The 56,548-nt window shown below is 69.5% G+C and carries 52 protein-coding genes; 33 read left to right on the forward strand and 19 right to left on the reverse strand.

The window, feature by feature from the left end; translation table 11 throughout:
• Positions 1-700: flagellin (locus tag QZ500_RS05300; protein WP_295851795.1), on the forward strand; the 700-nt coding region annotated here is incomplete at its 5' end.
• Between the two features lie 173 nt (positions 701-873).
• Here the strand turns inward: QZ500_RS05300 and QZ500_RS05305 are convergent.
• From QZ500_RS05305 to QZ500_RS05340, 8 genes are all read right to left on the reverse strand, one after another.
• A complete protein-coding gene (locus QZ500_RS05305; RefSeq protein WP_295851798.1) occupies positions 874-5,367 on the reverse strand; it encodes a glycosyltransferase in 4,494 nt (1,497 codons plus the stop codon).
• 19 nt (positions 5,368-5,386) lie between these two features.
• Positions 5,387-6,790, reverse strand: a complete 1,404-nt coding sequence (locus tag QZ500_RS05310; RefSeq protein WP_295851801.1) for a radical SAM protein — start codon at positions 6,788-6,790, stop codon at positions 5,387-5,389.
• Positions 6,791-6,807: 17 nt separating this feature from the next.
• A complete protein-coding gene (locus QZ500_RS05315; RefSeq protein WP_295851803.1) occupies positions 6,808-7,866 on the reverse strand; it encodes a transketolase C-terminal domain-containing protein in 1,059 nt (352 codons plus the stop codon).
• Complete coding sequence (locus QZ500_RS05320) at positions 7,863-8,843, reverse strand: thiamine pyrophosphate-dependent dehydrogenase E1 component subunit alpha (RefSeq protein ID WP_295851805.1); 981 nt, start codon at positions 8,841-8,843, stop codon at positions 7,863-7,865. The genes QZ500_RS05315 and QZ500_RS05320 overlap by 4 nt, the downstream gene beginning before the upstream one ends.
• Positions 8,840-9,940 carry a radical SAM protein gene (locus tag QZ500_RS05325; RefSeq protein WP_295851808.1) on the reverse strand — a complete coding sequence of 367 codons (1,101 nt, stop codon included), beginning with the start codon at positions 9,938-9,940 and terminating at the stop codon, positions 8,840-8,842. Before QZ500_RS05325 ends, QZ500_RS05320 begins: the two co-directional genes overlap by 4 nt.
• Positions 9,941-10,034: 94 nt before the next feature.
• Entirely contained in the window at positions 10,035-11,552 is a 1,518-nt protein-coding gene (locus tag QZ500_RS05330) for a PfkB family carbohydrate kinase (RefSeq protein WP_295851814.1), read from the reverse strand.
• Positions 11,549-12,118, reverse strand: a complete 570-nt coding sequence (locus tag QZ500_RS05335) for an SIS domain-containing protein (protein ID WP_295851816.1) — start codon at positions 12,116-12,118, stop codon at positions 11,549-11,551. The genes QZ500_RS05330 and QZ500_RS05335 overlap by 4 nt, the downstream gene beginning before the upstream one ends.
• A gap of 1 nt (position 12,119) precedes the next feature.
• Complete coding sequence (locus tag QZ500_RS05340; protein ID WP_295851818.1) at positions 12,120-13,109, reverse strand: SDR family oxidoreductase; 990 nt, start codon at positions 13,107-13,109, stop codon at positions 12,120-12,122.
• A 350-nt stretch (positions 13,110-13,459) separates the two neighbouring features.
• On the opposite strand from QZ500_RS05340, the gene motA reads away from it, so the two are divergent.
• From motA to QZ500_RS05385, 9 genes are all read left to right on the forward strand, one after another.
• Complete coding sequence (motA, locus tag QZ500_RS05345; RefSeq protein ID WP_295851820.1) at positions 13,460-14,320, forward strand: flagellar motor stator protein MotA; 861 nt, start codon at positions 13,460-13,462, stop codon at positions 14,318-14,320.
• A 12-nt stretch (positions 14,321-14,332) separates the two neighbouring features.
• On the forward strand, positions 14,333-15,349 hold the full coding sequence (gene motB / locus QZ500_RS05350; protein WP_295851823.1) for a flagellar motor protein MotB: 1,017 nt from the start codon (positions 14,333-14,335) through the stop codon (positions 15,347-15,349).
• Between the two features lie 58 nt (positions 15,350-15,407).
• Positions 15,408-15,800, forward strand: coding sequence for a chemotaxis response regulator CheY (cheY, locus tag QZ500_RS05355; protein ID WP_295851826.1), 393 nt, complete (start codon positions 15,408-15,410; stop codon positions 15,798-15,800).
• Entirely contained in the window at positions 15,797-16,519 is a 723-nt protein-coding gene (locus QZ500_RS05360) for a protein phosphatase CheZ (protein ID WP_295851828.1), read from the forward strand. The genes cheY and QZ500_RS05360 overlap by 4 nt, the downstream gene beginning before the upstream one ends.
• Before the next feature lie 111 nt (positions 16,520-16,630).
• On the forward strand, positions 16,631-17,806 hold the full coding sequence (locus QZ500_RS05365) for an EscU/YscU/HrcU family type III secretion system export apparatus switch protein (protein WP_295851831.1): 1,176 nt from the start codon (positions 16,631-16,633) through the stop codon (positions 17,804-17,806).
• Positions 17,803-19,884 (forward strand): flagellar biosynthesis protein FlhA, encoded by a 2,082-nt coding sequence (gene flhA / locus QZ500_RS05370; RefSeq protein WP_295851834.1) that lies wholly within the window; start codon positions 17,803-17,805, stop codon positions 19,882-19,884. The genes QZ500_RS05365 and flhA overlap by 4 nt, the downstream gene beginning before the upstream one ends.
• The gene (gene flhF / locus QZ500_RS05375; protein WP_295851836.1) at positions 19,881-21,446 is read left to right on the forward strand and encodes a flagellar biosynthesis protein FlhF; all 1,566 of its coding nucleotides are present in this window, start codon (positions 19,881-19,883) and stop codon (positions 21,444-21,446) included. Before flhA ends, flhF begins: the two co-directional genes overlap by 4 nt.
• On the forward strand, positions 21,439-22,314 hold the full coding sequence (locus tag QZ500_RS05380; RefSeq protein ID WP_295851841.1) for a hypothetical protein: 876 nt from the start codon (positions 21,439-21,441) through the stop codon (positions 22,312-22,314). The genes flhF and QZ500_RS05380 overlap by 8 nt, the downstream gene beginning before the upstream one ends.
• A complete protein-coding gene (locus QZ500_RS05385) occupies positions 22,314-23,027 on the forward strand; it encodes an RNA polymerase sigma factor FliA (RefSeq protein ID WP_295851844.1) in 714 nt (237 codons plus the stop codon). The genes QZ500_RS05380 and QZ500_RS05385 overlap by 1 nt, the downstream gene beginning before the upstream one ends.
• Positions 23,028-23,116: 89 nt before the next feature.
• Here the strand turns inward: QZ500_RS05385 and QZ500_RS05390 are convergent, their stop codons facing one another.
• The 3 genes from QZ500_RS05390 to flgA all read right to left on the reverse strand — a co-directional run bounded on the left by QZ500_RS05390 (position 23,117) and on the right by flgA (position 24,692).
• Positions 23,117-23,494, reverse strand: a complete 378-nt coding sequence (locus QZ500_RS05390) for a hypothetical protein (RefSeq protein ID WP_295851846.1) — start codon at positions 23,492-23,494, stop codon at positions 23,117-23,119.
• Between the two features lie 16 nt (positions 23,495-23,510).
• Entirely contained in the window at positions 23,511-23,837 is a 327-nt protein-coding gene (gene flgM, locus QZ500_RS05395) for a flagellar biosynthesis anti-sigma factor FlgM (RefSeq protein WP_295851848.1), read from the reverse strand.
• An 87-nt stretch (positions 23,838-23,924) separates the two neighbouring features.
• Positions 23,925-24,692, reverse strand: coding sequence for a flagellar basal body P-ring formation chaperone FlgA (flgA, locus tag QZ500_RS05400; protein ID WP_295851850.1), 768 nt, complete (start codon positions 24,690-24,692; stop codon positions 23,925-23,927).
• A gap of 208 nt (positions 24,693-24,900) precedes the next feature.
• Here flgA and QZ500_RS05405 point away from each other — a divergent pair, with 208 nt between their 5' ends.
• From QZ500_RS05405 to QZ500_RS05460, 12 genes are all read left to right on the forward strand, one after another.
• Complete coding sequence (locus QZ500_RS05405) at positions 24,901-25,350, forward strand: flagellar basal body protein (RefSeq protein ID WP_295851853.1); 450 nt, start codon at positions 24,901-24,903, stop codon at positions 25,348-25,350.
• A gap of 33 nt (positions 25,351-25,383) precedes the next feature.
• Positions 25,384-25,788, forward strand: coding sequence for a flagellar basal body rod protein FlgC (gene flgC, locus QZ500_RS05410; RefSeq protein WP_295851856.1), 405 nt, complete (start codon positions 25,384-25,386; stop codon positions 25,786-25,788).
• A 19-nt stretch (positions 25,789-25,807) separates the two neighbouring features.
• Positions 25,808-26,503 carry a flagellar hook capping FlgD N-terminal domain-containing protein gene (locus QZ500_RS05415; protein ID WP_295851859.1) on the forward strand — a complete coding sequence of 232 codons (696 nt, stop codon included), beginning with the start codon at positions 25,808-25,810 and terminating at the stop codon, positions 26,501-26,503.
• 50 nt (positions 26,504-26,553) lie between these two features.
• Entirely contained in the window at positions 26,554-27,774 is a 1,221-nt protein-coding gene (gene flgE, locus QZ500_RS05420) for a flagellar hook protein FlgE (RefSeq protein WP_295851862.1), read from the forward strand.
• A gap of 22 nt (positions 27,775-27,796) precedes the next feature.
• Positions 27,797-28,534, forward strand: a complete 738-nt coding sequence (locus tag QZ500_RS05425) for a flagellar basal body rod protein FlgF (RefSeq protein WP_295851867.1) — start codon at positions 27,797-27,799, stop codon at positions 28,532-28,534.
• Between the two features lie 26 nt (positions 28,535-28,560).
• Positions 28,561-29,343 (forward strand): flagellar basal-body rod protein FlgG, encoded by a 783-nt coding sequence (gene flgG, locus QZ500_RS05430; protein WP_295851871.1) that lies wholly within the window; start codon positions 28,561-28,563, stop codon positions 29,341-29,343.
• 81 nt (positions 29,344-29,424) lie between these two features.
• Positions 29,425-30,120, forward strand: a complete 696-nt coding sequence (locus QZ500_RS05435; protein WP_295851874.1) for a flagellar basal body L-ring protein FlgH — start codon at positions 29,425-29,427, stop codon at positions 30,118-30,120.
• Positions 30,121-30,140: 20 nt separating this feature from the next.
• On the forward strand, positions 30,141-31,277 hold the full coding sequence (locus QZ500_RS05440) for a flagellar basal body P-ring protein FlgI (protein ID WP_295851877.1): 1,137 nt from the start codon (positions 30,141-30,143) through the stop codon (positions 31,275-31,277).
• Positions 31,278-31,293: 16 nt separating this feature from the next.
• On the forward strand, positions 31,294-32,166 hold the full coding sequence (gene flgJ, locus QZ500_RS05445; protein ID WP_295851879.1) for a flagellar assembly peptidoglycan hydrolase FlgJ: 873 nt from the start codon (positions 31,294-31,296) through the stop codon (positions 32,164-32,166).
• A 10-nt stretch (positions 32,167-32,176) separates the two neighbouring features.
• Positions 32,177-34,147 (forward strand): flagellar hook-associated protein FlgK, encoded by a 1,971-nt coding sequence (gene flgK / locus QZ500_RS05450; protein WP_295851881.1) that lies wholly within the window; start codon positions 32,177-32,179, stop codon positions 34,145-34,147.
• A 29-nt stretch (positions 34,148-34,176) separates the two neighbouring features.
• A complete protein-coding gene (gene flgL / locus QZ500_RS05455; protein ID WP_295851884.1) occupies positions 34,177-35,382 on the forward strand; it encodes a flagellar hook-associated protein FlgL in 1,206 nt (401 codons plus the stop codon).
• Positions 35,383-35,436: 54 nt separating this feature from the next.
• Positions 35,437-36,726: an HDOD domain-containing protein gene (locus QZ500_RS05460; RefSeq protein WP_295851886.1), complete on the forward strand. Its 1,290-nt coding sequence runs from the start codon at positions 35,437-35,439 to the stop codon at positions 36,724-36,726.
• A gap of 59 nt (positions 36,727-36,785) precedes the next feature.
• Here QZ500_RS05460 and QZ500_RS05465 read toward each other — a convergent pair whose 3' ends face one another.
• Entirely contained in the window at positions 36,786-38,240 is a 1,455-nt protein-coding gene (locus tag QZ500_RS05465; protein ID WP_295851889.1) for a PLP-dependent aminotransferase family protein, read from the reverse strand.
• 203 nt (positions 38,241-38,443) lie between these two features.
• Between QZ500_RS05465 and QZ500_RS05470 the strand changes: the two genes are divergently transcribed.
• The 4 genes from QZ500_RS05470 to QZ500_RS05485 all read left to right on the forward strand — a co-directional run bounded on the left by QZ500_RS05470 (position 38,444) and on the right by QZ500_RS05485 (position 42,202).
• A complete protein-coding gene (locus tag QZ500_RS05470; RefSeq protein ID WP_295851940.1) occupies positions 38,444-39,319 on the forward strand; it encodes a DMT family transporter in 876 nt (291 codons plus the stop codon).
• A 141-nt stretch (positions 39,320-39,460) separates the two neighbouring features.
• The gene (locus QZ500_RS05475) at positions 39,461-40,669 is read left to right on the forward strand and encodes a PLP-dependent aminotransferase family protein (protein ID WP_295851892.1); all 1,209 of its coding nucleotides are present in this window, start codon (positions 39,461-39,463) and stop codon (positions 40,667-40,669) included.
• A 4-nt stretch (positions 40,670-40,673) separates the two neighbouring features.
• On the forward strand, positions 40,674-41,300 hold the full coding sequence (locus QZ500_RS05480; protein WP_295851895.1) for a glutathione S-transferase: 627 nt from the start codon (positions 40,674-40,676) through the stop codon (positions 41,298-41,300).
• A 17-nt stretch (positions 41,301-41,317) separates the two neighbouring features.
• Positions 41,318-42,202: a PhzF family phenazine biosynthesis protein gene (locus QZ500_RS05485; RefSeq protein ID WP_295851897.1), complete on the forward strand. Its 885-nt coding sequence runs from the start codon at positions 41,318-41,320 to the stop codon at positions 42,200-42,202.
• 28 nt (positions 42,203-42,230) lie between these two features.
• On the opposite strand, the gene QZ500_RS05490 is transcribed toward QZ500_RS05485, so the two are convergent.
• The 4 genes from QZ500_RS05490 to QZ500_RS05505 form a co-directional block, all read right to left on the reverse strand.
• On the reverse strand, positions 42,231-42,893 hold the full coding sequence (locus QZ500_RS05490) for a trimeric intracellular cation channel family protein (RefSeq protein ID WP_295851899.1): 663 nt from the start codon (positions 42,891-42,893) through the stop codon (positions 42,231-42,233).
• A gap of 116 nt (positions 42,894-43,009) precedes the next feature.
• Complete coding sequence (locus QZ500_RS05495) at positions 43,010-44,077, reverse strand: porin (RefSeq protein WP_295851901.1); 1,068 nt, start codon at positions 44,075-44,077, stop codon at positions 43,010-43,012.
• Between the two features lie 150 nt (positions 44,078-44,227).
• Positions 44,228-45,067 carry a substrate-binding domain-containing protein gene (locus tag QZ500_RS05500; protein ID WP_295851903.1) on the reverse strand — a complete coding sequence of 280 codons (840 nt, stop codon included), beginning with the start codon at positions 45,065-45,067 and terminating at the stop codon, positions 44,228-44,230.
• A 73-nt stretch (positions 45,068-45,140) separates the two neighbouring features.
• On the reverse strand, positions 45,141-46,115 hold the full coding sequence (locus tag QZ500_RS05505) for a tripartite tricarboxylate transporter substrate binding protein (protein WP_295851906.1): 975 nt from the start codon (positions 46,113-46,115) through the stop codon (positions 45,141-45,143).
• 104 nt (positions 46,116-46,219) lie between these two features.
• Here QZ500_RS05505 and QZ500_RS05510 point away from each other — a divergent pair, with 104 nt between their 5' ends.
• Entirely contained in the window at positions 46,220-47,119 is a 900-nt protein-coding gene (locus tag QZ500_RS05510; protein WP_295851908.1) for a LysR family transcriptional regulator, read from the forward strand.
• Positions 47,120-47,135: 16 nt separating this feature from the next.
• Here QZ500_RS05510 and QZ500_RS05515 read toward each other — a convergent pair whose 3' ends face one another.
• Complete coding sequence (locus QZ500_RS05515; protein WP_295851911.1) at positions 47,136-48,374, reverse strand: acyl-CoA dehydrogenase family protein; 1,239 nt, start codon at positions 48,372-48,374, stop codon at positions 47,136-47,138.
• Between the two features lie 165 nt (positions 48,375-48,539).
• Positions 48,540-49,133 (reverse strand): YceI family protein, encoded by a 594-nt coding sequence (locus tag QZ500_RS05520; RefSeq protein WP_295851913.1) that lies wholly within the window; start codon positions 49,131-49,133, stop codon positions 48,540-48,542.
• Between the two features lie 128 nt (positions 49,134-49,261).
• Between QZ500_RS05520 and QZ500_RS05525 the strand changes: the two genes are divergently transcribed.
• The 6 genes from QZ500_RS05525 to QZ500_RS05550 all read left to right on the forward strand — a co-directional run bounded on the left by QZ500_RS05525 (position 49,262) and on the right by QZ500_RS05550 (position 55,385).
• Positions 49,262-49,933, forward strand: coding sequence for a histidine phosphatase family protein (locus QZ500_RS05525; protein WP_295851915.1), 672 nt, complete (start codon positions 49,262-49,264; stop codon positions 49,931-49,933).
• Between the two features lie 133 nt (positions 49,934-50,066).
• The gene (locus QZ500_RS05530; RefSeq protein WP_295851918.1) at positions 50,067-50,627 is read left to right on the forward strand and encodes a 2Fe-2S iron-sulfur cluster-binding protein; all 561 of its coding nucleotides are present in this window, start codon (positions 50,067-50,069) and stop codon (positions 50,625-50,627) included.
• Positions 50,624-51,625 carry a xanthine dehydrogenase family protein subunit M gene (locus QZ500_RS05535; protein ID WP_295851920.1) on the forward strand — a complete coding sequence of 334 codons (1,002 nt, stop codon included), beginning with the start codon at positions 50,624-50,626 and terminating at the stop codon, positions 51,623-51,625. The genes QZ500_RS05530 and QZ500_RS05535 overlap by 4 nt, the downstream gene beginning before the upstream one ends.
• Complete coding sequence (locus QZ500_RS05540) at positions 51,622-53,925, forward strand: xanthine dehydrogenase family protein molybdopterin-binding subunit (protein WP_295851922.1); 2,304 nt, start codon at positions 51,622-51,624, stop codon at positions 53,923-53,925. Before QZ500_RS05535 ends, QZ500_RS05540 begins: the two co-directional genes overlap by 4 nt.
• Before the next feature lie 87 nt (positions 53,926-54,012).
• Entirely contained in the window at positions 54,013-54,612 is a 600-nt protein-coding gene (locus QZ500_RS05545; protein WP_295851924.1) for an SIS domain-containing protein, read from the forward strand.
• A gap of 41 nt (positions 54,613-54,653) precedes the next feature.
• Entirely contained in the window at positions 54,654-55,385 is a 732-nt protein-coding gene (locus QZ500_RS05550) for a BON domain-containing protein (protein WP_295851944.1), read from the forward strand.
• 66 nt (positions 55,386-55,451) lie between these two features.
• Here the strand turns inward: QZ500_RS05550 and QZ500_RS05555 are convergent, their stop codons facing one another.
• Positions 55,452-56,378: an NAD(P)-dependent oxidoreductase gene (locus QZ500_RS05555; RefSeq protein WP_295851926.1), complete on the reverse strand. Its 927-nt coding sequence runs from the start codon at positions 56,376-56,378 to the stop codon at positions 55,452-55,454.
• Between the last annotated feature and the right edge of the window lie 170 nt (positions 56,379-56,548).

A 56,548-nucleotide genomic window follows, 5' to 3' on the forward strand; every position in this document is an offset into this window, starting at 1 on the left:
CTACGGCACGGCCAGCGGCACGGTGACCTCCTCGGGCATCACCTCGGGCGGTGCAGCCGGCAACTACGACGCCAAGCTGTCCTCCGGCACCCTGTCGATCACCGTCAGCGGCTCCACCGCCGTCGACCTCGGCGAGATCAAGGCCGCCAGCTCCGCCGACGAGCGCGTCGGCCAGATCGTCGCGGCCATCAACGCCAAGACCAACGACACCGGCGTGACCGCGTTCCTCTCGAAGGACGATGCGGGCACCGTCTCGATCTCGATCCGCTCTTCGGCCCTGACCTCCGCCGGTACCGCCCAGACGGTCACGCTCTCGGGCTTCACCTCGGGCAACTCGGGCTTCAGCCTGACGACGACCTCGGCAGCCACCGGCACCGACACCACCGGCATCGACAACGTGAGCGTCTCCACCCAGGCCGACGCCTGGACCGCGATCAAGAAGATCGACAGCGCGATCAACCAAGTCAACAGCTCGCGGGCGACGCTGGGTGCGGTGCAAAGCCGGTTCGAGAACGCGATCGACACGATCGACGTGCAGAGCGAGAACATCTCCGCGTCGCGCGGCCGGATCGTGGATGCGGACTTCGCGAAGGAAACCGCCAACCTCTCGCGGGCGCAGATCCTGCAGCAGGCCGGCACCGCGATGGTCGCCCAGGCCAACCAGCTTCCGCAGAGCGTGTTGTCGCTGCTCAAGGGTTGACGATGGCCGGGCGGTCCGCCGCCCGGTACGGCGCCGCAGCGAAAAGGCCGGACCTCTTGCGAGGCCCGGCCTTTCAGCATTCGGGGCGTCCGATCTCTCTATATAGAAGCGGAAGGAGAAAACAAGGCGGTCTGGAGGCAGGCCGCGGCGTCCCTCTCGGATCGTCTGTCTGTTCAGCGACCGGTCCAGGCGTCGCGCCAGGCCCGCAGATGCTCGCCTTCCAGCATCCAGTCCCGCAGCACCTCAGCGCGCAGGGCGTCTCCGGCCCGCGCCGCGGCATCGAGGTCGTGGATATGCATGCGCACCGCATCGACCCAGTCCTTGAAACGGTTCTTCACCCGTGTCACCGGCAGCGCGTTGCGGTAGCAGGCGATATCGCTGCACACCACCGGCACGCCGCAGGCGCCGTACTCGAGCAGGCGCAGGGTGCTCTTGCATTCGTTGAAGCGGTTCTGCTCGAGCGGCGCGAGCGCCAGGTCCAGGTCGAGCGCCGCCAGGGCCGCCGGGTAATCGTCGATCGGCACGCCGGCATGGACCTCGTGCACGAACGGCCGGATCCGGTCCGGGCAGAGACCGAAGAACACCCATTCCACTTCGGTCGCCAAGGCTTCGACGACGCCCGCGATCAGTTCCAGGTCTCCGGTATGCCCCATGCCGCCGGCCCAGCCGACCCGGGGCTTGTGGCCGCGCCGCCTGCGCGACTGCAGCCCGCGCCACCAGACGGGCGGCAGGCGGTTCTGCACCACGCGGATGTCTGGATGCAGCCCCCGGAAGCTCTCGGCCAGTTCCTCGGTCGAGACGACGAACCGGTCCACATAGGACAGGCCGCGCCGCAACACCTTGATCACGTCCTGCCCGATGTCGCGCTTGTGGACGCTCTTGACCGGCAGGTTCGGCAGGTAGTCGTCGAGCTCGTAGATCTTGAAGGACCGGGAAAACGCCTTGACCAGCTTCATGTTCTCGAGCTGATGTGGCTCCAGCTGGCGCTGGAACACCAGCGTGTCGGTGTCGTACCGCTCCATCTGCACCGGCGACAGGAAGTGGCCCGACAGCATGCCGTCGAGCAAGCCCTGCTCCTTCATCGTCTCGAAGGGCTTGATCATGCGGTAGTGGCCGCAACCGAAGCGGTCGGCCGGAAAGACCAGGGCCGTCGGTACCGGATGCCACGGCAAGGGGCGCCACGCCAGGGCGGGGTCGGGCTCGAGCTCGAATCCCGGCCCGTCGAGCGTGAGGTGGCGGTTGTAGGCTGGATCGCGCGCCAGAAAAGGCAGCCACCGCGCGTACATCGTCTCCTGCTCCATCCCGAAGCGGGCGGCCTTGGCATCGGTCGATGCCGCGTCCATCTGCGTCTGGCTCACCGAGCCTTCGTGCATCACGACCGCGTGCGGCGACCAGACGACCAGATGGCCGGCCGCGCGCACCTTCAGGCAGAGGTCGACGTCGTTGTACGACACCTGGAAAGCCTCCTCGTCCAGGCCGCCAACCTCGTCGTACACCGACTTGCGCACCATCAGGCACGCGCCCGTGACGGCACTGTAGTCCTGGTCCACCTGCAGGCGGTTCATGTAGCCCGCAGCCTCCATCGGCTCGGCGTGGAAGGGATGGTTCGCAGGGCCGCGCAGGCCCAGCAGCACGCCCGCGTGCTGGATCGTCCCGTTCGGGTAGAACAGCTTGGCGCCGACGATACCCACCTCCGGCCGCAGCGCATGGTTGAGCAACGCCTCGAGCCAGTCCTCGCGCACGATGGCCGTGTCGTTGTTCAGCAGCACCAGGTACTCGCCCCGGGCGGCGCGCGCCGCCAGGTTGTTGATGGCTGAGTAGTTGAACGGGTGCGGGTAGCGCAGGATGCGCACCTGGTCGCTGCCCATCGCCTCGACGCCGTCGAGCCAGCGCAGGGCGTCATCGTCCTCGCTGGCGTTGTCGACGATCAGCACTTCGTAGTGGCGGTATCGTGTGGTCGCTAGCAGGCTTTCCACGCAGCGCTGCAGCATCGGCAGCTGGTCCCGGGTGGGAATGATGATGGAGACGAGCGGCTGCGCCGTGTGGCCGTACTGAATCCGGTACCGGCCCGGCAACGACGACTCGACGGTCGCTGCCTCATAACCGCGTCGCGCCAGATGGCGTTCCAGCACCAGCCGCTCGGCAGGGCTGTCCTGCAGCACGGGCGCATCGGTGGTCATCAGGGCCTCGTCGACATGGGCGAGGCCGTCGAGCCCTCCGCTGTCGATGAGCCGCGTGATCAGCTCGAATTCGAGCGCGTCCGCGAACGCCGGGTCGTAGCCGCCCGCCTGCACCAGCACCTCGCGTTGGACGATCCAGTGGCGCGCCATGGCCGCCGGCTGGCTCAACAGGAGGTCGAGGTTGAAGCCGGGCCGGAAGGCCGCCCCCAGCCCTCCGTCGGGCAGACGGCGAATTTCGTCCGCATACACGGCACGGCATTCCGGCAGCTGCATCAGTTCCAGCGCGACCTTCAGAAGACCGTCGCGCGTGAACACATCGCCCGCGTCCGCCACCAGAACCCAGTCGTGGGCGGACTGGAGCATCAGCATGTTCAGGACGTCGACGTACCGGGTGGCCTCGACCTGCACCAGATGCAGCTTGTCGCCTGCCGTCGTGCCACCCGCCGCGCGGGTCGTGAGCACGACGATGCCGATGTTGGCGTACAGGCATTCGCCGTAGGTCAGGCTTGCCAGCGTCTGCACCAGCTTTTCCTGGTCGCCTGCGAGGTCCCGCACGAAGATCGTGAACCCCGGTCCGCCGTCGTGCGCGGTCAGGTATTCATCGATCAGACGACCGCGCGACTGCGTCGGCACCTGCGCATCGAGCCATGCCCGCAAAGGCTCGACCGGCGTCATCTGCTGGACGGCTTCCGCTTCCGCATCCAGGCACCGCAGCGCGAGGGCCCGGCCCTGCACGACCGCGTCGGTCAGGTGTTCGGGTTCGCCATGGGCCGCATAGATGCGACGAAACAGCGCCGGAAACTGCGGTCGCTGGCGGCGCGACACGTTGTCCACCGCTTCACGGATGCGGACCTCCACGCTGACCTGCGGTACATGCCGAAAAGGCACGATGCGCGCCAGCCGCAGCAGCAGCTCCCAGTCCTCGAGGCCGGCCAGCGTCGTGTCGAAACCGTCGACGGTGCGCAGGGCCTCGGCTGGCACCGCCACCGTGTTGACCGGGATGTAGTTCCCGACGTAAAGGCGGGCCAGCGAGAAATCGCCATGGAGGTAGGGCGTTTCGCGACGGATCTCGGCCCGGCGGCCGTCCTCCAGCCGTTCGATGATGCAGCAGGCATCCGTATAGACCGCCTCGCCTGGCGCCTGGACCGCCGCATCGTGCAATACCTGCAGGTGCCCGGGCAGCATGCAGTCGTCGTCGTCCAGGAAGCAGATGTACCGCCCCGCCGCCAGGCGCAGCGCTGCATTGCGGGCGGCCGACTGGCCGCTGTTGCGGGCCAGGCGCAGGCTTTGGACCGGCAGCCCGGCCCCGGCCACGACGGCGTCGACCGGATCGCCATGGTCGTTGACCAGCACGACTTCGTAGTCCGTGAAGGTTTGCGCACGGATGCTGGCCAGCGCATCCACCAGCAACCGCGGCCGGTCGTAGGTGGTGACGATCACGGTGAAGAACGGCCGGTCGGCATGGCGCGATAGGTCGAGCCCATGGGCGTACTCCGCCCCCTGCGACTGCACAGCAGGGATCGCCGATGAGGGCGCCGGCCGCACACCACCTAGCGTCGGCTGCATCAGCGACGCCCCTGACAGGTCGCGCAATGCTGCCAGCACGCTCTCGTGGTTCTTCAGTACGACCGCGTGCCGCTCGGTCGCCGATGGATCCCGGTGCTGCAGGTAGTGCTCGTACCGGCCCATGTACAGCGCGACGATCTCGGGCAGCGCCGCACCGATCCGCAGCAGATTCGCGGTCACCGCGTAGCGCAGCAGGACGTGGCCGTGCTCCAGCACCGACAGTCCGGATGCCACATATTTCAGCCCCGACGACGCCTGGGCCACGTGCACGCGGAAGACCGACATCGCCTCGTTGACGAACGCGCCCTGCACGTCCCGCCGGCTCAGGTCCAGCATCAGGTCCCAGTCGGTCGCGCGGAAGAACCGCTCCTCGGGCACCGCGCGCAAGGTGTCGTCGAAGAACGCCGGTCGCAGCGCCAGGGTTTCCCGGCGGAAGAGCACTGTCCCGAGGTTGATGTAGAGGTCCTGGCGCAGCAGGTCGGCAAACTCGTTGCGGCCGCCCGCGTAATCCCGGCCCGGCCAGCCGGGATGCTGGATCGCGTGCATCGTCCCGTCCGACTCCAGCATCGTGTAGCGGCCGTAGGCGTAACCGCATTCCGGATGGGCCTGCAATGTCGCCCGCAGCGTCTGCAATGCGCCGGGCGCCAGGAAGTCGTCGGCGCCGATCAGCAGCTGGTAGTCGCCGCGGGCCAGCGACATGCCGTAGTTGATGTTGCCGACCGCGCCGAGGTTCTTCTCGTTGCGGTAGTACCGGATGCGCGGGTCCGACAGGTAGGGCGCGAGTCGGGCTTCGGTGTCATCGGTCGACTGGTCGTTGCAGACGATCACTTCCAGATCGTCGATCCCCTGCGACAGCACGCTGTCGATCGCCTCGGTGACGAAATGGCCGTAATTGAAGGTGGGGATGACGACGGAGATCATGCGTGGCGCGTGCGGTCGGTCAGATGAAGTTGATGTGCTCGGGCGGGTGCTTCAGGTCCCACAGGAACTTGTTGACGTAGTCCTGCCGGCAGCCCACGGCGCAGTCCTTGTGCACGTCGACCGAGGACGTGACATCGTGGTGCACCGCCCAGTAGCGGTCGCCCATCACCATGTCGAAGAAGCTCTGATCGTGCAGGTCGCCGATGTAGAAGCGTTCCTTGTTGAAGAACGGCCCGCAGGGATAGATCTTGCCGTTGCCGGAAATCTGCAGCAGGAAGGGCGTGCCGTGGCAGACGTCGTACTTGCGGAAGCCGCCTTTGTAGAGCGCCGATTCCGCAGCCGCATTGATCTTGTTCCACTTCGCCTGCACGACGTAGTCGGCGGTCGAGTAGCTCTCGGCCTCCTTGAGCACGTCGCCGATGGTCAGGTAGTCGTCGTAGTTGATGCCGATCTCCTTGTATTCGGAGTCGGAGCAGTGCTTGATGACGAAATAGTCCACGCCCAGCTCTGCACCCAGCCGGGCTTCCTTCAGCACCTGATCGAAACATTCCGGGATCAGCACCATCTGCAGGCCCAGCGTGCACTTGTAGCCGAACTCCTTCTTGATGCGGACCAGCTCGCGGATGTTGTCGATCAGCACCTGGAAATTGGATTCCTTGCTCTGGTGGACCCGACGGAAGCCTTCCGCATCGCCGGCCGACAGGTTGAACCGGATCCAGCTCATGTTCTTCAGCAGGTCGTGGGCCCGGTCCATGTCGATCAGCAGGCCGTTGGTCGCCATGGAGGTATCGACGCCGAGGCTGCCGGCCAGCACCGTCGCGTCGTAGAGCGCCGGATTCAGCGTCGGCTCGCCGTCGCCGATGAAGCCGATCGACCGCACGCCGAGCCTGCCGCAATCCTCGATGTAGCGCAGGAGCGCCTCCCGGCCGATCATCGTGCCCTGCGTCATGTTCTGCACCACCGCGTAGCAGTAGACGCACGCGGTGTTGCAGAACTTGGTCAGCCCCATGTCGATATGGATCGGCGCGAACCGCTCGCCCCGCTGCCAGGCCTGGATGCGGTCGAGGTGGTGCATCATCTTGTGGCCGTCGAAGCGGAAACGCTGTGGCGGGTTGCGGTAGCTCGGCCCGGTGAAGCTGTTGGGCGCCTCCGGCACATCGCCCGCATCGTCCTGCCCGAGCCGGACCACGCCGATCTGGCTGCCGCTGGTCACGAACTGGATCTTCTGGCCGGTGCGCTTGTCGAGCTTGTAGCTGTCGAGCAGGGCCTTCTCGTCGGTGAGCGCTGCCCGGTTGACGATGGTGTTGGATGTGCGCAGCTTGTGGCCCGGATTGCGATTCAGCGGCGCATCGTCCGGAATATCCGTCCGGGCTTCGAACCCGAATCGGTTGGTGGTGGCCTTCTGCTTGTCGTCGTCGGTCATGACCGGCTCCTGTGGAATTAGAACGGACCGGTGAACCAGTCCCCGGGAACATCGTGGTGCGGCCGTGCCGGCGGCAGGTGCTGCAGCGGCGCATCGGCAAGGCCGACCATCGCGGCAACCTCCCGGACGATGTCGGCCGCCGTCACATAGAAATCCTGGGTCAGCCCATAACTGGTGGGCTCGGGGCAGTCGGGCGCGGCGAGGCGGCGGGGAGCTGCACGGAAGGCACCCCACTCCTCCATCGTCAGCCGGGCGATGATCTCGCCCGCGACGGAGCCGGTCGCCACGCCGGTATCCAGCACCAACAGCCGACCGGTCTTGCGCAACGATGCGCGGAGCGTGGCCCAGTCGATCGGCCGCACGCAGCGCAGATCGACCAGGTCGCACGAGACGCCGGCTGCCTCCAGTGCACGGCAGGCATGCTGCGCCTCGGCCACGAGGTAGGACATCGCGACGATGGTCAGGTCCCCACCGTCGCGTACGGTCCGGGCCTGCCCGATCGGCACCCGCCAGTCGCCCTCGGGCACATGGTCGCGGTGGTTGTGGATCCACCGGTGCTCCAGGAAAACCACCGGGTCGTCGTCGAAGATCGCGGACAGCAGCAGTCCTTTGGCATCCGCGGCGTTGGACGGCATCACCACCTTGAGCCCGGGAATATGTGCGAACCAGGCCTGCAGGTTCTGCGAATGGGTCGGGCCCTGGCCCCAGCCCCGGCCCATGATCAGGCGCAGGGTGAGCGGCACCCGGTGCGCGTCACCGAAGGTGAAACGCCACTTGGCGGCGTTGTTGACCAGCTGGTCCATCGCCAGCAGGAAGAAGTCGAGGCGCTGATGGCACATGACCGGTCGTGCGCCCATCAGGGCGGCGCCGATGCCGATGCCGGTCATCGCGTTCTCGGACGTCGGCATGTCGAACACCCGGCGTGCACCGAACTGGTCCTGCAAGCCGGCCGTCGTGCCGAAGATGGCCTTCGGATCGTCGACGCCCAGGCCGTAGCAGATCACCGCCGGATCCTGGGTCATCGCGAGCTGCAGCGCCTCGTGGATCGCCGCCGCAGCATGGAGGACGCGTGTCATGGTGTGCTCCAGGGGCCGCTGGCGTACTGCGCCTCGGCACCGAAGTGCGCCAACGGGAAGGGCGCCGCGACCGCCGCATCGAAAGCCGCCTCGATCTCGGCGTCGATCGCTGCCACGACCGCAGTCTGCGCAGCTTCCTCGATGCCCGCCCGGCGTGCCTGCAGCGCGATCGGGTCCTGCGTCTGCCACGCCTGCAATTCGCCGGCCGGCCGGTAGCCAAGTGCATCGTCGTCGCCCGGGCCGCAGTGCTCTAGCCACCGATACGTCGAAAGCTCCAGAAACGCCGGGCCGTCGCCGGCACGTACCCCCGCCACCAGGACGCGCGCGGCATCGGCCACGTACTGCACGTCGTTGCCGTCGCCCTTCTCCGTACGCAGCCCGATGCCTTTCGCCAAGTCGACGGGCGCACGTCCGGCGGGCTGGCGTTTGCTGAGCGGCGAATACACCGAATACAGGTTGTTCTCGCAGACGAACAGAACCGGCAGCCCGCGCACAACGGCGAAGTTGGCCGATTCGTAGAAGGCGCCCTCCTCCAGCGCACCGTCGCCCAGGAAGACGCAGGCGACCGCCGGCTGCCCGGCCAACTGGATGCCGAGGGCTGCCCCCACCCCCACCGGGATGCTGTTGCCGACGATGGCGGTGCTGGCCAGAAACCCGCATGCACGATCGGTCAGGTGCATCGAACCGCCTCGCCCGCCGGAGCAGCCGTCCGCCTTGCCGTGCAGCTCGGCGATCAGCCCGCGCAGGTCCCCGCCCTTGGCGAGGTAGTGCGCATGCGCACGGTGGGTGCTGACGGCCTGGTCCTGCGGAGTCAGGGCCGCGCACACGCCCACGGCGGCCGCTTCCTGGCCGATGGACAGATGCACCGGGCAGCGCATGCGCTGCTCCGGATAGGCACGCGCGATCGCCTGTTCCACACGGCGGATGCGCAGCATGGCGTGCCACAGGTCGCGCGAGGACGCGGACATTGCGCTCATATGAAATTGACGTGCGGCACGCTGTCCGTCATCAGGCGGTCGAGATAGCGGTTGACCTCGTCCATCCGGCAGTTGCGCCGGCATTCGCGGATATCCATCTCCTGGCGTACGAAACGGAAATTTTCGCGGCGCTTGTCGCTTTCCCAGATGGACTGGAAGGACGCATCGTTGAGGTTGCCGTAGTCGAAGCGGTCGTCGAGCAAATACGCGCTGCAGCCGAAGACGCGGCCGTCGGCCATCACGTAGCCCCAGAGGAACGGCGTCGCATGGCACTTCTGGTAGCGCTGCGCCGGCTCCTCCTGGTACTTGCGTATCGTGTGGCCCCGGTAGATCACCTGGAAGTCGTCGGTCGAATACGGCGCCAGTGCCGTTTCGAGATTCTGGTAGCGGTCGTAATTGAGTTTTTCGTACAGGCGCGTCTCGCTCGACAGATGCTGCGAATAGGGCTTGATGACCAGATAGTCGGCTCCGATGTCGTCACGGCAGATCCGGGCCAGTTCCACCATGTCGCCCGCGTTCTCGGGCAGCAGTACCGCCTGGACCCCGATCGTCGTCTGCAGGCCATGGGCACGCTTGAACGCGACGGCGCGTCGCAGGTTGTCCACCACCCGCTCGAAGTCACGGGCCTTGGTACGGTGGATGGCAGCATAGCTGTCGGCCGTTCCCGCATTCAGCGACACCTTGATCCAGGACACGTGGCCCAGCGACTGCTCGATGAAGGCATTGTTGAGCAGCACGCCGTTGGTCGTGAACGACACGTCGATGCCCGACGCCTTCGTGAGCGCGACGATGTCGTTGATCCGCTTGTGCAGCAGCGGTTCGCCTTCACCCGCGTACATGATGCTCCTGACGCCCAGGCGCCCCATCTCCGGGATCCGCTGCGACAGCATGTCGTAGTCGAGCATCACCGCCTTGTAGCCGATGTAGTCCACCGCGCAGAAGGTGCACCGGTGGTTGCAGGCGCCGACCGGCGCCAGCTCCATGTAGATCGGGTAGACGCTTCGCGCACGCTCCCAGGCATCGCCGACGTCGAGCAGATCGGCGACGCGACGCGGGTGGTAGATCAGCTTGTGGCTGTCGATGAGGAATTTGTCCATGCGGATATCCTGAGCAGGCTCCTTGCGGATGATGCCGCGCGCCAGGATCGCCGTGCCGCCGAACAGACCGGCAATGGCTCCCGTGTTCGGTCGATCACTTCAGGAGGGTGGTGGCGTATTTGGCGAAGAGCACCGGGTCCACCGGCTCCCGGTTGCAGACGATCTGGACATCGAGCGCTGCCGCAATGCTGCCGGCGAGCGCCGCGATCGCACCAGGATAGCCGGCGCCCATGCAGGCCCCCGCCAGCGACAGGAACGCATCGCCGGCACCGATGCGGTCGACCACCCGCGACGACAGCGCCGGCACCGCCAACGTGCTGCCGCCTTCCACCAGCAACGCACCCTGACCGCCCCGGGTGACCACCATGGCGGCAGCATCCAGGCGCGCCGTCAGGTCGGCGGCGATCCGGTCGAGGGGCGCCGTCCGGTCGTGCGCGGCCAGCCGTGCCTCCGGCTCGTTCATGCAGAGGAAATCCGCGGTCGGATACCTAGTGATCACGTGATACCCCCGGTTGCCGCTGTTGATCTGCGCATTGACGGCCAGATAACGGGCCCGCTCCGACAGCTTCGCCGCGATGGCGTTGGAGATGAAGCCGTTGCCGAAATCGGCCACGATGACGACATCGAAGTCCGCGGCATGGGCATCGATCCAGGCGATGGTCGACGCGTCCAGCGCCGTTCGGTCGGCCTCTTCGCCACCGTAATACACCTCGAACAGGCGCATCAGGTCCTGGTCGACAAAGCGCCGCTTGACCAGCGTCTGCGCGGTCGCCAGCGTCTGCGCATGCAGTTCGACATTAGACCGCAGCTTGGACGCGACATAGTCCATCGAATCGTCCTGGCGCGACAGCGCCGTCAGCAGGCCGACGGTTCCGCAGAAGCCTGCGACATGGTTGGCCACCGCCACGGCGCCGCCCGCGAAGCGCTCCTCCGATTGGTAGCGCACCGCCAGCGTGTTGCCCTTGCCGGTCTGGCCGAGGGAACTGACGTAGTGGTACTCGTCGATGATCGCGTCGCCGACCACCAGCACGCGCAGCCCCGCCAGACCCTTCACATAGGCGAGGAATTCGTCGAGGCTGCAGCGCCGACGGAAATCCTCCAAGAATAGCTTGGTTTCCGGCGAAAAAACGTCGAAGTGGTTGTTGAGCAGATGGGTCGAGCTGAAGGTGATGTCGTCCGTGAAATGCACGTCGCCGCCGGCGCGCCGGACCGCCTCGACTTCGTCCCGGATATTGCCGGTCAGGTCGGCATTCGCATCGACGTAGTCGCTGCCCTTGACATACAGGTCCGGCCGGATCGCATCGATCAGATTGATGGCAGTGACCGCATGGTTCACATGGACGTAATCCACGCATCCGAGCGCCGCCACGCTCTCGGCCCGCAGCATTTCGCCGAAGACCGGACGACCCGGCCCCTTGCGCACATACGCATCGGCGGTCAGCGTCACGATCAGGATGTCGCCCAGCTTGCGGGCCTGCTGCAGGTGCCGGATGTGCCCGGCATGCATCAGATCGAAGGTGCCGTGGCAGTGCACGACTTGCCGCCCGGCGGCCCGCGCTTCGGCAGCGATCTGCCCGAGCGCATCCAGGGTCTTCAACTTGTCGTCGATCATGCGGACGGCCCGAGCATCCAGTCGACCAGACGGTGCAGCACGAAGAGGTGGCCGATCTCGACTTCGCCGTAATCGGACGAGGGCAGCCACAGGTTCAGATCGCCCGTGGCGCGCAGCGGATTGTCGGCACCGAAACCGGTCAGGGTCAGCACCTGCATGCCGCACGTTCGTGCGGCCTCGACGGCGGCGAGCATGTTGGCGGACCGGCCGGAACTGCTGATGGCGACCAGCAGGTCTCCCCGGCGGCCCATGCGTCCGACCATGCTGGCGAACGCCGCCGGGTAGCCGTAGTCGTTGCTCATGCACGTCATCACCGATGGTTCGTGCAGCACATGGGCACGCCAACGGAGCTTGTTGACCAGGTCGTTCTGGATGTGGGAACACACCGCCGCACTGCCGCCGTTGCCGATCAGGAAGCACTGGGCGTCGTCTCCGCGGGCACGGGAGAGCATCGACACGAGGGCGTCGAGCCCGCGGGGCTGCCCGTCTCCCGCAGTGACTTCCAATGCCGACAGGACGGAGGTGAACGCCTGAAGCGCCGGTCCGAGCGTCATCTGCTGCTCCATCTCATTTGCTCCCCAGGTAGCGGAACCAGCTCTTCGTGGCGTCGGCAATGGTGTCGGGCGTCCACGCCGGCGCCGAACGCCATTCCGGCAGTTCCTCGACCATCCGCGCTACGCCCTCCTCGAAACTGACCGCCGGCGTCCAGCCCAGGTCGCGCCGGATCGCCGTCGTGTCGGCGAAGGTGCAGTCCGGCTCGCCGGGCCGCTTCGGAATGGTTTCCCGCGGTCCTCCGAGCAAATTCGCAAGATGGTTGACCGAGTAATGGCCGCCGCTGCCGACGTTGAAGACGCGCCGTGTCAGCGACGATTCGGCAGCCGCCTCGAAGGCCGCGGCGACGTCGGTCACGTAGGTGAAATCCCGCGTCTGCTCGCCGTCGCCCACGATCGTCAAAGGCAGACCCCGGCTGCGCTGGCCCAGGAACACGCCGAATACCGCTCCGTAGCTGCCGGACGTCCGCGCCCGGGGCCCGAACACATTGAACAGCCGCAGCGATACGGCAGGCATGCCGTACAGCTGCGCCCAGTGCAGCACCAATTCTTCGCCCTGCGCCTTGGTGAGTGCATACGGGTATTCGGGCTGCACCGGCGCGGTTTCGGGCGTCGGGAATGTCGTGGCAATGCCGTAGCACGACGAGGACGCGGCATAGATGAATCGCCGTACGCCATGATGGCGGGCCGCCTCGAGCACGTTGAGCGTCCCGGTGACGTTCACTTCGAAATAGGTGACCGGGTTCTCGATGGAGGGCACGATGTCCGCCCGGCCCGCCAGATGGAATACCCACTCGCGCCCGTCGCAGGCCGCCTCCACTGCCGCGCGGTCACGAATGTCGCCCACCACGCAGCGGCAGCGGCCGGTGGCGATCGCCGCTTCCAGATTGGCTTTGCGCCCCGACGACATATCGTCCAGCACCAGGACCTCATGGCCGGCGGCGACCAGCCGTTCGGTCAGATGGCTGCCGATGAAACCCGCCCCTCCGGTGACCAATACCTTCATGTTCGTATGCGTGTGTTCGTTGGCGCGATGCGCCTTTCGGGGGCGACGGCATGCTGATCGGCGAGTCGCCGGACGGACGCGGTTGTAGCATGCACGGCGCCGCGTCAAAGCCTGAACTGGCGTGCAAAGACCCGCCTGACGGTTTCCGTCGCCCTGCAGGGGCGGTGCTGCGTGCCGCGGCGGGCGCGGCGGACCCGCCTGGGACCGTTCAGCGAATAGCACCGTGTTCCGGCGCCAATTCCAGACCATGGCGCGAGAAGTGCTGCGGTAGCATCTCGGTACATAAGGCGGGCTGCCGCCACTGCGCTCTGGGGGCAAGGCCCCTTACCCACCGCTCGACCGACTCCTCCATGCTCGTCATCATCGGCTACGTAGTCTGTCTCGCCTGCATCTTCGGCGTGTACATCGCCCATGGCGGCAACATCGGCGTGATCCTGCATGCGCTGCCGTTCGAGATCATCACGATCCTGGGCGGCGCCCTGGGCGCCTTCGTGGTGAACAACCAGGCCAAGGTGCTCAAGGCGACGCTCAAGACCCTGCCGCAGGCCTTCAAGGGCTCCAAGTACACCAAGGCCCGCTACCTGGAACTGATGTCGCTTTTGTACGACATTCTGCAGAAGGCCCGCAAGGACGGCCTGATGGCGATCGAAAAGGATGTCGAGGCGCCGCACGAGTCCGAGGTGTTCAAAAAGTATCCCGCGGTCGGTTCCGACCACCACGTCACCGAGTTCATGACCGACTACCTGCGGATGATGGTTTCGGGCAACCTGAATTCGCACGAAATCGAGGCGCTGATGGACAGCGAGATCGAGACCCACCACCAGGAAGCGCACGCTCCGGTCGCGGCCCTGGCGCGCCTTGCCGGCGCACTGCCCGCCTTCGGCATCGTGGCTGCGGTGCTGGGCGTGGTGAACACCATGGGCTCGGTGGGACAGCCCCCGTCGGTGCTCGGCGGCATGATCGGCTCGGCCCTGGTGGGCACCTTTCTGGGCATTCTGCTGGCCTACGGCGTGGTGGAACCGCTCGCCGGTCTGCTGGAGCAGAAGTCCGAGGACGGCAGCAAGGAACTGGTCTGCATCAAGACCACGCTGCTGGCGAGCATGCAGGGTTACAACCCGACCACCGCCATCGAATTCGGCCGCAAGGTGCTGTTCTCGGACGTGCGTCCGAGCTTCAGCGAACTGGAAAGCCACGTGAAGGGCAAGAAGTAGGCGGTACCCAGCATGGCCGACAAGAAGCTCCAGCCGATCATCATCAAGCGGGTCAAGAAGGCCGGCCATGCCGCGCACGGCGGCGCGTGGAAGATCGCCTATGCGGACTTCGTCACCGCGATGATGGCGTTCTTCCTGCTGATGTGGCTACTGGGCTCCACCGCCAAGGGCGAGCTGCAGGGGATCGCCGCGTACTTCAATTCGCCGCTTCAGGTAGCAATGGCGGGCGGCAACGGCGCCGGCAACAGCTCCAGCATCATCCCGGGCGGCGGCAACGACCTGAGCAAGGTGCACGGGCAGGTCCGGCGGTCGGACTCCGACGCCGAGAAGAAGTCCAAGATCACGCCGGAGCAGGCCAAGGCCGAGGTCGCCAAGCAGGATGCCAAGCGTATGGGGGTCCTGAGGGCCAAGATCGAGTCGCTGATCACCGAAAACCCGCGGCTGCAGGAATTCCGCTCCCAGATCCGCATCGAGCAGACGCCGGACGGCCTGCAGATCCAGATCGTGGACGACCAGAGCCGGCCGATGTTCGACAGCGGCAGCGCCCTGGTCAAGCCGTACATGCGCGACATCCTGCGCGAGATCGGCAATGCGCTGAACGGGGTGGAGAACCGCATCAGCCTGGCGGGCCATACCGATGCCTCGCCGTACGGTAACGGCGACCGCGGCTACAGCAACTGGGAACTGTCCGCCGACCGGGCCAATGCCTCGCGGCGCGAACTCGTCGCCTCGGGCATGCCCGATGTCAAGCTCGTGCGGGTCGTCGGGCTGGCGGCGAGCGACCTGCTGGAGCCCGACAAGCCGCTGGCGTCGGCCAACCGGCGCATCAGCATCACCGTCATGACGCGCGACGCCGAGGAGCGTCTGCTCGGATCGGGGCGTCGGCCAGCCGTGCCGCCCGCCGAACTCGCCGACGCGGTGTCGCAGGCCGAAGCAGCGCCCCGTACCGCCGCCGCGACAGTTGCCGCCCGCCCGCCATCGGCCGCGGCGACAATGGCGGCAGAGCCGACCGCTGCGCCGGCCCGTTAGGCTTATCCGCCGTGCCTGCGCCGTTCCTATTCTCTTCTTCCCACCGAAAGGGTCATCCGTGGCCACAGCCCTGCGCTTCCTGATCGTCGACGACTTCTCCACCATGCGCCGCATCGTGCGCAACCTGCTCAAGGAAAGCGGCTACGCCGACGCGGACGAGGCGGAAGACGGCGTCGCGGCCCTGCAGAAGCTGCGCAACGGCCGGTTCGACTTCGTAGTCACCGACATCAACATGCCGAACATGAACGGCTTCGAACTGCTGACCAACATCAAGGCGGACGAGAAGCTGAAGCATCTGCCGGTGCTGATGGTGACGGCCGAGGCCCGCAAGGAAGACATCGTCGCCGCGGCCCAGGGCGGCGCCTCCGGCTACATCGTGAAGCCGTTCACCAAGGCAACGCTGGAGGAGAAGGTCACCAACATCCTGAAGAAGATGGGGTTGGCCGCATGAGCACGTCCACCAGCCTCGCCGCCGAAGGGGTGGAGTCGAGCCCGCCGGATGTCCACACCAAGATCGGCCAGCTCACCCGCCAGCTGCACGATTCGCTCAATGCGCTGGGCTACGCCGAGAAGCTGCGCGACAGCGTGGGCGAGCTGCCGGATGCCAAGAGCCGCCTGTCCTATATCGCCCGCCTTACCGGCGAAGCCGCGGAAAAGGTGCTGAACCGCGTCGAGCAGGCGAAGGCCCAGCACGACTACATCGCGTCCGAAACCCGGCGGATGGTGACCGACCTGGTCAAGGACCCGGTCGCCGCGGTGGCTACCGGCCAGATCATGAACTTTCTGACCGACATGGAGCGGGTCACGAAGGAGGCCGACGACCATCTGACCGAGATCATGATGGCCCAGGATTTCCACGACCTGACCGGCCAGGTGATCGCCCGGGTGGTGGCCCTGGCGGCCAACATCGAGGACCAGCTGGTGCAGCTGCTGATCCAGACCGCTCCGCCCGGCAGCACGCCGCCGGAAGCGGCCGCGGCCGCCACCGCCGCCACGGCAGCAGCGGCCACGGCGGCAGCCGCGACCGTCACCGCCGTCGCCGAAGGCGTACGGGAACCGGCGCCCAGCCTGCCGAAGCCGCAAGGCCCGACGGTCGACCCGAACAACACGCCCGACGTCGTCACCAGCCAGTCCGAAGTGGACGACCTGCTCGCCAGCCTCGGGTTCTGACGGCGGGCTGCGCCCACCAGGGGCGCAGTCGAATAACCGGCACGAAGGCCGCTTTATCGGCCTTTTGTGCCGACGAGCCTTTCCGACAATGGCAGGACTCCCCTCCTGCCCATGGACTCCAGCCAAGACCGCCAACTCCCCGCCACCGCGCAGAAGCTCGACCAGGCGCGCAAGGATGGGCAGGCCCCCCGCTCCCGTGACCTCGCCCACCTGGCGGTCCTCGGCACCGGAGCGGCGTCTGTGCTACTGCTCACGCCCGTGGTCTTCGAGCGTTTCCAACTCGCCCTCCGCGACCAACTTGCGTTCAATGCCGCGACGCTCCAGAACCCGGCCGGCATGCTGGCGCGTATGCAGGAGGTGGCGACCCTCGGATTGCTGATCAGCTTGGCCTTCGCGGTGATCATCGGTGCCGCCAGCGTGGTGAGCGCCGTTGGCTCCGGCGGCTGGATCACCAGCCTGAAGCCGATCACCCCGGACCTGAGCCGGCTCAATCCGCTGTCGGGCCTGGGCAACCTATTCAGCAAGCAGCAGGCGGTCAACATCGCCAAGATGTCGTTCCTGACGGCGATCCTGGGATTTACCGGCTATGTCTACCTGCGCGACAGCGTGCAAAAGGTGTCCTCGCTGGTCATGCAGCCGTCCTCGATGGCGCTGCGCGACATGGGCGACTGGCTGGTGGGCGGCGTCAGCATGCTGCTGCTGGTGGTGTTCATCGCCGCGGTGATCGACGTGCCGCTGCAGGCCTTCTTCCACCGCTCGCGCCTCAAGATGAGCCACGAGGAAGTCAAGCAGGAACACAAGAACGCCGAAGGCAACCCCCACATCAAGAGCAAGATCCGCCAGCGCCAGCGGGAGATGTCGCAGCGCAAGAGCATCGCCAACGTGCCCAAGGCGGACTTCGTGCTGATGAACCCGACCCACTTCGCGGTGGCGTTGCGCTACGACGAGGCGACGATGGATGCGCCGCAGGTCGTGTCCAAGGGCGCCGACCTGCTGGCGATGAAGATCCGCGACATCGCCCGCGAGCACGACGTGCCGGTGGTGCAGTCGCCGATGCTGGCGCGGGCGCTCTACGCGCATGCCGAGCTGGACCAGGCGATCCCGTCCACCCTGTTCACCGCGGTGGCCCAGGTGCTGGCCTACGTCTACCGCCTCAAGGCCGCCCTGCGTGGTGAAGGTCGCATGCCCGATGCGGTGCCCGAACCCTTCGTGCCGCCCGAGCTCGATCCCCACCATCCCGCCGCCGCTGCTGCAGCTGCGGCTGCCCGGTCCGGAGACACCGCATGAACACCCAGGTCGTCCGCGCCCGCGCCTGGATGGGCCGCAACGCCGCCTCCCTGCAGGGGCTCGCGGTGCCGCTCTTCGTGGTGATGATCCTCGCCATGATGGTCCTGCCGATGCCGGCATGGCTGCTGGACGTGTTCTTCACCCTGAACATCGCGATCGCGCTGATGGTGATGATGGTGGCGGCCTACATGGTGCGGCCGCTCGACTTCGCCGCCTTCCCGGCGGTGCTGCTGTTCACGACCCTGATGCGGCTGTCGCTCAACGTGGCGTCCACCCGCGTGGTGCTGCTGGAAGGGCACACCGGCGCAGGCGCAGCGGGCGCGGTGATCGAAGCCTTCGGTCATTTCCTGATCGGCGGCAACTTCGCGGTCGGCCTGATCGTGTTCGCGATCCTGGTGGTGATCAACTTCGTGGTGGTGACCAAAGGATCGGAGCGGATCGCCGAGGTGTCGGCCCGCTTCAGCCTGGATGCGATGCCCGGCAAACAGATGGCGGTGGATGCCGACCTGAACGCCGGCGTGATCGACGAAAAGGAAGCCCGCAAACGCCGCCTGGAGATCGGGGAGGAAGCGAACTTCTTCGGCTCGATGGACGGCGCCTCGAAGTTCGTGCGCGGCGACGCGATGGCCGGCATCCTGATCCTGCTGATCAACATCGTCGGCGGCTTCGCCATCGGCGTGCTGCAGCACGGCCTGTCGGCCGGCAAGGCGGCCGACACCTACATCCTGCTGGCGGTCGGCGATGCGCTGGTGGCGCAGATCCCCGGCCTCCTGATCTCGGTGGCCGCCGCCATGGTGATCTCCCGCGTCGGCAAGGAAAGCGACGTGGGCGGCCAGATCGTCGACCAGCTGTTCATGTCGCCCCGCGTGATCGGCATCGCCGCGCTGATCCTGGTGCTGGTCGGCCTCATCCCCGGCATGCCGCACCTGGTGTTCCTGGGCATCGGCGGCGTACTCGGCTACCTCGCCTGGACCCTGGCCAAACGGCCGCCGCCGGCCGATCTGCAGGCCGAGGCGCCCCCGGCCCCGTCCGACGGCGAGGCGAGCTGGGACGACCTGCAGCCGGTCGACCTGCTCGGACTGGAACTGGGCTACCGGCTGATCACGCTGGTCGACAAGAACCGCCAGGGCGATCTGCTGAACCGGATCAAGGGCGTGCGCCGCAAGTTCGCCCAGGAAGTCGGCTTCCTGCCGCCGGCCGTCCACGTGCGCGACAACCTCGAACTCAAGCCGAGCGGCTACCGGATCACGCTGCGCGGCGTCATGGTGGGCGAGGGCGAAGCCTTCCCCGGCATGTTCCTCGCGATCAACCCGGGCGGCATCTCGACGCCCCTCATCGGCACCCCCACCACCGACCCGGCCTTCGGTCTGCCGGCCCACTGGATCGACGAACGGCAGAAGGAAGCGGCGCAAATGGCCGGTTTTACCGTCGTTGATTCCGAAACCGTGATGGCCACGCATCTCTCACACTTGATGCAGGTGCAGGCAGCCCGTCTGCTCAGCCGTACCGAGACCCAGCAACTCGTCGAACACGTCGCGAAGCTGGCCCCGAAACTGATCGAGGAAGTGGTTCCGAAAATGGTGTCGATCGCCGTGTTCCAGAAGGTTCTCCAGCTGCTGCTGGACGAGTCGGTGCACATCCGCGACATCCGCACCATCGTCGAAACCCTGGCGGAACACGCCGGCGCGACGCAGGACCCGGCCGAACTGGCCCGCCGCGTGCGCGTCGCGCTGTCGCCGGCCATCGTCCAGCAGATCTATGGGCCCACCCGCGAACTCAGCGTGATCGCGATCGAGCCCGGCCTGGAGCGGCTGCTGGTGCAGGCGCTGGGCAATCCCAACGGCCCTGCACTGGACCCGGGCGTAGCCGACATCCTGACCCGCACCGCGGCCGAGGTCGCGATGAAGCAGGAAGAAATGGGCCTGCCCGCCTGCCTGCTGGTCCCCGACCAGATCCGTACCTCCATCGCCCGCCTGGTGCGCCGTGTGGCGCCCCGCCTGCAGGTCCTCGCGCACAGCGAGATCCCTGAAACCCATTCCATCCGCATCGGCCCGATCCTCCGAGGTGCCTCCGCATGAACATCCAACGCTTCCACGCCGCCACCTCGCGCGAGGCCCTCGCCAAGGCCCGCGCCGCATTCGGCGAAGGCACGCTGATCCTGTCGAACCGCCCGACCGCCAATGGCGTCGAGGTGGTGGCGACCGCGGAGGACTCGCTGTCCAGCCTGGAACAGGGTGGCGGACTGGCGCCGGCGCTGGCTCCGGCCGCGCCGTCGGCGCTGCAGGCCCGCGCCGCCGCCCAAATGGACCGTCCCCTGCTCGGCGGCGCCCGCACACCGGCCGCACGGCCGTCGACGGCCCGTACGCCGGCCGCAGCGCCCCGCAATCCGGTGCAGGAAGACACCGAGCAGCTCGCGATGAGCACCCTCTCTTTCCAGGACTACGTGCGCGAACGCATGCTGCGCCGCCGCCACGAAGCGCTCAACGGCCAGGCCGAAGGTCTGCATGCCGACGAGGCCCTGGCCGACCCCCAGCCGGTCCGTGCCCCGGCGCCCGCACCGGCGCCGCTGTTCGCCACTGCACCGGTAGTGGAGACGCCGCGCCGCGCCGAGGCCCCGGCACCGCGCCGCGCAGAGCCCGCTCCGCAGCGCACCCGTGCGGCCGCCGCTGCACCGGCGCCCGCCGGCGCGCCGGCCAAGGGCATCGTCGACGAACTCCAGTCGATGAAGGAACTGATCGAGGAGCGCTTCAACACGCTCGCCTGGCTGGGCCAAGCCCGGCAGGACCCGATCCAGTCGAATCTGATGCTCAAGCTGATCCGCGCCGGCTATTCGCCCGCGCTGGCCCGGGCGATCCTGGAGCGCCTGCCGCAGGACACCGGCGCCGCCGAAGCGGTGCGCTGGCTGATGGACGTGCTGGAGCGCAACCTGCGCACCGCCGACGATGCCCTGCCGCTGGCCGAGGAAGGCGGCATCTTCGCGCTCGTCGGCGCCACCGGCGTCGGCAAGACCACCACCGCCGCCAAGCTGGCCGCCCAGTGCGCCCGGCTGCACGGCCCGGGCAGCGTCGGCCTGATCACGCTCGACACCTACCGGATCGCGGCCCACGAGCAGCTGCGCACCTACGGCCGCATGCTCGGCGTGGTGGCGCACCTGGCGCACGACCGCGCCGCGCTGCAGGACCTGCTCGGCCTGCTCGCTGGCAAGAAGATGGTGCTGATCGACACCACCGGCGTCGCACCGCGCGATCCGCGCAAGCGCGACATGCTCGACGTGCTCGACCTGCCGGGCGTGCAGCGCCTGATGGTCCTGAATGCCGGCGGCCATGGCGACATGCTCGACGACGTCGTGGCGTCCTTCAAGACCAGCGGCGCCCAGCAGGCGATCCTGTCGAAGGTGGACGAGGCCGTGAAGCTGGGCCCCGCCCTCGACGCCCTGATCCGCCACCAGCTGGTGCTGCGCGGTGTGACCAACGGCCAGCGCGTACCGGAGGACTGGGAAGAGGCCGACGCCGGCCAGCTGGTCCGTGCGTCGATGCGTTCGCCTGCCAAGTCGGCCTTCGACCCGAAGGTCGGCGACCTGAACTTCTTCTTCTCGCCGGGTACCGGCGAGAACCGGACGCGGAGCCTGCTCGATGCTTGATGCCGCCCTTGACCAGGGTGCCGGGCTGCGACTGCAGACGCCGCAGTCCACGCCGCGCATCGCCGGGCTGGTGGCCCAGGGCGATACCGATACCGAGCTGCCGCTGCTCTGGCAGCTCTGCGACGCCCTGCAGACGCTGGGTTATCAGGTCGCGGTGCTGGACGCCCACAGTGCCGAATCCGCCGATGCCCCGGGCCTGTGCGAGCTGCTCGAGGGCAGCCTGGGCATGGAGGATGGTGCGGCGCAGGCCGATGACTGGACCGGCATGGCCGTTCTGCCCGCTGCGGCGGGCTTGGCCCGGCTGGTCGCTCCGCACGGCGGCGACCCGCTGCCGGCAGCCCCGGCACGGCTGGCGCGCGTCCTGCGGCCCTACGACATGGTGCTGCTCTACGCGGCCGCACCGCTGCTGGCCCGCTGGGCCCGGTACTGCGGCATGACCCCGGTGCTGGCGGCCGCGCCGCGGCAATCGGGCGTGCTGGCGGCCTACCAGTCCCTCAAGGCGCTGGTCGATGCGGGCGTGGTGCCCACCGTCGCCTCGGTCGTGACCCGGGCAGGTGTCGCCACCGCGGGCACCGCACAGGCTGCCCGCGAGAACCTGGCCCGCTGCGCCGACGCCTGGCTGGGCTGCCGGCTGGACGTGCTGCGGGTGCGCACGTCGATCGACGGCGAACGCGCCTCGGGCGACGTGCAGCGGCTGGCCTTGCGGCTGATCGAAGGGGCGGCTACCCTGTCGCACGCGAACGCGTCGTCCTACGGACAGCGGTCAGTGGCAACCCCGGCAGCCGACGAAGAAGCACTCCCAGCCGTCCTGCCGATCCGCCGCTCACCGCTCGCCCGCGCATTCGACCGTTCCGCCCGGAGCCACTGATGTACACCGCCAAAGGCCATCTCGATCGCGACGCGATGCTCCGCCAGTACGTGCCGCTGGTGCGTCGGCTGGCGCACCACATGATCGCCAAGCTGCCGCCGAACGTGGAGGTGGACGACCTGATCCAGGTCGGCATGATGGGCCTGGCCGAAGCGCTGTCGCGCTTCCAGGCCAGCCAGGGCGTGCAGTTCGAAACCTTCGCGACCCAGCGCATCCGCGGCGCGATGATCGACGAGCTGCGCGAAGGCGACTGGATGAGCCGCGGCTCCCGCAAAAGCCAGAAGGACATCGAGCATGCGGTGCGCAGGCTGGAGCAGGTGCTCGGACGCAGCCCGCTGGAATCGGAGATCGCTGCCGAGCTGGGCATGCCGCTCGACGACTACCAGAGCCTGCTCGCCAAGGTGCGGGGCACCCAGCTGGTCTACCTGGAAGACATGGCGGCCGGCCAGGAGGACGACAGCTTCCTCGACCGCCACGTGGGCGACGGCGATGCCGACCCGATGCAGCAGCTGCGCGACCAGCGGCTGCGCCAGTCGCTGGTGGAAGCGATCAAGGGCCTGCCCGAGCGGGAGCAGTACATCATGAGCATGTACTACGAGAACGACATGAACCTGAAGGAGATCGCCGCGGTGCTCGGCATCACCGAATCGCGGGTCTGCCAGCTGCACAGCCAGTCAATCGCCCGCCTTCGCGCCAAGATGCGCCACCACTGATCGGCTTTGGGCCTTTCCCATGCAAAACGGCTGCCGCGGCAGCCGTTTTGCATGGGAAAGGCCCAACAGACAGGGCGCCGGCGTCACCGTCAGGAAAAGCGCGAACCGAACCGGCCGGCACCGTAGCCGCCCATGCCCGGGGCGCGGACGTAGGTCGCGACGTCGTCCGACGGCAACAGCGAGGCCAGGGTACGGTCCACCGCAGCGGACCGTCGGGCCAGGTTATCGCGGTAGGTCGCCAGCCGCTGGCCGATCCGGCCGATCCGCGCCTGCAGTTCCGGCTGGCGGGCGAAGGCATCCTGGGGAAGGGACGACAGCACGAAGGACACCTCGGCCGCCGCGTCCCGCAAGGCGGTGGTGTCCATCTTCAGACGCGCGCTGTCGCCTGCCAACAGGGCGGTGGCGACGGCGTCCAGCTGCGCCTCGACGGCCGTCAGACGATCGTGCAACACCTCGGCCGGCTTCATGCTTCGATCGCGCCTCTCAGCCTTGCGCCTTGCGCAGAACCTGCTGCGCATTCGATAGCAGCCGGTCGGCGATGGCTTCGGCGTCGACCTTGTACGTTCCGTTCTCGATGGCGGTGCGGACCGCCGCCACCTTGGCGGTATCGAAGCTGGCGCTGCTGTTGCCCAGTGCCGCCTGGCCCAGCGTACGGGCGAGGTTCGACACGGTGACCGGCGTACCCTGGGTCGCGGCCGGCGCGGCGGCCGCAGGTGGGGGAGCCGACGAAGATGCTGCGGCCGTACCGGTGCGCGGTGCTGCCGGGGTGGGCACCTTCAGGGGCAATTCGGGGTTTTGGCCAATCTTCATCGCACGCTCCACGACCCTCCGCAGGGTCTCGTAGGTAAGTCTTCGGCGGTTCTGCGCGGGACTTTAGTGCAATTTTTTGGCGGGCCGTCAGATGTCGAGCCGCACTGTACGGGCATCCAGCACAGTGCCGGTCATCATCCGCCCGCCCTCCATGCGGACCCGCACCGGCTGCCCCACCACGCCAGCAGACACGGCCTGACCGTCGGAGGTGACGGCAAAACCCGTGCCCTGCGCCACGATCCGCACCTGAGCGCCCGCCTGGAAGGCGGTGGCCGCACGGACGGCCGACTGACGCAGCGCCTGACCGGCATTGAGCGACCGGGTCAGCACGGCACCGACCCACTGCGACGCATCGGCCAGCACGGGGGACGCCTCGTCGGCCCAGTCGACCTCGGCCTGCATCGCATCGTTGGCCGACAGCGTCGCGCCGGCCACCACCGGTCCGCGCACCACCCAGGCCGGGCCGAACGCCTTGACCTGGATCGGCAGGAACACGTTCCAGCGGGTCTGGCCCTCGACGCAGCGCAGGCCCAGCCGGGTCTTGCCCCAGAGCCGCATGCCGACCGGGATGTACGGCTCCACCTTGGTGCACGGTGCGAGCCGTAGCCGGCTGTCGAGGCTGCCGACCGTCACCTCCATCCGCAGGGGCATCTGCCCGCCCGCGGTCGCCTGGGCCTTGTACACCTCTTCATCGACCCAGCGCCGGCTGCTTTCCAGCACGTCGGCGCCGACCTCCAGAGCGACGGCCTGCGCTGATGCCGGGCCGGCTGCGGCGAGCAGGCCGGCCGCGGTCCACACGCCCAGCCAAGAACGGGAGCGCGACAGGAAGGAAGGACGATGGAAGCGCAGCAGCATGGTGTTCTCCGCAAACAGGTGCTTCGCCGCGACGCGCGGCATGCCGGGACGCGGCACGGCCCCGACCGAAAACTATAGGCACCGGCCGGCCGCGCCAATGCGCGAACTGAGGGCGTTTTGGCCGCTTCATCCCGGCTTACCGGCAGGAGGCGATTTCCATAATCGCTCCACGTCCCGACTCCACCGCCACTGCTGCGCCCGACCTGCCATGCTCGACAAACTGACGAACCAGCTGGACTTCCATGCGAAGGGCCTGCTGCTGCGCTCGGAGCGGCAGCGCGTCATCGCGAGCAACATCGCCAACGCGGACACGCCGGGCTACGCCGCCCGCGACTTCAATTTTTCCGACGCCATGGAAGCCGTGAACGCCGGCAGTGGCGGCAGCACCGCGACCGGCAGCCTGCGGCTGGCGGCGCCCGGTGCCGCGGCCCCGGGCGGCGGCAACAGGGGCTTCATTCCTCTGGGCGGAAGCGGCTCGACGATGGGCAACTTCGCGATGGGTTACGTGACGCAGACCCAGACCGCCATGGACGGCAACAGCGTGGACCTGGACCGCGAACGCGCCGCCTTCGCGGACAACGCGGTGCGCTACGAAGCCACGCTGCGCTTCATCAACGGCTCGGCCAAGACCATGCTGACCGCCATCCAGGGCCAGTGACGGCGCCCCTCCCGCACGTACCGGAAGTCCACCATGTCCATGTTCTCGATCTTCAGCGTCTCTGGCAGTGCCGTGAGCGCGCAGTCGCAGCGGCTCAACGTGGTGGCCAGCAACCTGGCCAACGTCGAAGCGGTCGCCGGCCCCGACGGCAAGGAATACAAGGCCCGCCAGGTCGTCTTCCAGACCGTTCCGATGGGCGGCGAAGGGGCCGCCGGCGTCAAGGTCAATGCGATCACCGAGACCCAGACGCCCGGCCGCAAGGTGCACGACCCGAACAACCCGAGCGCCGACGCGCAGGGGTATGTGACGCATTCGAACGTGAACGCGGTCGAGGAGATGGTCAACATGATCTCCGCCTCCCGCGCCTACCAGAACAACGTCGAAGTGATGAATACCGCCAAGACCCTGCTGCTGAAGACGCTGCAGATGGGCCAGTGACCGACTTCCGAGGACCGCCATGACCGCCACCACCGCCACCGACGCGCTCACCTCCACCACGGGCTACACCTACACCCGCAAGAGCGAGGCTGCCGGCACCGATGCCAGCGGCAACACGGTGACCAACCAGAGCGAGGCGCAGGACCGATTCCTGAAGCTCCTCGTCGCGCAGCTGAACAACCAGGATCCGATGAATCCGCTGGACAACGCGCAGATGACCTCGCAGATCGCGCAGATCAACACCGTCACCGGCATCCAGCAGCTCAATTCCACCGTCACCAGCCTGGCGACGCAGATGGCGGCGATGCAGGGCATCCAGGCGAGCGCACTGGTCGGCCGCGAGGTGATCACCGAAGGCAAGACGCTGTCGATCGACACCACGGCGAAGAAGGGTACCGGCACTTTCGAGCTGTCGGGCGACGCGAGCAACGTCAAGGTCGACATCCTGAGCGCGAGCGGGACTGCGCTCGGTACCGTGCCGCTGGGCCGACTGGCGGCGGGACGCCACGAGTTCGCCTGGGACACCGGCAGCTACGGCGCCAAGGACGGACTGCAGTTCAAGGTGACCGCGACCAGCGGCACCACCCCGGTCGGCACGACATCGCTGGTGCGCAACAAGGTCGCTTCGATCGGCTCGGACACCGGCGGCGCCCTGACCCTGCAGTTCCAGAACGGCACCTCTGCGCCGTACACCGCCGTCAAGTCGATCCTCTGACCGGCACCCGCCCCTCCACACCCCCAAAACGCAGCGCCTAGGAGCACACCATGGGATTCCAGCAAGGTCTTTCCGGCCTGAACGCCGCCAGCCGCGGCCTCGACGTCATCGGCCACAACATCGCCAATGCCAACACGACCGGCATGAAGTCCTCGCGTGCGGAATTCGCCGAGCTGTACGCCTCCAACCTGGGCACCGGCGGCGGCGGCAATTCGCCTGGCATCGGGGTGACGACGGCGGCGATCTCGCAGCAGTTCAGCCAGGGCAACCTGAGCACCACCGGCAACGACCTCGACCTGGCGATCAACGGCGCCGGCTTTTATGCAGTGCAGATGCCCAGCGGGGAGATCAACTACACCCGTGCCGGCACCTTCAAGCTCGACAAGGACGGCAACATCGTCACCAATGCCGGTGCCAAGCTCCAAGGCAATCTGTTCGACCCGCAGACCGGCGCGGTCAGCAAGGGCAGCCTGCAGCTGCCCACCGGCAAGGGCATCCAGGGTCAGGTGACCTCGACCATCACGGCCGTCGCCAACCTGGACACCGAGGCCGTGGTCGCCTCCAGCACCACCCCTCCGACGCCGGTGACCAAGTACGGTACGTCGCTCACCGTCTACGACACCCAGGGCGCGGCCATCCCGGTGGGCCTGTACTTCCAGAAGACGGCAGCCAATACCTGGGACGTGTTCGCCGACTATCCGAACGGCAGCAGCACCGGCACCATGGGCACCGCGCTCGGGTCGATCGCGTTCGATTCCGCCGGCAAGCTGACCAGCGGCTCACCCATGACCCTCACCGGCGTGACCGTGCCCGGCGGGGCCACGGCTGCATTCGACGTCGCGCTCAACCTCGACGGCATGACCCAGAACGCCAGTTCGTTCTACGTCTCCACGCTCAAGCAGAACGGCTACGCCCCCGGCGAGCTGACCGGCGTGAAGATCGAGGAGGACGGCATCATCACCGCCCGCTATTCCAACGGCGAAACCCAGGCGGCCGGCCAGATCGTGCTGGCCAACTTCCGGAACGTGCAGGGCCTGGAGCCGACCAGCGGCACCTACTGGAAGGAGACGGCGGCGTCCGGCGCGCCGCTGAAGAACACGCCGGCATCCGGCAACTTCGGCAAGATCGCCTCGGGCACGCTGGAAGACTCCAACGTCGACCTGACCGCCGAGCTGGTGAACATGATGACGGCGCAACGCGCCTACCAGGCGAATGCGCAGACGATCAAGACGCAGGACCAGGTGATGTCCACCCTGGTCAACATGCGCTGATCGCCGCCGGGAGCCCTGAGCCATGGACCGCCTGATCTACACCTCGATGACCGGTGCCGGTGCCGCGCAGGCGCGGCAGGCGGTGCTGGCCAACAACCTGGCGAACGCCTCGACCAACGGTTTCCGCGCGGAGTTCTCCACCTTCCGCTCGGTGCCGGTGCGCGGCGACGGCGCCACCACCCGGGTGTTCGCCTCCGAGGCGACCGCCGGCCACGACAACACGCCCGGCATGCCCCAGCGCACCGACCGTCCGCTCGACGCGATGGCGCAGGGCAACGCCTGGTTCGCCGTGCAGGGGCTCGACGGCACTGAGGCCTACACCCGCAACGGCGGCATGGAGGTCACGGCGCAGGGCACGCTGATCAACAGCGTCGGCCTGACCGTGCTGTCGGCCGACGGGGCACCGATCGACGTGCCGCCCGGCTCCCAGATCACGCTCGCGCTCGACGGCACGATCACCGGCAAGGTCGAGGGCCAGCCGCCGGCCACGCTCGGCCGCATCAAGATGGTCACGCCCACGGCCGAGGACCCGCTGCGCCGCAGCGAGGACGGCCTGTTCCGCACCGCCAACCGCGAGCCGCTGCCGGCCGATGCCACCGCCCGCCTGCAGACCGGCGCGGTTGAAGGCTCCAACGTCAACTCCGTCGCGACCATGGTCGCGATGATCGAAGCCGCCCGGCAGTTCGACTCGCAGGCCCGGCTGATGCAGGCCGCGGAAAGCGACGACAAGGCGGCGGCCCAGCTGCTGTCCATCGGCTGACCGGCTCCCTCCGCAGAAAGCGCACCATGATCAATTCGCTCTGGATCTCGAAGACCGGCATGGAAGCCCAGCAGACCCAGCTGGACATCATTTCCAACAACCTGGCCAACGTCTCGACCAACGGCTTCAAGCGGGCGACGGCCGTGTTCGAAGACCTGATGTACCAGAACCTGCGGCAGGTGGGTGCCAACAGCACCGAGCAGAACCAGCTGCCGACCGGCCTGCAGGTGGGCCTGGGCGTGCGCACGGTCGCCACCTCGCGCTCCTTCGCGCAGGGCAGCCTGCAGCAGTCGGGCAACGTGCTCGACGTGGCGATCAAGGGCAACGGCTTTTTCCAGGTCACGATGCCCGACGGCACGCTCGGCTACACCCGCGACGGCTCGTTCCAGGTCGATGCCCAGGGCCGGCTGGTCACCTCGAACGGTCTGCCGATCGCCAACGGCGTGACCGTGCCTCCCAACGCGCAGAGCATCACCATCTCGGCCGAAGGCGCGGTGGCGGTGGTGCTGCCAGGCAACGTGGCGCCCCAGCAGATCGGCACGATCGCGCTGACCAACTTCGTGAACCCGGCCGGCCTGGAGCCGCGCGGCCAGAACCTCTACAGCGAGACCGCGGCGTCCGGCCAGCCGCAGGGCGGCACGCCGGGCACCAACGGGCTGGGCTCGCTGTCGCAGGGCTTCGTGGAAACCTCTAACGTCAACGTGGTGCAGGAACTGGTCACGATGATCCAGACCCAGCGGGCCTACGAGATGAACTCCAAGGCCGTGCAGACCTCCGACCAGATGCTGCAGAAGCTCGCCCAGCTGTAGCCATAGGCCCATCCCGTGGCGGCCCTGGGGCCGCCTTCCCCTCGAGGGGCGGCCGCATGCAGGCCGCATCCGGAGAAACGTATGAACGCCCGTACCGCAACCGTCCTGCGCACCCTGCTTTCCGCCGCCGCCCTGCTGCTGGCCGGCTGCGAGACGCTCCAGCCCCGGCCCCAGGTCGACATGCCGGCGACCACGCCGCCGCCGATGACCTACGCACCGCTGCCGGCCACGACGCCGACCGGCGGCCTGTTCCGCACCGCCAGCTACCGCCCGGCCTTCGAGGACCGGCGTGCGCGTCTGGTCGGCGACACGGTGACCATCACCATCGTCGAGAACGTCAGCGCGAGCCAGAAGTCCACCTCGACGGTCGACCGCAGCGGCAGCGTGAAGGCGGGTATCACGGCCCTGCCCTTCTTCGGCGCGGCCTCGCTCGGCGCCAAGACCAACATCGGCGCGTCGGATGCCAACAGCTTCTCGGGCAAGGGCGGCACCGAGAGCGCCAACACCTTCTCCGGCGCGATCACCGCCACCGTGATCCAGGTGCTGCCCAACGGGCATCTGGTCGTAACAGGCGAGAAGCAGATCGGCGTGAACCAGAACGTGGACGTGCTGCGCTTCTCGGGCACCGTCGATCCGCGTGCGATCCAGGCCAACAGCATCGTCTCGTCGACCCAGGTGGCCAACGTGCGCATCGAGTCGCGGGGCCGCGGCCAGCAGGACGAAGCCCAGACAATTGGCTGGCTTTCCCGCTTCTTTCTGACCGTTCTGCCGTTCTGAGTCCTCGCAGAATCGGTGCCATGACCACCGTTCTGCGTTTCCTGTCTTCCGGATGCCTCCGCGGCGCTGCCGCGCTGCTGCTCACGCTGGCCGCCATCGCGCCGGCCCAGGCGATGCGCATCAAGGAAGTGGCGGCGGTCCAGGGCGTGCGCACCAACCAGCTGACCGGCTACGGCTTGGTGGTCGGTCTCGACGGCACCGGCGACCAGACGACGCAGATGCCGTTCACGACGCAGAGCCTGTCGAACTACCTGCAGCAGCTCGGCATCACCCTGCCGGCGGCGACCGCCTCGCAGCTCCAGCTGAAGAACGTGGCGGCGGTGATCGTCACCGCCCAGCTCCCCGCCTTCGCCCAGCCCGGCCAGGCGATCGACGTCAACGTGTCGTCGATGGGCAATGCCAAGTCGCTCAAGGGCGGCACCCTCATCACCACCCCGCTGCGCGGCGTGGACGGCGAGATCTACGCGCTGGCCCAGGGCAACGTCGCGGTCGGCGGTGCCGGCGCCGCCGCCGGCGGCAGCAAGGTCCAGATCAACCACCTGAGCGCGGGCCGCATTCCCGCCGGCGGCCAGGTCGAACGTGCCGTCGCGACACCGCTGCAGGAAGGCGACTCGATCAACCTGGGCCTGAACGCCTCGGACTTCCAGACCGCCCGGCGGGTCGCCGACGTGATCAACCGCCGCATGGGCAGCGGCCTGGCCCGTGCGCTCGACGGCCGCACGGTGCAGGTCCAGGCACCGACCGACCCCAGCGCCCGCGTCAATTTCATCGCCGATCTGGAAGAGCTGCCGCTGGAGATCGCCGCACCGGCGGCCCGCGTGGTGATCAACGCGCGTACCGGCTCGATCGTGCTCAACCAGGCGGTCACGCTCGGCCCCTGCGCGATCGCCCACGGCAACCTGTCGATCACGATCAGCTCCACGCCCGTCATCAGCCAGCCCGCGCCGTTCAGCGGCGGCCAGACGGTGGTGGCGCAGAAGAGCGACATCGCGATCAAGCAGGAGCCCGGCATCCTGATGCAGGTGCCGGCCTCGCCGCAGCTCGCCGACGTGGTGCGGGCCCTGAATGCGCTGGGCGCCACGCCGCAGGACCTGCTCGCCATCCTGCAGGCGATCAAGGCCGCCGGTGCCCTGAATGCCGAACTGGAAGTGATCTGACCGCCGGAGCGACGCCATGGCCATCCAGCAACTCCCTTCGTCCACCAACGCCCTGGCGGCCGACGCCCGCACGCTCAACAACCTGAAGCTGCAGGCCGGCAGCAGCGATCCGGCGGCCACCAAGGAAGCGGCCAAGCAGTTCGAGTCGCTCTTCATGCGCGAGCTGATGAAGACGATGCGCCAGGCCACGATGAAGTCCGGCATGAACGACAGCGCCGGCGAGAACATGGCGACCGACCTGCTGGACCAGCAGTTCGCGGTGCAGATGTCCGGCATGCCGGGCGGCCTGTCCGACCTGATCGCCAAGCAGCTGTCGAACCAGACCACCACTACCCTCGACGCGCCCAAGACCGCCCTGCCCTCGACCCTGTCGCTCGCCCGCACGCCGGCGGCCGCACCGGCGGCGCCGACCGGCAGCCCCTCGGGCGACTTCGTGCAGCAGCAGCGCGAAGCGGCCGAGAAGGTCAGCCAGGAGAGCGGCATCCCCGCCTCCTTCATGCTCGGCCAGGCCGGCCACGAGACTGGCTGGGGCCGCTTCCAGATCAAGATGAAGGGCGGCGATCCGTCGTACAACCTGTTCGGCATCAAGGCAGGCGCCGGCTGGACCGGCAAGGTGGCCGAGGTGACCACGACCGAATACATCAACGGCACGCCACGCAAGGTGACGGCGAAGTTCCGCGCCTACGACTCGTTCGAGGACTCCTTCCGCGACTACGCCCGGCTGATCAACGAGAACCCGCGCTACGCCACCGCCCGGCAGAACACCGGATCGGCCCAGGCCTATGCGACCGAACTGAAGCGGGCTGGCTATGCGACCGACCCCGCTTATGCGTCCAAGCTGAGCCGCGCGATCGCCAGCGCTGCGCAGTGGCAGCAGCGCAACATCTGAGCGCAGGGTCATGGGTCTGCTCAACGTCGGCGTCCGCTCGCTGCTGGCCAACCAGGCCGCGCTGCAGACGATCGGCCACAACATCTCCAACGTCAACACGGCGGGTTACTCCCGCCAGGGCGTGCTGCTGGAGACCTCGGGCAGCCAGTACACCGGCGGCGGCTACATCGGACGCGGCGTCACCGTCGCCAACGTGCTGCGCAGCCACAGCGACTTCCTCACCCGACAGGCGACGCTCGCTGCCTCGGCCGCCGCGTCGGACCAGGCCCGCGCGTCGCGGCTGACGCAGCTGGAAGACATCTTCCCCGGCGGCGCGAGCGGCCTGGGCGCGGCGGTGACCGACATGCTCAACGCCTTCACCGACGTGGGTACCGCGCCGACCGACCTGACCGCGCGTGCGGTGGTGCTGACGCGGGCGCAGGAGATGTCGAGCCGCTTCAACGGTGCGGCCACCCGGCTCAACGAGCTGCAGACCGGCACCCGCCAGCAGCTCGAGGATGCGGTCACGGCCGCCAACGGGCTGCTGCAGCGCATCGCCAAGGTCAACGACCAGATCGCGCTGGCAGCCGGACAGAACCAGGCACCCAACGACCTGCTCGACCAGCGCGAGACGCTGATCAAGGACCTCAACCGCTACGTGCAGACCACCCAGGTCGCCGCCGACGACGGCACTACCGGCGTGTTCATCGGCAGCCAGCCGGTGGTGCTCGGCATCGCGACCGCCACGCTGTCGCTGGTGCGCGACCCCGGCGGCGACCCGTCCAGGGTGAACATCGCCATCGGCCGTGCCGGCGCGGTCACCCACATGGACGAGAACGGCCTGAACGGCGGCGAGATGGCCGGTCTGCTCAAGGTGCACAACGGCGACATCCCGGAAGCGCGCAACATGCTCGGCCGGATCGCGCTGGCGACCACCACGTCGGTCAATGCCCAGCACGCCGTCGGCCTGAACCTCGACGGCACCAGCGGCGGCAATTTCTTCAAGCCGCAGACGTTGGCCGACGGCTACAAGGCTGCGGCCAATACCGGTACGGCGACGGTCCAGGTGGCGGTGGCCGATGCCAGCCTGATGGCGGCATCGGACTACCAGGTGCGCTTCACCTCCGGCACCGCGGGGGAAATCGTGCGGCTGTCCGACGGCAAGGTCACCGCGATGGGCAGCGTGCCGGGCGCGACGGTGGTGGACGGCCTCACCTTCACCGCGTCGGCCGGCGCGAATGCCAACGACAGCTTCGTCGTCAAGCCGTTCGCGCTGGCGGCGACGCAGATCGGCACGCTGTTGACCTCGCCGCGCGAACTCGCGGTCGGCAACCCGGCCGTGGTCTCCGCCGCGCCCGACAACCAGGGCACCGTCGGTGTATCCGGCTTCACCGTCACGCCGCAGTTCTCCGGCCCGGCCGCGGACGTGGTGATCACCTTCGACACCCCGACCAGCTACACCGTCACCCAGCCGCCCGCCGCACCCGGCGCCAGCCAGCCCTACACGGCCGGCGGCACCATCGCGCTGAACGGCTGGCAGCTCACGCTCAAGGGCACGCCCAAGGCGGGCGACCTGCTGGTGGTGCAGGCCAACGACAGCAGCATCGCCACGCCGACCCGGGCGGCGGCCGGCTGGCCGACGACCCCGACCGCCACCCCGGTGGCGACCATCGGCGGCCCGATCAAGACCACCGCCGGCAACGCCGACGCGCTGGCCAACCTGCGTGATCAGACGATGTTCGACGGCTCGCCGCTGTCGGATGGCTATGCGGGGCTGATGTCGCAGATCGGCGTACGGGTACAGAGCGCCAGCTACAACGCCGGCGTGTCGCAGTCGATCCTCGGCAGCGCGCAGGGCGACGAGGCGGCGGTCAGCGGCGTGAACCTCGACGAGGAGGCCGCCAAGCTGCTGCAGTACCAGCAGGCCTACCAGGCCTCGGCCAAGATGATCCAGATCGCCCAGGGCATCTTCGATTCGGTGATCGCAGCGATCGCCCGCTGACGCCACCGCACGCAGGAGCACGCATTCCCATGTCCTACGCCAACCGCCTCGGCAGCGCCACCACCTACGCGAGCGCGATCCAGAACATTGCGCGCCGGCAGGTCGAGCTCGCCGGCCTGCAGGAGAACATGACCTCCGGCAAGCGGGTCAACCGCGCGAGCGACGATCCGACCTCGGCCGCGCAGGCCGAACGCGCCACTACCCGCATCGCCCGCATCGCCGCCGACCAGCGGGCACTGGCCGCGCAGCGCGACACGATGGCGCTGGCGGAATCGACGCTGGGCGACGCCCACTCCGCGCTGCAGGATTTCCGCACGCTGGTGGTCAATGCCGGCAACGGCACCCTGACGCCCACCGACCGCGCCAGCATCGCGCAGCGGTTGACGGCGCTGCGCGAGCAGATCTACGGCTATGCCAACCAGCAGGACAGCAACGGCGTGCCGCTCTACGGCGGACTCGGCGCTGCCGACACCGCGTTCTCCAACACCGACCCGGTGCAGTTCCAGGGCCTGGGCGGCCAGCGCACCGGCGGCAATGTCTCGGTCGCGCCGACCATCGACGGCCAGGCCGCCTTCATGAACGTGCCCACCGGCAACGGCGTCTTCACCGTGGCCACCGGCGCGGCCAACACCGGTACCGCCTGGGCCGATGCCGGCACGGTGACCAACCCGACCGCGGTAACCGGCCACGACTACAGCATCGCCTTCGCGGTGGACGCCACCACCGGTGCCACCACCTACACCGTCACCGACACGACCGTCGGCACCACCACGCCCGCCGCGGCGTACAAGGAAGGCGCGGCGATCGTGTTCGATGGTCAGTCCCTGGTGGTCAAGGGCAAGCCAGCGAACGGCGACAGCCTTGCCGTCGCGCCCAGCGACCGCAGCGACGTGTTCAAGGTCATGGACCAGGCGATCGCCGACATCACCGCCGCGAAGACCACGACCGGCGCGCTGCCGACCCAGCTCGCGCAGTCGCTCGCCCAGATCGATGCCGGGCTCGCGCGGCTGCAGACGGCCCGCGGCCATGCGGGCAACGTGCTCAACCAGGTCGACCGCATCAGCGACGGCCAGGAGGCGCGCAGCACGCAGCTCGAAGGCGAGCGCTCCGCGGCGGAGGACCTCGATATGATCCGGGCGATCTCCGATTTCCAGAACCGGCAGACCGGTTATTCGGCGGCGCTCAGTTCGTACGCGCAGATCCAGAAGCTGTCGCTGTTCACCTTCATCGGCTAGGGCTTCCGTACTTTCCCCGGCGCGGAGCGCCCACCGCTCGGGCACCATCGCAGCATGACGGCCTCCGTTCTCGACTCCGTTACCTTCACCTACCAGCCGGTCTGGAACGCACAGCGCACGCTGGGCGCCGTCGCGCTGCATGTGCGGCCGCTGGTGCGCAAGGACGTGCCGGAAGGCCCGCTCGATGCGCGCCACCTGCTCGACGAGATGCGCGACCGGCTGCCGCACGATGCGCCTCCGGTGCTGTTGGTCGCCCAGACGGCGCGGATGCTGGTCGAACTGCTCGACACGGTCGAGCCGCCGCCGGCCGCCCGGGCGCCTGTCTTCGCCACCAGCGGCTTCTTCGCGCCGACGGTGGTGGTCGCCGCCGGCCTGCTGGAACGCAACGCCGACGTGGCCGCCGCCGTGCGGCGCGCGGCCCGGCGCGGACTGCCCCTCGTCTGGCAGGGCAGCACCGACCGGCCGCCGGCCGAGGACATCAAGACCTGCTTCCAGCGATACTGGCTGACGCTGCCGCCGCCCTGGGCCGCGGCGGCGCTGCAGGACGCGATGCGGCCGGTGCCGCCGGGCGACCGGCCGCCTCCCGGCCGGCTGCCGGCCGGACACATCTTCGGCGGCATCGAGAACCGCACCCTGATGGAGTACTGCCTCGACCGCTGCGGCGCGGTGGGCATCGCCGGCTGGCCCGCCGAGGACGTGGTCTACAGCCTGCGCCATACGCCGTCCGAACCCGACCATGCGGTCGTGCTCGCGACGCTGAAGGCGCTCGAATCCGACCGTTCGGCCGAAGCGGTGCAGGACCTGATGGCACACGACCCGCTGCTGGTCTACCGCTTCCTCATCTTCGCGAATTCGCCGGGCCTCGGGCTGCGCAATGGCGTCGAGTCGGTCCGGCACGGGATGATGATGCTCGGCTTCGACACCCTGCGCAGCTGGCTCGGGGAGCAGCTGCCGCACGCCAGCCGCGAGGCGGCGCTGCAGCCGATCAAGGCGCAGACGGTGATCCGGGCACGGCTGATGGACCGGCTGATCGATGCCGGCGTCGAGGACACCCTGCGCCGCGAAGTGACGATGTGCGGCCTTTTCTCCGGCTTGGACCTGCTGCTCGACGAGCCGCTCGCGACCATCCTGGCGCGGCTGCCGGTGTCGGGCCGGGTGCGCGAATCGCTGGTGCAGCGCACCGGCCCGTACGCCGGCGAGCTCGCGATCACCATCGCGCTGGAATCGCCCGACACCGACGCGCTGCGCAAGCTGTGCGACCGCCACGACATGGAGGCCGGCGACGTCAACCGGGCGCTGCTCGACGTGGTGGGCGGGCTGCAGACGGGCAGCGCCACCGTCTAGCACACGCATCCGAAAGGTTCATTCGCCGGGCTGCGCGCCGACTTGCTGCGAAGAACACGCTAGCCCGGCCGCGCCGCCGACAGCCCGTCCCGCGCCGCCCGGAACGCCTCCCAGAACGCCGCGTCCTGCGTGTTCGCGAAATTGATCCGCATCGCGGACGAGGGCTGGCGGCTGGCGTGGAACAGCGCGCCCGGCGCCAGCAGCCAGCCGCCGTCGAGCATGCGCTGCGCGAGCAGGTCGGTGTCCACGCCGGTCTCGAGCCAGCCGAACATGCCCGCCGGCTCGGCGAGGAAGGTGCAGCCGGCCGCGCGCGCAAGCCGGGCGCTGCGGGTGCGCGCCGCGTCGAGCCGGCCGCGGACCCGCTCGGCGTGCCGTCGCAGCGCGCCCTGTTCGATGCAGATCGCGAGCGACTGCTCCAGCAGCGCCGGCGTGGTGAGCGTGGCCAGCAGCTTGGTGTCGAGCAGCCGGTCGACCAGCGGCGCCGGCGCTGCGAGGAAGCCGACGCGCCAGTTGGGCGCCAGCAGCTTGGCGAAGCCGCCGATGTAGAGCGTGCGCCGCAGCCCGTCGAGCGAGGTGAGCCGGGTGGCGTGCTCCGGCGCGATATGGCCGTAGGTGTCGTCCTCGGCGATGTGGAAGTCGTGCGCTTCGGCCAGCTGCAGCAGCCGGTGGGCGGCGCCGGGTGTCAGGCAGTGGCCGGTCGGGTTGTGGAACACGCTGACGCTGATGAAGAGGCGCGGCGCATGGGCCTCGCAGTAGCGCGCCATCACCGCCAGGTCGGGGCCGTCGGCATGGCGTGGCACCGTCAGGATGCGCAGGCCGAGCGATTCCAGCCGCGCGAACTCGACCGACCAGCCGGGCTCCTCCACCATCACCGGATCGCCCGGCTTCAGCAGCGTGCGGCTGACGATGTCGAGCGCGTGGGTCGCGCCGACGGTGGTGATGATCTGCGCGGCCGGCGCCGGCACCTGCAGCGCCGCGAGCCGGTGCGACAGCACCTCGCGCAGGCCGGCGTCGCCGAGCGGCTCGCCGTAGAGCCGGGTGCCGCGCGCCCAGGCGGCGCTGGCCGCGACCTTGCGCACCGCGGCCGGCAGCGCCGGCAGGTCCATCCAGTCGGCCGGCAGCATGCCGGAGCCCGGCTGCGGCCGGCCGGCGGCGGTCTGGAACATGCCGCGGATCAGCGCCGTGGCGTGGATGCGGGCGCCGGCCGGTAGGCCCAAGGGCACGCTTGCTCCGCTTTCGATAGCAGCTTGCGCAGACAGGACGGGCGCAGAAGCCCGATTTGCCTGCGAATCCCGGACGAAGAAACCGCGCTGCCGTCGCGCCTCCACCAGCCCCTGCGCGAGCAGCATGTCGTAGGCCGCCACCACCGTGTGGGTGCTCACGCCCTGCTGACGGGCGCATTCGCGCACCGAGGGCAGCCGGGTGCCGGGCGGCAGCAGCTGGTCGCGGATGCGGGCGGCGAAACGGCCGGCGAGCTGTTCGGTCAGGGTGAGCGACGGGTTGCGGGTGAGCATGGGCAAAACGGCGATCCGGTGGGCTGTGCCTGCGACACGACCGATACAGATATGGTGCCTGTCGGCCTGTCTGTAGCGGTTCTGTGATGGTCTGCGACTCTAGAGTAGCGGCCATGAACCCGCAACCCGCGCTGCCCCTGCCGCCCCTCGACCCTGCGGGCACGGGCGCCGCCGAGCGCCGCCGCCGCGACGAGACCCGCGGCATGTGGCTGGGCGTGCTCGGCGTGGCGATGTTCGCGGCCACACTGCCGATGACCCGGCTGGCCACCGGCACCCAGGACGCGCCGCAGCTCTCGCCCTGGTTCCTGACGCTCGGCCGCGCCGCGCTGGCCGGGCTGCTGTCGGCGGCGGTGCTGCTCGCGGTGCGGGCGCCGCTGCCGCGGCGGCACCACTGGCTGCCGCTCGGCATGGGCGTGGCCGGCAACGTGCTGGGCTATCCGCTGCTGCTGGCGATCGCGCTGCGCACCGTGCCGTCGAGCCATGCGGCGGTGGTGACCGCCCTGATGCCGCTGGCGACGGCCGCGATCGCCGCGCTGGTGCTGCGCCAGCGGGCGGCGCGCGGCTTCTGGTGGTGCGCGGTGGCGGGCGCCGCGCTGGTGGTGCTGTTCGCGGTGCTGCGGGCCGCCCGCGCCGGCCACGGCTTCCTGCCGGGCCTGCCCGACCTGCTGCTGGCCGGCGCGGTGCTGACCGGCTCGCTCGGCTACGTCTACGGCGCCCGCGCCACCGCCGAACTGGGCGCCGAGCGCACCATCTGCTGGATCACCGTGCTGTCGCTGCCGGCCACCCTGCCCTGCGCGCTGTGGCTCTGGCCGCAGCAGCCGGTCGCGGCCTCGGCCTGGGGCGGCTTTCTGTACTGCGGGCTGTTCTCGATGTGGATCGGCTTCTTCGCCTGGTACCGCGGGCTGGCGCTCGGCGGCACGCTGCGGGTCAGCCAGACGCAGCTGCTGCAGCCCTTCTTCGCGATCCTGTTCGCGGTGCCGCTGCTCGGCGAGCCGCTGGAGCCGGTGACCCTGCTGTTCGCCGGCGGGGTGATCGCCACCGTGCTGCTCGGCCGGCGCCTGGCGCGGCCCGCCCCATGAACCCGCCCGACCGTCGCCCCCACCCTGCCGCTTTCCCTATCGTGCACACGGTGCATTGCGCCTACCCTACGCTCCTTCGTTTTCGCCGCAGCCTCCGCTCGCCGCGTCCCTGATGTCTCCTGCTCCCGAGGACTTTTTCCCATGACCTGGACCCTGGCGGCCCGCACCCGCAAGATGACCTCCTCCGCGATCCGCGACCTGCTCAAGCTCACCGAGCGGCCCGGCATCATCAGCTTCGCCGGCGGCCTGCCGTCGCCCCAGGCCTTTCCGGTCGAGGCCTTCGCCGCCGCCTGCGACCGCGTGCTCACCGCGGGCGACAGCCGCGCCGCCCTGCAGTACGCCACCACCGAAGGCCTGCCCGCGCTGCGCGAGGCGGTCGCCGCCAGCCTGCCGTGGAACGTCGATCCGGCCCAGGTGCTGATCACCACCGGCTCGCAGCAGGGCCTGGACCTGGTCGCCAAGGTGCTGATCGACCCGGGCAGCCCGATCCTGGTCGAGACGCCCACCTACCTCGGCGCGCTGCAGGCCTTCCAGCCGATGGAGCCGTCCGTCGTCGCGGTGCAGAGCGACACGGGCGGCATCGACGTGGACGACCTCGCCGCCAAGGCGGCCGGTGCACGCTTCCTGTATGCCCTGCCCAACTTCCAGAACCCGACCGGCCGCACGATGGACGAGGCGCGCCGCGTCGCGCTGGTCGCCTGCGTGCAGCGCCACGGCCTGCCGGTGATCGAGGACAACCCCTACGGCGAGCTCTGGTTCGACACGCCGCCGCCGCTGCCGCTCACCGCCCGCAACCCGGCGGGCAGCATCTACCTCGGCAGCTTCTCGAAGGTGCTGGCGCCGGGCCTGCGGCTGGGCTTCGTCGTCGCGCCGCCCGAGATCCACCACCGGCTGGTGATGGCCAAGCAGGCGGCCGACCTGCACAGCCCGAGCTTCAACCAGCGTGTCGTCGCCGAGGTGCTGAAGGACGGCTTCCTCGACCGCCACGTGCCCACCATCCGCGCGCTCTACAAGGCCCAGCGCGACGCGATGCTGGCCGCACTGGCCCGCGAGATGGAAGGCTTGGGGGTCGAATGGAACACCCCCATCGGCGGCATGTTCCTCTGGGCACGGCTGCCGGCGGGCCTCACCGCCGCGGCGCTGCTGCCCAAGGCAGTCGAGAAGGGCGTGGCCTTCGTGCCGGGCGAGCCGTTCTACGCCGGCGCGGCCGATCCGCGCACGCTGCGGCTGTCCTTCGTGACCGCCACTGCCGCCCAGATCGACACCGGCATCGCCGCGCTCGCCGCAGCGGTCCGCGAGGCGCTGCCGCAGGCGGCCGCCGCCCGCACGCCCGCACCGCTGGAGGCCTGACGCCATGCTGCATCTCTGGGGCCGGCTCAGCTCGATCAACGTGCGCAAGGTCGTCTGGACCGTGCAGGAACTCGGCATCACCCTGCAGCGGACCGACGCCGGCGGCGCCTTCGGCCTGGTGCAGGAGCCCGACTACCTGGCGCGCAACCCGAACGGGCTGGTGCCGCTGCTGCACGACGAGGACGGCGACGTGGTGCTGTGGGAATCCAACGTGGTGGTCCGCTACCTGTGCGCCCGCTACGCCTCCGAGACGCTCTACCCGCAGGGCATTCCCGAGCGCTTCGAGGCCGAAAAGTGGATGGATTGGCAGCAGACCACCCTCAACCCGGCCGGTCGCGACGCCTTCCTGCAGTGGATCCGCACCCCGGCCGACCAGCGCCGGCAGGACGCGATCGACCGCTCGGTCGCCGCGATGGAGCCGCTGCTCGGCATGCTCGACGCGCAGCTGGCGCAGCGGGAATTCCTGGCCGGCGATCGCTTCACGATGGCCGACATCCCGGCCGCCTGCGAGGTGCACCGCTGGTTCGGCCTGCCGCAGCCGCGCCCGTCGTGGCCGCACCTGGAGCGTTGGTTCCAGGCGCTGTCGGCCCGCAGCGGCGCCGCCGGCGTGCTCGACCAGCCGCTGGCCTGACCGGCGGCCGCTGCCCCATGACCGCACCGCGCCCCTTCCGCCAGGTCGACGTGTTCACCGACCGCGTCGGCTACGGCAACCCGCTGGCGGTGGTGCTCGACGGCACCGGGCTGGACGATGCGCAGATGCAGCGCTTCGCCGCCTGGACCAACCTGTCGGAAACCACCTTCCTGCTGCCGCCGACGCAGCCCGGCTGCGACTACCGCGTCCGCATCTTCACGCCGGCCGGCGAGCTGCCCTTCGCCGGCCATCCGACGCTCGGCAGCTGCCACGCCTGGCTGGCCGCCGGCGGCGTGCCGCGGGATGCGCGCACCGTGGTGCAGGAATGCGCGGCCGGTGCGGTGCGCATCCGCCGGGGCGGTGGGGCCGGCGACGGCGGGCGGCTCGCCTTCGCCGCGCCGCCGCTGCGGCGCAGCGCACCGTCGCCCACGCTGCTGGCGCAGGTGGCGCGGGCGCTCGGCCTGCAGCCGCAGGAGATCCGCGCCGCCCAGCTGCTGGACAACGGGCCGGTGTGGCTCGGGCTGGTGCTCGACAGCGCCGGCACCGTGCTCGCGCTGCAGCCCGACCATGCCCGGCTGAAGCAGTCGGGCACGAAAGTGGGTGTAGCGCACGTCCCGCCTGCGCTTTCAGCTCCTGATTCGATAGCAAACGATGCGCCGATGGTCACGGTGCGCGCCTTCGCCGCCCCGGTCGGCGTGGCCGAGGACCCGGTGACCGGCAGCCTGAACGCCGGCCTGGCTGAATGGCTGATCGCCGACGGCCTGGCGCCGCCGGCCTACGTCGCCTCGCAGGGCGAATGCCTGGGCCGTGCGGGGCGGGTGCATGTGGCGCGCGACGACCGCGGCCAGATCTGGGTCGGCGGCGACGTGGCCGACGGCATCGCCGGCACGGTCCAGCTCTGAGCCTGGCGCCTGCCGCCGGCTGCGCGCCTCAGTCCGGCGGCAGGCGGCGCGGCGCGGCCCGCGGCAGGTGCCAGCGGTAGTGCACCGACAGGTAGCGCAGTACGAAGCACACCGCCAGCGCGCACCAGGTCCGCAGATCCGACTGCCAGCCGAGCATCTGGCCCGCCACCTCGATCGCCGCGCCGAGCAGCGCGGCCGACGCATAGATCTCGCGGCGCAGGATCACCGGTACCCGGTTGAGCAGCACGTCGCGCAGCACGCCGCCGCCGACGGCCGTCACCATGCCGAGCAGGATCGCCACCTCGGCGTTCTGGCCGAACGCCATCGCCTTCTGCGCCCCGGTCACGGCGAACAGGCCGAGCCCGATCGAGTCGAACAGCATCACCGGATGCGCCAGCCGTTCCACCAGGGTGTGCGCGGCCAGCGCCATCGCGGTCGCGACCAGCACCACCGTCAGGTAGCGCCAGTCCGCCAGGCCGGCCGGCGGCACCGCGCCGATGCACAGGTCGCGCAGCACCCCGCCGCCGCAGGCGACCGCGAAGGCGATCGCCACCACGCCGAACCAGTCCAGCCCGCGGTTGCGGGCCGCCACCGCGCCGCTCAGCGCGAAGGCGAAGGTGCCGGCGAGGTCGAGCACCGTGAACAGGTGCCGGTCGTTCAGGCTCGACAGAGCCCAGTCGTAGACATTCATGAGGACGGATGGCGAAGATCGGTCCCGTAGCGGCTGCTGCGCCGGCGGGGCCGCGCGATGCTACCCGCACGGCCCCTGCCGCTGTCCGTCGATGCCGCCCGGGGCGGCGGCGCCCGTCAGAAGGTGTGGATCAGGCCGACGGTGGCGCCGGTGCCGGTCGGCTTGTTGGCCGCGCCCTGGAAGTTGTCGCGCCAGCGGGTGCGGTCGAGTTCCGCATACAGCCGGCTGCGGCGCGAGAGCTTGTATTCCGCGAAGAAGATCGCGCGGGTGTAGCCGTCGTCGCGCTGGCCGGTGCGCTGCCGGTTCAGGCGGTAGACCGCCGCGGTCAGGTCCACCGCGGACGTCACGCCCCAGGTGCTGCCGAGCGATTGCACCTGCTGCACGGTGCGGGCGGTGGCGGTCGTCTCGGCCTCGCTGCGGCCGGTGTTGGCCGCCAGGCGCACGGCGCCCCACTGGTAGGCAGCGCCGACCGTGGCGGCGTCAAGCGTCAGGCCGGCCGGCGACCGGAAGGTCTGCCACGCGCCCGACAACGCCAGGCCGCCGTCGGCATAGGCCAGGCCCGCGCCGGTGGACGACTGCGGCCGGGTGCCGGCCAGGTTCTCGCCGAATCCGTGCATCGCGCGTGCCGTCACCGGGCCGAAGCGGCCGGTGTACTTCACCGCGTTGTCGAGCCGGTAGGAGCCAGTCGTGGCACCGGCCGATCCGTACTCGATGCCCAGGCCGTGGGCGCTGAGCGCGGTGGTGGCGATGTTGGGGTTGAACGCGGCGAAGCGCATGCCCACCGGATCGACCGGGCCGATCGCGTCGGCCAGCAGGTTGGTCTGGCGGCCGGCGGTCACCGTGCCCCAGCCGCCGCCGAGGCCGACGGTGGAGGCGCGGTCGAAGAACTTGGCGTTGGCCGGCAGGCCGGTGTCGAGGTTCAGGCCGGTTTCCAGGTTGAACACTGCGAACAGTCCGCCGGCCAGGTCCTCGCGGCCCCGGAAGCCGAGCCGACTGGTGTTGTTCACGCCGCTGGCGAGCGCCGTGGCGGAGCCGGACGGCACGGCGGCGTTGGCCGCGCTCAGGCCGGAGGTGCGGCGCACGGCGAGGTCGGCGATGCCGTAGATCGTGACGCTGCTCTGGGCGCAGACCAAGGCCGGCACGGCGAGGGCCGCAGCCGCGGCGAGGGGGCGAAGGAGGTTCATCGGATGCTCGGGGGTGCGGAAGACGGGCAGCGCTCCGCCGCACCGGACGGGACCGGCGCGGCACGGAAGGCGCGGAGTTCGGAACGGGTCGGCACGCGGCGTGGCGTGCCCGGCGGGCCGGCGATGCGCGCTGCGCAGCCGGCAGCGCGGTCAGCGGGCGGCGGCGGCCGGCTCCATGCCGGTGCTGCGCACGATGCCGGCGGCCGCCGGCGACGCCAGGTAGCGGATCAGGTGGCGGGCCGCTTCCGGATCGCGCGCGCCGACGGCCAGGCCGGCCGAGAAGAACACCCGCTGCTGCACCTCGTCGGGCAGCGGGCCGACGAAGTCCAGCTCCTTGAACGGCAGCAGTTCGCTCACCTGCTGGAAGCCGAGCTCGGCATCGCCGCGCAGCACCACCGCGCCGACGCGCTCGCTGAAGATCTTGGTGGCCTTGGTCTTCATCTGCTCGGCCACGCCCAGGCGCGGGAACAGCTCGTTCGACAGGTAGGTGCCGCTGGCGCTGGCGGAATACGCAACGCTCTTGGCGTTCAGCAGCGTCTGCTTCAGGGCCTCGACCGTGCTGATGTCGGGCTTGGGCGTGCCCTTGCGCACGCTCAGGCCGATCATCGAGCGGCCCAGGTCCACGCGGCTGCCGGGCTGCACCTTGCCTTCGGCGGCGAGCTTGTCCAGCGCGGAGTCGGCCAGGATGATCACGTCGAACTGCTCTCCGCGTGCCATTCGGCTCGGGATCGAGTCCGGCGCGTTGCCGATCGAGGCGCCCCGCTCGGTCACCACCTTGTGGCCGGTGGCCTGTTCGTACAGCGGCACCAGCTGGTCGTAGGCGGCCGAGAAGCCGCCGGAGGTGACGACCCGGATCTCGCCGGCCTGGACCGCGGCAGGTGCGGCCGCGCCGAAGGTCAGGCCCAGCGTCAGGGCGGTGCCGAGCAGCGCACCGACGGTGCGGCGGCGCAGGCCGGCGGGCGGCAGCGGGGTGGAGGCGATGGACGTCATGGCGTGTCTCGGTTGTGGTTGTGGTGGTGATGGGTGCTGCTGGTCGGGGGGTCGCTGCGGTGCGGCCTGCGCGTCAGTCCGCGGTGATCTTGCGTTCGCGGATGATCCGGCCCCACTTCTCGTTCTCGGCGACGATGAACTTGCCCAGTTCCTCGCGGCTGCCCGGCGCGACGGTCTGGCCGTGCTTGAGCAGCGCTTCGCGTACGTCCGGCGCGTTCAGCACCTTGACGATCTCGGTGTTCCAGCGGTCGAGCAGCGGCGCGGGCGTCTTGGCCGAGGCGACGAAGGCGTACCAGTTGGTCGCGTTGAAGCCGGGGAAGGTCTCGGCCACGGTCGGCACCTTCGGCAGGTATGCCGGGCGCGTCAGGCCGGTGGTCGCCAGCGGGATCAGCTTGCCGCTCTCGATGTGCGGCAGCGCGGTGGGCGGTGCGGCGTAGAACGAGACGACGCGGTCGCCCAGCACGTCCTGCAGGGCCGGCGCGCCGCCCTTGTAGGGCACGTGCACCACATCGATCTTGGCGACGTCGTTCAGCAGTTCGCCCGCCAGGTGGGAAGCCGAGCCGGGGCCGGTGGAGGCGAAGTCCAACCTGCCCGGCTCGCGCCTGGCCTTCGCGACGTACTCGCCGAGGGTCTTGATGCCGGAACTGGCCGGCACCACCAGCACGTTGGGGAAGGACACGCCCATGCTGATCGGCGCCAGGTCCTTGACCGGGTCGTAGCCGACCTTCATAAAGTGCGGCGCGATGCTCAGCGGGCCGATCGAGCCGAACAGCAGCATCGAACCGTCGGACGGGCCGCGCGCCACCTGGACGTGCGCTAGGTTGCCGCCGGCGCCCGGCTTGTTGTCCACGACCACCGACTGGCCGATGTTCTCGCTCAGCTTCTTGGCGATGATCCGGGCCGCGATGTCGGCCGAACCGCCGGCGGCGAAGCCGACGACCAGGGTGACCGGCTTCTTCGGCGGAAAGTCCTCGGCGTGGGCGGCCGGGGTCAGGAAGGAAAGACCGGCCGCGAGGGCGCAGGTCAGGGCAAGGGTTCGGCGTTGCATGCTGTCTCCGTGAGGCGCGGTGGAGCCGGAGGGGCTCCGAAACGGCCGCGATCGTAGGCAGCGCGTACTATTCTGTGAATTGCAATTTACAGAGACACTGTTGCATGCAGCGCATCAAATTCGACCTGGGTGAGCTGATGGCGTTCGTCGTGACCGCCGAGAAGGCCAGCTTCCGGCACGCGGCCGAGACATTGTTCCTGTCGCCGCCCGCGCTGAGCCGGCGGGTGGAGCGGCTGGAAGCCGCGGTCGGCGCCCGGCTGCTGGAGCGGACGACGCGCCAGGTCGAACTGACGACCGTCGGCCAGGAATTCCTGCGTGAGGCGCGCACGGCGCTTGCGGGGCTCGACCAGGCGGTGCAGCGGGTCGGCGACCAGTTGCGTCTGGGCCACGGAAAGGTGGCGATCGCCTGCATCCCGTCGGTCGCGACGCATCTGCTGCCGCAGGTATTGCGCTCGTTCACGCAGCAGCATCCGGAAGTACAAGTGCAGGTGATCGACGAGAGTGCGCCGCAGGTCCGCGATGCGGTGGTACGCGGCGATGCCGATTTCGGCATCAGCTTCACCGGCAGCCAGGAGCCGGAGCTGCGGTTCGAGGCGCTGATGCGCGAGCGCTACATGCTGGCCATGCCGGCCGACCATCCCTGGGCCGGGCGCGAGGCCGTCGCCTGGTCCGAACTGGCGGGGCAGCGGCTGGTGTCGGTATCGCACCGCAGCGGCAACCGGCTGCTGCTCGACCAGGTGGTGGCGGAGCTGCCGGGCCAGCCGGTGGCGTGGCACGAATGCAACCACCTGGCAGGCGCGCTGGCGCTGGTGGAGGCCGGCCTGGGCCTGGCCGCCATGCCGCAGCTGGCCCTGCGCCCGGGCCATGCGGCGGTCTGCGGCGTTCCGCTGGTCGACCCGCCGGTGTGGCGCACCCTCGGCGTGCTGCAGCGCCGCGACCGCACGCCGGGTCCGATGGCCGAGGCGCTGCGGCAGCACCTGCTGCAGGCGCATCCCGCGCGTTGAGCCGCCGCAGGCGGTATCAGGCGGCGGGCGTCGCCCGTGCGGCCCGCTTGGCGATCTCCAGCTTGGCGATCGCGTTGCGGTGCACCTCGTCCGGGCCGTCGACGATGCGCACCGTGCGCTGGTGGGCATAGGCTTCAGCCAGCCAGAAGTCCTGGCTCACGCCGCCGCCGCCGTGGGCTTGGATCGCCCAGTCCACCACCTTGCACGACATGTTGGGCGCGACCACCTTGATCATCGCGATCTCGGCCCGCGCCTCCTTGTTGCCGACCGTGTCCATCCGGTGCGCGGCGTTCAGCACCAGCAGGCGGGCCTGGTCGATCATGCAGCGCGACTCGGCGATCCGCTCGTGCCAGATCGACTGCTCCGACAGCGGCCGGCCGAAGGCGACCCGGCTGCGCAGGCGGTCGATCATCATCTCCAGCGCCCGCTCGGCCGCACCGATCGAGCGCATGCAGTGGTGAATTCGCCCCGGGCCGAGGCGGCCCTGCGCGATCTCGAAGCCGCGCCCCTCGCCGAGCAGGATATTGGAGGCCGGCACCCGCACGTTCTCCAGCAGGATCTCCATGTGACCGTGCGGCGCGTCGTCGTAGCCGAACACGTGGATCGGCCGCACGACGGTGACACCCGGCGTGTCGCGCGGCACCAGCACCATCGACTGCTGCTGGTGCTTGGGCGCCTCCGGATCGGTCTTGCCCATCACCACGAAGATCTTGCAGTGCGGCACGCCCGCACCGGACGAGAACCACTTGCGCCCGTTGATCACGTATTCGTCGCCTTCGCGGCGGATGGTGCACTGGATGTTGGTCGCGTCGGACGAGGCCACCGCCGGCTCGGTCATCAGGAAGGCCGAACGGATCTCGCCGGCGAGCAGCGGGTCGAGCCACTGGCGCTTGTGCTCCTCGGTGCCGTAGCGCTCGATCGTCTCCATGTTGCCGGTATCGGGCGCCGAGCAGTTGAACACCTCGCCCGACCAGCTGACCCGGCCCATCACCTCGCACAGCGGCGCGTAGTCGCGGTTGGAAATGCCGGGCACGCCCTTGTACTCGTGCGGCAGGAACATGTTCCAGAGACCGGCCGCCCGCGCGACCGGCTTGAGCTCCTCCACCACCGGGACGTGGCGCCAGGGATCGCCTTCGCGCCGCATCGCGTCGAGCTCACGGGCGTAGCGCTCCTCGTTGGGATAGATGTAGGCGTCGAAGAAGGCGTTGAGCCTCTGCAACAGATCCTGCGTCTTGGCGGAATGGTCTCCGAGCATGGGGGGCTCCTGGCGGTGGGAAATCGGCGGCACGCGCGGTGCCTGCAGCCCGGATTGCACACCGCCGCCGCCACGCCGGCAGTCCCGCGCGTGACGCGCGGCGCCGCCGCGACGGTGCGGGGGACTGCGCCGGAGCAGTGCCGGCAGAGTGCCGGGACGTGGGGCTCAGTCCTGCCGGATCGCCTCGGCCTGGATGCGCAGCTGCACCGTGGGCTTCATGCCCATGTCGAGGCCGAAGGTGATGCCGAAATCGCCGCGGTTGAAGGTGCCGCGCAGGTCGGCGCCGCAGGTTTCGCGCTTGTTGATCGGATGCTCCGGCACGCAGCGGAAGCTCACCACGTCGAGCTTGACCGGCCTGGTGACGCCGTGCAGCGTGAGTTCGCCCCGCACGGTGCGCGGCATGCCGTTGCGGAAATCCGTCAGCCGGCCCTTGTAGGTGGCGGTGGGATAGCGGTCGGTGTCGAAGATGTCGGCCGCGCGGGCATGGCGGTTCATCTCGTCGTGGCCGAAGTCGATCGAGGTGGTGTCGATCGTCACGTCCACCGTGCCGGTGCCGGCGGCACGGTCGAGCTCCACCGTGCCGCTCGAGCGGTTGAACTTGCCGCGCCAGATCGACAGGCCCATGTGGTCGGCCTCGAAACTGGGATAGGTGTGGCCCGGATCGAGTTCGTACCGCACCGGGGCCGCCAGAGCGGTGACGGACACGAGTACGGAGGCCAGGGCTCCCAGGGCGCGAACGGAACGGGTGGACAGGGTCATGGCAAGGGACTTTCGTGGAAGGCGGTTTTGTGGGGGACGAGCGCAAAGTGTAGGAACGCCTCCGTCGGCACCGGTAACGGTCGCCGCAGGGACACGCCCGCGTCCGTGCCACGCACCAGAATCGCCGCATGGGAACGCTCTACCTCGTGCGCCACGGCCAGGCGTCGTTCGGCGCGGACGACTACGACCGGCTCAGTCCGCTCGGGCACCGGCAGGCCGAGCGGCTCGGTGCCTACTTCCGGGAGCGGGGCGTGGCGTTCGGCGCGGCCTTCACCGGCACCCTGCGCCGCCATGCCGAGACGTTCGAGGGCATCGCCCGCGGGATGGGCGGCGGGGCCGCGCCGGCCCCCTCCGCCCTGCCCGGCCTGAACGAATACGACAGCGCTGCGGTCATTGCCGCGTTCCACACCGATCCCCTGCCGCCGGCCGACACGTCCGACGGCTACCGCCACCATTTCCGGCTGCTGCGCGAAGGGCTCGGGCACTGGATGGACGGCCGCACCGCGCCGGCCGGCATGCCTACGCACGCGGTGTTCGTCGAAGGCGTGGTCGCGGCGCTCGATGCGGTGCGCGGCTGCCAGGGCGACGTGCTGCTGGTGTCCTCCGGCGGTCCGATCTCGACGGCCGTCGGCCATGTGCTCGGCACGCCGGCGGCGACGGTGATCGAGCTGAACCTGCGCATCCGCAACACGGCGGTCACCGAATTCGTCTTCAACCCGAAACGCCACAGCCTGCTGAGCTTCAACACCCTGCCGCACCTGGACGCCGACGAGCACCGCGACTGGCATACCTACGCCTGACATTGCACGCGCGGCGCGTGCATCGTGGTCGGCTGCCTCCTACAGACGGGCGGCGCCCGGCGCTACGGGGCAGGCCGACCGGCACTTTCCACAATCGCGAATCCCCACAGGTTCCGCAAGAAAGACCGCCGCCATGGACCAGGCCCCTTCGCAGTCCCCGCCCGTCGCCCGCGCCGGCAGCCTGCCGCCCTCGACGACCGTGCGATTCACGCTCAACGGGCAGCCCGTGCAGCAGCAGGTCGAGCCGTGGACCACGCTGCTCGACATGCTGCGCGAGCGCTGCCGGCTGACCGGCACCAAGAAGGGCTGCGACCACGGCCAGTGCGGCGCCTGCACCGTGCTGGTTGACGGCCGGCGCATCAACAGCTGCCTCACCCTCGCGGTGATGCACGAGGATGCTGACATCGTGACGGTCGAGGGCCTGGCCGACGGCGAGGCGCTGCATCCCCTGCAGCAGGGCTTCATCGACCACGACGCCTTCCAGTGCGGCTACTGCACGCCGGGCCAGCTGTGTTCGGCGGTCGGGCTGCTGCGCGAAGGCCATGCGCAGAACGAGGACGACGTGCGCGAACAGATGAGCGGCAACCTGTGCCGCTGCGGTGCCTATCCACACATCGTCGAATCGGTGGTGCAGGTGCTGCGCGACCCGGCGGCCCGCAACGCCGGCGGCCGGACCTGGGAGCCGGCCGCATGACGCCCTTCGCCTACGAACGCGCCACCAGCGCCGACGACGCGGTCCAGCGCGCGGCCGGCCTGGCCGGCGCCGTGCGCTTCATCGCCGGCGGCACCAACCTGCTCGACCTGATGAAGGAAGGCGTGACGACGCCGGAACGGCTGATCGATATCGGTCGCCTGCCGCTCGCCGCGATCGAGACGCTGCCCGACGGCGGGCTGCGGATCGGCGCGCTGGTGCGCAACGCCGACTGCGCCTGGCACGCCGAGGTGCGGAGCCGCCATCCGCTGCTGGCGCAGGCCCTGCTCGCCGGCGCATCGCCCCAGCTGCGCAACATGGCGACGACCGGCGGCAACCTGCTCCAGCGCACCCGCTGCTACTACTTCTACGACGTCGGCACCCCCTGCAACAAGCGGGCGCCGGGCACCGGCTGCGGCGCGGTCGGCGGCGTCAACCGCATCCACGCGATCCTGGGCGCGAGCGAGCACTGCATCGCGGTGCACCCGTCGGACATGTGCGTCGCGCTGGCGGCGCTCGAAGCGACGGTCGAGGTGCAGGGCACGTCCGGGCCGCGCACCATCCCGATGGCGGAATTCCACCGCCTGCCGGGCGACCGTCCGGAGCAGGACACCACGCTCGGCGACGGCGAACTGATCACCGGCGTGGTGCTGCCGGCGCCGCGCTTTGCCCGCCACACCGCCTACGTCAAGATCCGCGACCGCCGCTCCTATGCGTTCGCGCTGGTGTCGGTCGCCGCGGCGCTCGACCTTGCCGACGACGGTTCGATCCGCGCCGCGCGGGTCGCGCTCGGCGGTGTCGCCCACCGGCCCTGGCGCCGGCCCGAGGCCGAGGCCCTGCTGGAAGGCCGCCCCGCCACCGATGCCGAGTTCGGCCGGCTGGCCGACGCGCTGATCGACGGCGCGCGTGGCCAGGGCCAGAACGACTTCAAGATCGACCTCGCGCGCACGACCATCGTCCGCGCACTCGCAGACGCAGCCGCCGCGGAGGCCCTCGCATGAACGACTCCGGCTTCGACCGCCCCGACATCACCCTGCCGCGCCCGTTCGGCGACGCCGTGCCGCGGGTGGACGGCCGCGCCAAGGTGACCGGCACTGCACGCTATGCGGCCGAGCATTTCGCCGACGACCTGGCCTACGGCGTAGTGGTGTCGAGCACCATCACGCGCGGCCGGATCCGGCGGATCGACTGCAGCGCCGCGCTCGCCTTTCCCGGCGTGCTGGACGTGCTCACCCACGAGCACCGGCTGCCGATGGCGCGCCACGACCTGTTCCACAAGGACATCGATGCGCCGTCGGGCTCGCCGTTCCGGCCGCTCTACGACGACCTGGTGCATTCGGCCGGCCAGCCGGTGGCGCTGGTGATCGCCGAGACCTTCGAGATCGCCCGCCATGCGGCGCGGCTGGTGGAGGTGCACTACGAAGCCGGGCTGCACCGCAGCGACCTGGAAGCCCACCTGGGCGATGCCTACCAACCCAGCCGGCTCAAGCTCGGCTACCAGCCGCCGCCGAAGCCGCGCGGCGACGCGGCCGCGGCGTTCGCCGAGGCGCCCTTCAAGGTCGCGGCCGATTTCCATGCGGCGGCCGAGTACCACAACCCGATGGAGATGCACGCCAGCACCGTGATCTACGACGGCCCCGGCCGGCTGACGATCTACGACAAGACCCAGGGCGTGCAGAACTCGCGCATGTACCTGGCGCATGCGCTCAAGCTGCGCAAGCACGACATCCGGGTACTGGCACCCTTCATCGGCGGTGCCTTCGGCTCGGGCCTGCGGCCGCAGTACCAGCTGGTGCTGGCGGCGATGGGCGCGCTGATGCTGCGCCGGCCGGTGCGGGTGGTGCTGACCCGCCAGCAGATGTTCACTTTCGGCCACCGGCCGGAGACGCGCCAGTCGCTCAAGCTGTCGTGCGATGCCGAGGGCCGGCTCACCTCGATCCGCCACAAGGCGATCGCCGAGACCTCGCGCGCGGAGGACTACGTCGAGATCGTGGTGAACTGGTCCGGCCTGCTCTACCGCTGCGACAACGTCGCGCTCGACTACAAGGTGGTGCAGCTCGACCGCTTCACGCCGCTCGACATGCGGGCGCCGGGTGCGGTCACCGGGCTGCATGCGCTCGAGTGCGCAGTGGACGAGCTGGCCGCGGCGGCCGGCGTCGATCCGCTCGAATTCCGGCTGCGCAACTACACCGACCGCAACGAGGCCGAGGACAAGCCCTTCTCCAGCAAGGCCCTGCACGACTGCTATGCCGAGGCGGCCGAACGTTTCGGCTGGGCCCGGCGCACGCCGGAGCCGGGCTCGATGCGCGACGGGCGCACCCGCATCGGCTGGGGCTGCGCCACCGGGGTTTGGGACGCGATGCAGATGCCGGGTTCGGCCCGCGCCGTCCTGCAGGCCGACGGTTCGCTCGACGTGAGCAGCGCGACCGCCGACATCGGCACCGGCACCTACACCGTGATGACGCAGATCGCGGCGGCGGCGCTGGGCCTGCCGCTGGACCGGGTCCGCTTCGCCCTCGGCGACTCCGAGATGCCGATGGCGCCGATCGAGGGCGGCTCGATGACCGTCGCCACCATCGGCACCGCGGTCGAGGCGGCCTGCCGCAAGGTCGCGAAGAAGCTGTTCCGCCTGGTGCGCATCCTGCCGGACGCGCCACTCGGCAAGCCGCTGTTCTCCGAGGTGGAGTTCGTGGGCGGCACGATCCGGCTGAAGGCCGATCCGTCGCGCGCCGTCGCCTTCACCGAGTTGCTGCAGCGCAGCCGCCTGCAGGCGATCGACATGAAGACCACCACGCTGCCGCACCTGCTGCGCCAGCGCAAGTACACCCGTTCCACCCACTCGGCGGTGTTCGTCGAGGTGCGGGTGGACGAGGACTACGGTACCGTGGAAGTCAGCCGGGTGGTGAGCGCGATCGCAGCCGGCCGGATCGTGAACCCGAAGACCGCTGCCAGCCAGATCGAGGGCGCGATCGTCTGGGGGATCGGCAAGGCACTGCACGAGGACACGCTGCATGACCACCGGCTCGGCAAGGTGATGAACCACAACCTGGCGGAGTACCACATCTCGGCGAACCGGGACATCGGCCGCATCGAGGTGATGTTCGTCGAGGAAGAGGACGCGATCGTCAATCCGCTGGGTGTGAAGGGCGTGGGCGAGATCGGCATCGTCGGCGTGTCGGCCGCGATCGCCAACGCGATCTGGCATGCGACCGGCCGGCGCATGCATGCACTGCCGATGACGCCGGACCGGGTGCGGCCGCCCCAGGCGGCTCCCGTGGGTGCAGCGCCGGTCGGGCTGTAGCGCGACCGCCGGCCGGGACCGGCGGCAATCCCTTGCTACAACTGCGCCCCGGCGGGCCGCCACCCCGCCGGTATCATCCGCGCAGCCATGCTCGAGCAACGTATCCACCAGCATTTCATCGACAGCGCGGACCTGAACTACCAGTCCGCAGAGGCGCTCGGATCGCCGATCGCCGCCGCCGTGCAGGCGATCCTGACCAGTGTGACCGGCGGCGGCAAGGTGCTGGCCTGCGGCAACGGCACCTCCGCGGCACTCGCCCAGGTGCTGGTCGCTTCCTTCGTCGGCGGCTTCGAGCGCGAGCGCCCCGAACTCGCGGCGCTGGCCCTGACCACCGACGGTGCGCTGCTCACCGCCACCGGGCCGGAGCCCGACGCGTCCCCGCTGTTCGCGCGGCAGGTGCGGGCGCTGGGCCATGCGGGCGACGTGCTGGTGGCGCTGTCACCCGGCGGCAACTGCGCCAACCTCCTCGCCGCCATCGACGCCGCGCACGAGCGCGACATGACCGTGGTGGCGCTGACCGGCCGCCACGGCGGCCGGATCGCCGGCCTGCTGCGCGAGACCGACATCCACCTCTGCGTGCCGCATGACCGCGCGGCACGCGTCCACGAAGTCCATGCTCTGGCCCTCCACTGCATCTGCGACAGCGTGGATGCCCAACTGCTCGGCGAACAGGACATCGCACCATGAACCGCTTTTTCTCTCCCTCTGCTTCCACCGGCTTCTCTCGCATGCCGCGGACGGCCTGCATCGCCCTGGCCGCCGGCCTGCTGGCCGGCGCGCTGTCCGGCTGCGTGCCGCTGGTGATCGGCGGCGCGGCCGTGGCCGGCACCGGCCTGGTCGTGACCGACCGCCGGACCGCCGGCACCCAGCTGGAGGACGAGAGCATCGAGCGCCGGGCCGGCAATGCGATCAGCACCAGCGCGGCCGAAGCCCGCGTGCACGTCAACGTGACCAGCTACAACCGGCAGGTGCTGCTGACCGGCGAGGCGCCGACCGAGGCCGACCGCCAGCTCGTCGAGCAACTGGTGGCCCGCGTCGAGAACGTGCGCGGCGTGGTCAACGACATCGCGATCGCGCCGCCCTCCAGCCTCGCCGACCGGTCGCGCGACGCCTTCATCACCGCCCAGGTCAAGGCCAGCTTCGTCGATGCGAAGGACATCTACGCCAACGCGTTCAAAGTGACGACGGAACGCAGCACCGTCTACCTGATGGGCCGGGTCAGCCAGCGCGAGGCGAACCGCACCGCCGAGATCGCCCGTGGCGTACGGGGCGTGACCAAGGTGGTCCGGGTGTTCGAGCTGATCAGCGAGCAGGAACTGTCGAACATCGGCCGCCAGCAACCGCCTGCGCCGTCGTCGGAAGCGGCGATGCCCGCCGCAGCAGCACCGGCGCCTGCGCCGCTGCCGGCTCCGGCCCCTGCACCGGCCCCGTCGGGTGCGGTGGTGACGCCGGTGCGGTAGGCATCGGCGCGCCCTGCGTGCGGGCGGCCGATCAGCGGCCGTGCCCTTCCCGCAGGGCCATCGGGCCTACAGCCGCTTGATGAGGCTGGACGTGTCCCAGCGCTGGCCGCCCATCTGCTGCACGTCGCCGTAGAACTGGTCCACCAGGGCCGTGACCGGCACCCGGGCGCCGTTGCGACGCGCCTCGTCGAGCACCAGCCCCAGGTCCTTGCGCATCCAGTCCACCGCGAAGCCGAAATCGAATCGGCCTTCCACCATCGTCTTGCCGCGGTTGTCCATCTGCCAGCTCTGGGCAGCGCCCTTGCCGATCACGTTGAGCACCTGGGCCATGTCGAGGCCCGCCTTCTGGCCGAAGGCGACCGCTTCGGCCAGGCCCTGCACCAGCCCGGCGATGCAGATCTGGTTGACCATCTTCGCCAGTTGGCCAGCGCCCGCCTCGCCCAGCCGCGTGAAGGCGCGCGAGAAGGCGGCTGCCACCGGAGCCACCGTGTCGAAGGCGGCTGGGTCGCCGCCGCACATCACGGTAAGCGCGCCGTTCTGCGCGCCCGCCTGGCCGCCGGACACCGGCGCATCGACGAAGTGCAGGCCGGCCGCACGCGCCGCGGCGTACAGTTCGCGGGCGACGTCGGCCGAGGCGGTGGTGTGGTCCACGAAGATCGCGCCTTCGCGCATGCCGGCGAAAGCGCCGTCGTCGCGGCGCTGGCCGTCTTCCCTGGCGGTACCGAGCACGATGGCGCGCAGATCGTCATCATTGCCGACGCAGCAGAACACGATGTCCGCGCCGTCCGCCGCCGCACGGGGCGTCGGTGCGGTGCGTCCGCCGAACTCGGCCGCCCATGCTTCCGCCTTGGCGGCCGTGCGGTTGTAGACCGTGACCGTGTGGCCGGCGCGGGCCAGATGGCCGGCCATCGGTCCGCCCATCACCCCCAGCCCCAGGAAGGCGACGGTGCGCGAAGGCGTGACGGCGTAGCTCTTGGAAGCGAGTGTGGACATGGCGTGGACAAAGAGGGAGGGAGAGAAGACCGCGGCACGGGGACCGGGAGGAGAACTGCCTGTGGGAAGAGATGCATCCCGCAGACACAGGGGACGCAGAGGAGGGGCTATTGTTCTTTTCGGCTGGGCCACAAGGGGGAGCCGCACGTAGTGAGTGCCGCTTCTTCTTC

The organism is uncultured Xylophilus sp. (genome assembly GCA_913776965.1).
In the GTDB taxonomy this organism is placed as follows: Bacteria; Pseudomonadota; Gammaproteobacteria; order Burkholderiales; family Burkholderiaceae_C; genus Xylophilus.

Bases quoted from the DNA above. Each gene is read 5' to 3' on its own strand.
- flgC (WP_295851856.1), top strand. From the start codon at position 25,384: ATGTCCATGTTCTCGATCTTCAGCGTCTCTGGCAGTGCCGTGAGCGCG.
- flgL (WP_295851884.1), top strand. From the start codon at position 34,177: ATGTCCTACGCCAACCGCCTCGGCAGCGCCACCACCTACGCGAGCGCG.
- QZ500_RS05545 (WP_295851924.1), top strand. From the start codon at position 54,013: ATGCTCGAGCAACGTATCCACCAGCATTTCATCGACAGCGCGGACCTG.
- QZ500_RS05385 (WP_295851844.1), top strand. From the start codon at position 22,314: ATGTACACCGCCAAAGGCCATCTCGATCGCGACGCGATGCTCCGCCAG.
- QZ500_RS05310 (WP_295851801.1), bottom strand. From the start codon at position 6,790: ATGACCGACGACGACAAGCAGAAGGCCACCACCAACCGATTCGGGTTC.
- QZ500_RS05485 (WP_295851897.1), top strand. From the start codon at position 41,318: ATGACCGCACCGCGCCCCTTCCGCCAGGTCGACGTGTTCACCGACCGC.
- QZ500_RS05365 (WP_295851831.1), top strand. From the start codon at position 16,631: ATGGACTCCAGCCAAGACCGCCAACTCCCCGCCACCGCGCAGAAGCTC.
- QZ500_RS05390 (WP_295851846.1), bottom strand. From the start codon at position 23,494: ATGAAGCCGGCCGAGGTGTTGCACGATCGTCTGACGGCCGTCGAGGCG.
- QZ500_RS05495 (WP_295851901.1), bottom strand. From the start codon at position 44,077: ATGAACCTCCTTCGCCCCCTCGCCGCGGCTGCGGCCCTCGCCGTGCCG.
- flhF (WP_295851836.1), top strand. From the start codon at position 19,881: ATGAACATCCAACGCTTCCACGCCGCCACCTCGCGCGAGGCCCTCGCC.
- motB (WP_295851823.1), top strand. From the start codon at position 14,333: ATGGCCGACAAGAAGCTCCAGCCGATCATCATCAAGCGGGTCAAGAAG.
- QZ500_RS05500 (WP_295851903.1), bottom strand. From the start codon at position 45,067: ATGACGTCCATCGCCTCCACCCCGCTGCCGCCCGCCGGCCTGCGCCGC.
- flgM (WP_295851848.1), bottom strand. From the start codon at position 23,837: ATGAAGATTGGCCAAAACCCCGAATTGCCCCTGAAGGTGCCCACCCCG.
- flhA (WP_295851834.1), top strand. From the start codon at position 17,803: ATGAACACCCAGGTCGTCCGCGCCCGCGCCTGGATGGGCCGCAACGCC.
- QZ500_RS05415 (WP_295851859.1), top strand. From the start codon at position 25,808: ATGACCGCCACCACCGCCACCGACGCGCTCACCTCCACCACGGGCTAC.
- QZ500_RS05525 (WP_295851915.1), top strand. From the start codon at position 49,262: ATGGGAACGCTCTACCTCGTGCGCCACGGCCAGGCGTCGTTCGGCGCG.
- QZ500_RS05510 (WP_295851908.1), top strand. From the start codon at position 46,220: ATGCAGCGCATCAAATTCGACCTGGGTGAGCTGATGGCGTTCGTCGTG.
- QZ500_RS05425 (WP_295851867.1), top strand. From the start codon at position 27,797: ATGGACCGCCTGATCTACACCTCGATGACCGGTGCCGGTGCCGCGCAG.
- flgJ (WP_295851879.1), top strand. From the start codon at position 31,294: ATGGCCATCCAGCAACTCCCTTCGTCCACCAACGCCCTGGCGGCCGAC.
- QZ500_RS05535 (WP_295851920.1), top strand. From the start codon at position 50,624: ATGACGCCCTTCGCCTACGAACGCGCCACCAGCGCCGACGACGCGGTC.
- QZ500_RS05360 (WP_295851828.1), top strand. From the start codon at position 15,797: ATGAGCACGTCCACCAGCCTCGCCGCCGAAGGGGTGGAGTCGAGCCCG.
- QZ500_RS05520 (WP_295851913.1), bottom strand. From the start codon at position 49,133: ATGACCCTGTCCACCCGTTCCGTTCGCGCCCTGGGAGCCCTGGCCTCC.
- QZ500_RS05435 (WP_295851874.1), top strand. From the start codon at position 29,425: ATGAACGCCCGTACCGCAACCGTCCTGCGCACCCTGCTTTCCGCCGCC.
- motA (WP_295851820.1), top strand. From the start codon at position 13,460: ATGCTCGTCATCATCGGCTACGTAGTCTGTCTCGCCTGCATCTTCGGC.
- QZ500_RS05480 (WP_295851895.1), top strand. From the start codon at position 40,674: ATGCTGCATCTCTGGGGCCGGCTCAGCTCGATCAACGTGCGCAAGGTC.
- QZ500_RS05555 (WP_295851926.1), bottom strand. From the start codon at position 56,378: ATGTCCACACTCGCTTCCAAGAGCTACGCCGTCACGCCTTCGCGCACC.
- QZ500_RS05475 (WP_295851892.1), top strand. From the start codon at position 39,461: ATGACCTGGACCCTGGCGGCCCGCACCCGCAAGATGACCTCCTCCGCG.
- QZ500_RS05530 (WP_295851918.1), top strand. From the start codon at position 50,067: ATGGACCAGGCCCCTTCGCAGTCCCCGCCCGTCGCCCGCGCCGGCAGC.
- QZ500_RS05470 (WP_295851940.1), top strand. From the start codon at position 38,444: ATGTGGCTGGGCGTGCTCGGCGTGGCGATGTTCGCGGCCACACTGCCG.
- flgK (WP_295851881.1), top strand. From the start codon at position 32,177: ATGGGTCTGCTCAACGTCGGCGTCCGCTCGCTGCTGGCCAACCAGGCC.
- QZ500_RS05340 (WP_295851818.1), bottom strand. From the start codon at position 13,109: ATGAAGGTATTGGTCACCGGAGGGGCGGGTTTCATCGGCAGCCATCTG.
- flgA (WP_295851850.1), bottom strand. From the start codon at position 24,692: ATGCTGCTGCGCTTCCATCGTCCTTCCTTCCTGTCGCGCTCCCGTTCT.
- flgE (WP_295851862.1), top strand. From the start codon at position 26,554: ATGGGATTCCAGCAAGGTCTTTCCGGCCTGAACGCCGCCAGCCGCGGC.
- QZ500_RS05490 (WP_295851899.1), bottom strand. From the start codon at position 42,893: ATGAATGTCTACGACTGGGCTCTGTCGAGCCTGAACGACCGGCACCTG.
- QZ500_RS05515 (WP_295851911.1), bottom strand. From the start codon at position 48,374: ATGCTCGGAGACCATTCCGCCAAGACGCAGGATCTGTTGCAGAGGCTC.
- QZ500_RS05315 (WP_295851803.1), bottom strand. From the start codon at position 7,866: ATGACACGCGTCCTCCATGCTGCGGCGGCGATCCACGAGGCGCTGCAG.
- QZ500_RS05460 (WP_295851886.1), top strand. From the start codon at position 35,437: ATGACGGCCTCCGTTCTCGACTCCGTTACCTTCACCTACCAGCCGGTC.
- flgG (WP_295851871.1), top strand. From the start codon at position 28,561: ATGATCAATTCGCTCTGGATCTCGAAGACCGGCATGGAAGCCCAGCAG.
- QZ500_RS05380 (WP_295851841.1), top strand. From the start codon at position 21,439: ATGCTTGATGCCGCCCTTGACCAGGGTGCCGGGCTGCGACTGCAGACG.
- QZ500_RS05335 (WP_295851816.1), bottom strand. From the start codon at position 12,118: ATGGAGCAGCAGATGACGCTCGGACCGGCGCTTCAGGCGTTCACCTCC.
- QZ500_RS05305 (WP_295851798.1), bottom strand. From the start codon at position 5,367: ATGATCTCCGTCGTCATCCCCACCTTCAATTACGGCCATTTCGTCACC.
- QZ500_RS05505 (WP_295851906.1), bottom strand. From the start codon at position 46,115: ATGCAACGCCGAACCCTTGCCCTGACCTGCGCCCTCGCGGCCGGTCTT.
- QZ500_RS05320 (WP_295851805.1), bottom strand. From the start codon at position 8,843: ATGAGCGCAATGTCCGCGTCCTCGCGCGACCTGTGGCACGCCATGCTG.
- QZ500_RS05550 (WP_295851944.1), top strand. From the start codon at position 54,654: ATGCCGCGGACGGCCTGCATCGCCCTGGCCGCCGGCCTGCTGGCCGGC.
- QZ500_RS05465 (WP_295851889.1), bottom strand. From the start codon at position 38,240: ATGCTCACCCGCAACCCGTCGCTCACCCTGACCGAACAGCTCGCCGGC.
- QZ500_RS05330 (WP_295851814.1), bottom strand. From the start codon at position 11,552: ATGATCGACGACAAGTTGAAGACCCTGGATGCGCTCGGGCAGATCGCT.
- QZ500_RS05405 (WP_295851853.1), top strand. From the start codon at position 24,901: ATGCTCGACAAACTGACGAACCAGCTGGACTTCCATGCGAAGGGCCTG.
- QZ500_RS05540 (WP_295851922.1), top strand. From the start codon at position 51,622: ATGAACGACTCCGGCTTCGACCGCCCCGACATCACCCTGCCGCGCCCG.
- QZ500_RS05325 (WP_295851808.1), bottom strand. From the start codon at position 9,940: ATGGACAAATTCCTCATCGACAGCCACAAGCTGATCTACCACCCGCGT.
- QZ500_RS05440 (WP_295851877.1), top strand. From the start codon at position 30,141: ATGACCACCGTTCTGCGTTTCCTGTCTTCCGGATGCCTCCGCGGCGCT.